Origin of the sequence: Actinomadura sp. NEAU-AAG7 (assembly GCF_018603865.1) — a bacterium.
Taxonomy (GTDB): Bacteria; Actinomycetota; Actinomycetes; order Streptosporangiales; family Streptosporangiaceae; genus Spirillospora; species Spirillospora litoris.
The window spans coordinates 79520-136865 of record NZ_JAHFZY010000003.1 but is presented as its reverse complement, the minus strand read 5'-3'; the positions used below and the strand labels follow the sequence as shown (position 1 = coordinate 136865).

General features: G+C 73.2%; 50 protein-coding genes (1 of these 50 only partly in view). 22 read left to right on the top strand and 28 right to left on the bottom strand.

Annotation, left to right across the window (positions count from 1 at the left end):
* Both KLI87_RS15225 and KLI87_RS15220 read right to left on the bottom strand, forming a co-directional pair.
* Positions 1 to 445, bottom strand: partial view of an AfsR/SARP family transcriptional regulator gene (locus KLI87_RS15225; RefSeq protein ID WP_214617621.1) — the beginning only. Its footprint begins 2933 nt before the window's first position; 445 of the gene's 3378 nt are visible here — the first part of the coding sequence; it begins with the start codon at positions 443 to 445; its stop codon lies beyond the left edge, outside the window.
* A 72-nt stretch (positions 446 to 517) separates the two neighbouring features.
* Positions 518 to 2641, bottom strand: coding sequence for an MMPL family transporter (locus tag KLI87_RS15220; protein ID WP_214617620.1), 2124 nt, complete (start codon positions 2639 to 2641; stop codon positions 518 to 520).
* Between the two features lie 148 nt (positions 2642 to 2789).
* Between KLI87_RS15220 and KLI87_RS15215 the strand changes: the two genes are divergently transcribed.
* Positions 2790 to 3128, top strand: coding sequence for a cytidine deaminase (locus KLI87_RS15215; RefSeq protein WP_214617619.1), 339 nt, complete (start codon positions 2790 to 2792; stop codon positions 3126 to 3128).
* Between the two features lie 73 nt (positions 3129 to 3201).
* On the opposite strand, the gene KLI87_RS15210 is transcribed toward KLI87_RS15215, so the two are convergent.
* The 4 genes from KLI87_RS15210 to KLI87_RS15195 form a co-directional block, all read right to left on the bottom strand.
* Entirely contained in the window at positions 3202 to 4482 is a 1281-nt protein-coding gene (locus KLI87_RS15210; protein WP_156219292.1) for a hemolysin family protein, read from the bottom strand.
* Between the two features lie 16 nt (positions 4483 to 4498).
* Positions 4499 to 4978, bottom strand: coding sequence for an rRNA maturation RNase YbeY (gene ybeY / locus KLI87_RS15205; protein WP_214617618.1), 480 nt, complete (start codon positions 4976 to 4978; stop codon positions 4499 to 4501).
* Positions 4978 to 6039, bottom strand: a complete 1062-nt coding sequence (locus KLI87_RS15200) for a PhoH family protein (RefSeq protein WP_156219291.1) — start codon at positions 6037 to 6039, stop codon at positions 4978 to 4980. The genes ybeY and KLI87_RS15200 overlap by 1 nt, the downstream gene beginning before the upstream one ends.
* A gap of 138 nt (positions 6040 to 6177) precedes the next feature.
* The gene (locus KLI87_RS15195; protein WP_156219290.1) at positions 6178 to 6522 is read right to left on the bottom strand and encodes a histidine triad nucleotide-binding protein; all 345 of its coding nucleotides are present in this window, start codon (positions 6520 to 6522) and stop codon (positions 6178 to 6180) included.
* Between the two features lie 378 nt (positions 6523 to 6900).
* On the opposite strand from KLI87_RS15195, the gene KLI87_RS15190 reads away from it, so the two are divergent.
* Both KLI87_RS15190 and KLI87_RS15185 read left to right on the top strand, forming a co-directional pair.
* Positions 6901 to 7485, top strand: coding sequence for a SigE family RNA polymerase sigma factor (locus KLI87_RS15190; RefSeq protein ID WP_156219289.1), 585 nt, complete (start codon positions 6901 to 6903; stop codon positions 7483 to 7485).
* The gene (locus KLI87_RS15185; protein ID WP_214617617.1) at positions 7482 to 8198 is read left to right on the top strand and encodes a hypothetical protein; all 717 of its coding nucleotides are present in this window, start codon (positions 7482 to 7484) and stop codon (positions 8196 to 8198) included. The genes KLI87_RS15190 and KLI87_RS15185 overlap by 4 nt, the downstream gene beginning before the upstream one ends.
* Before the next feature lie 94 nt (positions 8199 to 8292).
* Here KLI87_RS15185 and KLI87_RS15180 read toward each other — a convergent pair whose 3' ends face one another.
* The 3 genes from KLI87_RS15180 to hrcA are packed head-to-tail and all read right to left on the bottom strand — an operon-like array spanning position 8293 to position 11231.
* Positions 8293 to 9024, bottom strand: a complete 732-nt coding sequence (locus KLI87_RS15180) for a 16S rRNA (uracil(1498)-N(3))-methyltransferase (protein WP_156219287.1) — start codon at positions 9022 to 9024, stop codon at positions 8293 to 8295.
* Between the two features lie 56 nt (positions 9025 to 9080).
* Entirely contained in the window at positions 9081 to 10217 is a 1137-nt protein-coding gene (gene dnaJ / locus KLI87_RS15175; protein ID WP_214617616.1) for a molecular chaperone DnaJ, read from the bottom strand.
* On the bottom strand, positions 10218 to 11231 hold the full coding sequence (gene hrcA / locus KLI87_RS15170) for a heat-inducible transcriptional repressor HrcA (protein ID WP_214617615.1): 1014 nt from the start codon (positions 11229 to 11231) through the stop codon (positions 10218 to 10220).
* A gap of 254 nt (positions 11232 to 11485) precedes the next feature.
* On the opposite strand from hrcA, the gene KLI87_RS15165 reads away from it, so the two are divergent.
* Complete coding sequence (locus tag KLI87_RS15165; protein ID WP_308166017.1) at positions 11486 to 12310, top strand: DUF3097 domain-containing protein; 825 nt, start codon at positions 11486 to 11488, stop codon at positions 12308 to 12310.
* A 42-nt stretch (positions 12311 to 12352) separates the two neighbouring features.
* Positions 12353 to 13006: a DUF4870 domain-containing protein gene (locus KLI87_RS15160; protein WP_214617614.1), complete on the top strand. Its 654-nt coding sequence runs from the start codon at positions 12353 to 12355 to the stop codon at positions 13004 to 13006.
* A gap of 29 nt (positions 13007 to 13035) precedes the next feature.
* Here KLI87_RS15160 and hemW read toward each other — a convergent pair whose 3' ends face one another.
* Both hemW and KLI87_RS15150 read right to left on the bottom strand, forming a co-directional pair.
* Entirely contained in the window at positions 13036 to 14244 is a 1209-nt protein-coding gene (hemW, locus tag KLI87_RS15155) for a radical SAM family heme chaperone HemW (protein WP_214617613.1), read from the bottom strand.
* Positions 14245 to 14279: 35 nt separating this feature from the next.
* Positions 14280 to 14720 carry an antitoxin YezG family protein gene (locus tag KLI87_RS15150; protein WP_214617612.1) on the bottom strand — a complete coding sequence of 147 codons (441 nt, stop codon included), beginning with the start codon at positions 14718 to 14720 and terminating at the stop codon, positions 14280 to 14282.
* Positions 14721 to 15054: 334 nt separating this feature from the next.
* Here KLI87_RS15150 and KLI87_RS15145 point away from each other — a divergent pair, with 334 nt between their 5' ends.
* From KLI87_RS15145 to KLI87_RS15135, 3 genes are all read left to right on the top strand, one after another.
* On the top strand, positions 15055 to 16020 hold the full coding sequence (locus KLI87_RS15145) for a hypothetical protein (protein ID WP_214617611.1): 966 nt from the start codon (positions 15055 to 15057) through the stop codon (positions 16018 to 16020).
* Positions 16021 to 16161: 141 nt separating this feature from the next.
* Complete coding sequence (locus tag KLI87_RS15140; protein WP_214617610.1) at positions 16162 to 17607, top strand: hypothetical protein; 1446 nt, start codon at positions 16162 to 16164, stop codon at positions 17605 to 17607.
* Between the two features lie 242 nt (positions 17608 to 17849).
* Positions 17850 to 18452: a DUF4870 domain-containing protein gene (locus KLI87_RS15135; protein WP_214617609.1), complete on the top strand. Its 603-nt coding sequence runs from the start codon at positions 17850 to 17852 to the stop codon at positions 18450 to 18452.
* Here the strand turns inward: KLI87_RS15135 and KLI87_RS15130 are convergent.
* Positions 18445 to 19230: a Uma2 family endonuclease gene (locus KLI87_RS15130; RefSeq protein ID WP_214617608.1), complete on the bottom strand. Its 786-nt coding sequence runs from the start codon at positions 19228 to 19230 to the stop codon at positions 18445 to 18447. The genes KLI87_RS15135 and KLI87_RS15130 overlap by 8 nt on opposite strands.
* Before the next feature lie 57 nt (positions 19231 to 19287).
* Positions 19288 to 21126, bottom strand: coding sequence for a translation elongation factor 4 (lepA, locus tag KLI87_RS15125; protein WP_214617607.1), 1839 nt, complete (start codon positions 21124 to 21126; stop codon positions 19288 to 19290).
* A gap of 239 nt (positions 21127 to 21365) precedes the next feature.
* Between lepA and rpsT the strand changes: the two genes are divergently transcribed.
* Both rpsT and KLI87_RS15115 read left to right on the top strand, forming a co-directional pair.
* On the top strand, positions 21366 to 21635 hold the full coding sequence (gene rpsT / locus KLI87_RS15120; protein ID WP_214617606.1) for a 30S ribosomal protein S20: 270 nt from the start codon (positions 21366 to 21368) through the stop codon (positions 21633 to 21635).
* 48 nt (positions 21636 to 21683) lie between these two features.
* The gene (locus KLI87_RS15115) at positions 21684 to 22217 is read left to right on the top strand and encodes an RNA 2'-phosphotransferase (protein ID WP_214617605.1); all 534 of its coding nucleotides are present in this window, start codon (positions 21684 to 21686) and stop codon (positions 22215 to 22217) included.
* 260 nt (positions 22218 to 22477) lie between these two features.
* Here KLI87_RS15115 and KLI87_RS15110 read toward each other — a convergent pair whose 3' ends face one another.
* On the bottom strand, positions 22478 to 23035 hold the full coding sequence (locus KLI87_RS15110; protein WP_214617604.1) for a TetR family transcriptional regulator: 558 nt from the start codon (positions 23033 to 23035) through the stop codon (positions 22478 to 22480).
* A gap of 91 nt (positions 23036 to 23126) precedes the next feature.
* Between KLI87_RS15110 and KLI87_RS15105 the strand changes: the two genes are divergently transcribed.
* Both KLI87_RS15105 and KLI87_RS15100 read left to right on the top strand, forming a co-directional pair.
* On the top strand, positions 23127 to 24314 hold the full coding sequence (locus tag KLI87_RS15105) for an MFS transporter (RefSeq protein WP_214617603.1): 1188 nt from the start codon (positions 23127 to 23129) through the stop codon (positions 24312 to 24314).
* The gene (locus KLI87_RS15100) at positions 24311 to 24700 is read left to right on the top strand and encodes a nuclear transport factor 2 family protein (RefSeq protein ID WP_214617602.1); all 390 of its coding nucleotides are present in this window, start codon (positions 24311 to 24313) and stop codon (positions 24698 to 24700) included. Before KLI87_RS15105 ends, KLI87_RS15100 begins: the two co-directional genes overlap by 4 nt.
* A gap of 155 nt (positions 24701 to 24855) precedes the next feature.
* Here the strand turns inward: KLI87_RS15100 and holA are convergent, their stop codons facing one another.
* The 5 genes from holA to hflX form a co-directional block, all read right to left on the bottom strand.
* Positions 24856 to 25809 carry a DNA polymerase III subunit delta gene (holA, locus tag KLI87_RS15095; protein ID WP_214617601.1) on the bottom strand — a complete coding sequence of 318 codons (954 nt, stop codon included), beginning with the start codon at positions 25807 to 25809 and terminating at the stop codon, positions 24856 to 24858.
* A gap of 691 nt (positions 25810 to 26500) precedes the next feature.
* Positions 26501 to 28642 carry a ComEC/Rec2 family competence protein gene (locus KLI87_RS15090; RefSeq protein ID WP_308166072.1) on the bottom strand — a complete coding sequence of 714 codons (2142 nt, stop codon included), beginning with the start codon at positions 28640 to 28642 and terminating at the stop codon, positions 26501 to 26503.
* Positions 28643 to 29469: 827 nt separating this feature from the next.
* Positions 29470 to 30207: a ComEA family DNA-binding protein gene (locus KLI87_RS15085; RefSeq protein ID WP_214617599.1), complete on the bottom strand. Its 738-nt coding sequence runs from the start codon at positions 30205 to 30207 to the stop codon at positions 29470 to 29472.
* Positions 30208 to 30393: 186 nt separating this feature from the next.
* Positions 30394 to 31608: an imidazolonepropionase gene (hutI, locus tag KLI87_RS15080; protein WP_156219274.1), complete on the bottom strand. Its 1215-nt coding sequence runs from the start codon at positions 31606 to 31608 to the stop codon at positions 30394 to 30396.
* Positions 31609 to 32088: 480 nt separating this feature from the next.
* Complete coding sequence (hflX, locus tag KLI87_RS15075; RefSeq protein ID WP_156219273.1) at positions 32089 to 33519, bottom strand: GTPase HflX; 1431 nt, start codon at positions 33517 to 33519, stop codon at positions 32089 to 32091.
* Between the two features lie 232 nt (positions 33520 to 33751).
* On the opposite strand from hflX, the gene aceB reads away from it, so the two are divergent.
* The 5 genes from aceB (at position 33752) to KLI87_RS15050 (ending at position 40368) form a co-directional block, all read left to right on the top strand.
* Complete coding sequence (gene aceB, locus KLI87_RS15070) at positions 33752 to 35359, top strand: malate synthase A (RefSeq protein ID WP_214617598.1); 1608 nt, start codon at positions 33752 to 33754, stop codon at positions 35357 to 35359.
* A 104-nt stretch (positions 35360 to 35463) separates the two neighbouring features.
* Positions 35464 to 36912: an FAD-linked oxidase C-terminal domain-containing protein gene (locus KLI87_RS15065; protein WP_156219271.1), complete on the top strand. Its 1449-nt coding sequence runs from the start codon at positions 35464 to 35466 to the stop codon at positions 36910 to 36912.
* Entirely contained in the window at positions 36912 to 38105 is a 1194-nt protein-coding gene (locus KLI87_RS15060) for an FAD-binding oxidoreductase (protein WP_214617597.1), read from the top strand. The genes KLI87_RS15065 and KLI87_RS15060 overlap by 1 nt, the downstream gene beginning before the upstream one ends.
* On the top strand, positions 38105 to 39391 hold the full coding sequence (locus KLI87_RS15055; protein ID WP_156219269.1) for a (Fe-S)-binding protein: 1287 nt from the start codon (positions 38105 to 38107) through the stop codon (positions 39389 to 39391). The genes KLI87_RS15060 and KLI87_RS15055 overlap by 1 nt, the downstream gene beginning before the upstream one ends.
* Positions 39392 to 39690: 299 nt before the next feature.
* Positions 39691 to 40368: a hypothetical protein gene (locus KLI87_RS15050; protein WP_214617596.1), complete on the top strand. Its 678-nt coding sequence runs from the start codon at positions 39691 to 39693 to the stop codon at positions 40366 to 40368.
* Between the two features lie 6 nt (positions 40369 to 40374).
* On the opposite strand, the gene KLI87_RS15045 is transcribed toward KLI87_RS15050, so the two are convergent.
* From KLI87_RS15045 to KLI87_RS15025, 5 genes are all read right to left on the bottom strand, one after another.
* Positions 40375 to 42078 (bottom strand): ABC transporter family substrate-binding protein, encoded by a 1704-nt coding sequence (locus tag KLI87_RS15045; RefSeq protein ID WP_308166016.1) that lies wholly within the window; start codon positions 42076 to 42078, stop codon positions 40375 to 40377.
* Positions 42075 to 44129, bottom strand: coding sequence for an ABC transporter ATP-binding protein (locus tag KLI87_RS15040; protein ID WP_214617595.1), 2055 nt, complete (start codon positions 44127 to 44129; stop codon positions 42075 to 42077). Before KLI87_RS15040 ends, KLI87_RS15045 begins: the two co-directional genes overlap by 4 nt.
* Positions 44126 to 44947 (bottom strand): ABC transporter permease, encoded by an 822-nt coding sequence (locus tag KLI87_RS15035; RefSeq protein ID WP_308166015.1) that lies wholly within the window; start codon positions 44945 to 44947, stop codon positions 44126 to 44128. Before KLI87_RS15035 ends, KLI87_RS15040 begins: the two co-directional genes overlap by 4 nt.
* 35 nt (positions 44948 to 44982) lie before the next feature.
* Entirely contained in the window at positions 44983 to 45984 is a 1002-nt protein-coding gene (locus tag KLI87_RS15030) for an ABC transporter permease (protein ID WP_214617594.1), read from the bottom strand.
* 162 nt (positions 45985 to 46146) lie between these two features.
* On the bottom strand, positions 46147 to 47133 hold the full coding sequence (locus KLI87_RS15025; protein ID WP_214617593.1) for a hypothetical protein: 987 nt from the start codon (positions 47131 to 47133) through the stop codon (positions 46147 to 46149).
* A 102-nt stretch (positions 47134 to 47235) separates the two neighbouring features.
* Here KLI87_RS15025 and KLI87_RS15020 point away from each other — a divergent pair, with 102 nt between their 5' ends.
* Together KLI87_RS15020 and KLI87_RS15015 are read left to right on the top strand one after the other, a co-directional pair.
* The gene (locus KLI87_RS15020; RefSeq protein WP_214617592.1) at positions 47236 to 47847 is read left to right on the top strand and encodes a TetR/AcrR family transcriptional regulator; all 612 of its coding nucleotides are present in this window, start codon (positions 47236 to 47238) and stop codon (positions 47845 to 47847) included.
* Positions 47848 to 48365: 518 nt separating this feature from the next.
* Positions 48366 to 50327, top strand: coding sequence for a sensor histidine kinase (locus tag KLI87_RS15015; RefSeq protein ID WP_156219264.1), 1962 nt, complete (start codon positions 48366 to 48368; stop codon positions 50325 to 50327).
* A gap of 291 nt (positions 50328 to 50618) precedes the next feature.
* Here KLI87_RS15015 and dapF read toward each other — a convergent pair whose 3' ends face one another.
* On the bottom strand, positions 50619 to 51461 hold the full coding sequence (dapF, locus tag KLI87_RS15010; RefSeq protein WP_214617591.1) for a diaminopimelate epimerase: 843 nt from the start codon (positions 51459 to 51461) through the stop codon (positions 50619 to 50621).
* Between the two features lie 56 nt (positions 51462 to 51517).
* The gene (gene miaA / locus KLI87_RS15005) at positions 51518 to 52408 is read right to left on the bottom strand and encodes a tRNA (adenosine(37)-N6)-dimethylallyltransferase MiaA (protein WP_308166071.1); all 891 of its coding nucleotides are present in this window, start codon (positions 52406 to 52408) and stop codon (positions 51518 to 51520) included.
* 115 nt (positions 52409 to 52523) lie between these two features.
* Here miaA and KLI87_RS15000 point away from each other — a divergent pair, with 115 nt between their 5' ends.
* Positions 52524 to 52739 carry an antitoxin gene (locus tag KLI87_RS15000; protein WP_156219261.1) on the top strand — a complete coding sequence of 72 codons (216 nt, stop codon included), beginning with the start codon at positions 52524 to 52526 and terminating at the stop codon, positions 52737 to 52739.
* Positions 52740 to 52746: 7 nt separating this feature from the next.
* On the opposite strand, the gene KLI87_RS14995 is transcribed toward KLI87_RS15000, so the two are convergent.
* Together KLI87_RS14995 and miaB are read right to left on the bottom strand one after the other, a co-directional pair.
* Positions 52747 to 53550 carry a hypothetical protein gene (locus KLI87_RS14995; RefSeq protein ID WP_214617589.1) on the bottom strand — a complete coding sequence of 268 codons (804 nt, stop codon included), beginning with the start codon at positions 53548 to 53550 and terminating at the stop codon, positions 52747 to 52749.
* A 104-nt stretch (positions 53551 to 53654) separates the two neighbouring features.
* Positions 53655 to 55196, bottom strand: a complete 1542-nt coding sequence (gene miaB, locus KLI87_RS14990; protein ID WP_250903904.1) for a tRNA (N6-isopentenyl adenosine(37)-C2)-methylthiotransferase MiaB — start codon at positions 55194 to 55196, stop codon at positions 53655 to 53657.
* Between the two features lie 270 nt (positions 55197 to 55466).
* On the opposite strand from miaB, the gene KLI87_RS14985 reads away from it, so the two are divergent.
* Positions 55467 to 56285, top strand: coding sequence for an amino acid ABC transporter ATP-binding protein (locus tag KLI87_RS14985; protein WP_156219259.1), 819 nt, complete (start codon positions 55467 to 55469; stop codon positions 56283 to 56285).
* A 39-nt stretch (positions 56286 to 56324) separates the two neighbouring features.
* Positions 56325 to 57194 carry a glutamate ABC transporter substrate-binding protein gene (locus KLI87_RS14980; protein WP_214617588.1) on the top strand — a complete coding sequence of 290 codons (870 nt, stop codon included), beginning with the start codon at positions 56325 to 56327 and terminating at the stop codon, positions 57192 to 57194.
* The last annotated feature ends 152 nt before the right edge of the window (positions 57195 to 57346 follow it).

Below are 57346 nucleotides of genomic sequence, written 5' to 3'. Positions count from 1 at the left end.
CGGCGAACTCGGCGTAGGCGGGGCCGCGCCAGCGCCCGAGCGCGTCCTGCGCCCGCCGCCGCGCCCGCGCGGGATCGCCCGCCTCCAGCAGCGCGGCGGCCTCGTCGATCAGCGCGTCGAACGCCCAGGCGTCGACGCCGTCCGCGGGCAGCCGCAGCGCGTACCCGGGCGGCTCGGTGAGCAGGACGCGCGCCGGGGTGCGGGGCGGGCGGCCCGGCTCCAGCGCCCGACGCAGGTGCGAGACGAACGACTGGAGCCCGGCGGCGGCGCGCGGCGGCGCCGCCTCGCCCCACAGGTCCTCGACGAGCCGGTCGGCCGGGACCATCCGGCCCTGCGCGACGACCAGGCGCGCGAGCACCGAGCGCTGGCGGGGGCCGCCGAGGTCCACCGGCGTGCCGTCCACCGCCGCGCCGAAGGATCCGAGCACGCGCACAGCAGTCGTCATGTCCCGGTCAGCCTAAACCGGGACATGACGACCAGCCGTCCGGGCCCCCGCTACACAGCGATCACCGGGCGGTCACGCGGGCTGGTGCTCGCGCTCGGCGTCCCCGGCGGGGGTGGCGCCGTGCAGGTCGATGTTCGGCAGGACGCGGGCCAGCGGCTTCGGCAGCCACCAGTTCGCCCGTCCGAGCAGCGCCATCGTGGCGGGCACCAGCACCAGCCGGACGATCGTCGCGTCCAGCGCCACCGCCGCCGCGAGCCCGACGCCCATCTGCTTGATGATCACGCCCGGGTCCATCGCGAACCCGAGGAACACCGCCACCATGATCAGCGCCGCGCTGGTGATCACCCGGCCGGTCGCGGCGAGCCCGGTGGACACCGAGCCGTGCGCGTCGCCGCTGCGCAGCCATTCCTCCCGGACCCGTGAGAGCAGGAACACCTCGTAGTCCATCGAGACGCCGAACAGCACGGCGAACATCAGCAGCAGGATGAAGCTGGACACCGGGACGCTGTGCGGGAGCCCGAGCAGCTCGGCGCCCCACCCCCACTGGAACACGGCGGTCAGCACCCCGTAGGCGGCGCCGATCGACAGCAGGTTCATCGCGGCGGCCTTGAGCGGCGCCAGCACCGACCTGAAGACGATCATCAGCATGATGAACGAGGTCGCGACGACGACGCCGATCACCGGCCACAGCCGCTCCGACAGCACCCGGGACAGGTCCACATACGTCGCGGTCAACCCGGTGATCTCCGTGCCCGGCGGCAGGACGTCGGCGCGGATGCGGTCGACGAGCCCGGTCACCGCCTTGTCCTGCGGTCCGTACTTCGGCGTGACGATGATCACGGCGGCGGTCCGGTCGGGCGACAGCTGCGCCGGCGCGACCGCGACCACCCCGTCGACCCGGGAGAGCTTCTGCCCGAGGCCGGGCAGCGCCGAGGCGTCCACCTTCTCCAGGTCGGCGGCGACGAGGAACGTGCCGTTGGCGCCGGGCCCGTAGGCGTCCGCGACGAGGTCGTAGGACTGCCGGACGGTGTTGGAGGTCGGCTCGCTGCTGGCGTCGCTCGGCCAGGTGCGCATGCCGAGCATCGGCGCCGCCAGCGCGAGCATCAGCAGCAGCGCGGCGACCAGCCACGGCCACGGGTGCCGGCCGACGTGCTCGGCCCACCGGCGGACCCTCGGCGACTCCGCCGAGATCGTCGCGCCGGCCGCGCGGTCGCGGCGGCGCAGCACCCGGCGGCCCGACAGGCCGAGGACGGCGGGCAGCAGCGTGACCGCGCTCAGCACCGTCGCCGCCACGACGAGCCCGGTCGCGAAGCCCATCGTCATGAACGACGGGATCCGCGACAGCACCAGCCCGCACAGCGCCAGCAGCACCGTGAACCCGGCGAAGATCACCGACATGCCGGCCGTGGCGATGGCGCGCCCCACCGACTCGGGGACGTCCAGGCCCCCCGCGAGCCCCTCGCGGTGCCGGGTGAGGATGAACAGCGCGTAGTCGATCCCCACGCCGAGCCCGACCATCGAGGCCAGCGTCGGCGACGTCGTCGCCACGTTGGTGAACAGCGCGAGCAGTGTGATCCCCGACACCCCGACGCCGAGCCCCGCCAGCGCGACGGCCAGCGGCAGCCCCGCCGCCACGACCGACCCGAACGCCAGCAGCAGGATCACCAGCGCCGCGACGATCCCGACCGCCTCGGCGACGCCCCCCGGCGCCGTCACGTTCTCGGGCACCTGCCCGCCGAACTCGACCTGGTATCCGGCCTTGTCGAGGTTGCCGGTGGCGTCCCGCAGCAACTCCAGCGTCGGCTTGGGCGCGAGGTCGGTCACCGGCACCGAGTACCGGACGGTCATCAGCGCGGTCGCGCCGTCCTTGGACGGCTGCGGCGGATCCACCGCGCTCACGTGCGGCAGCTTGCGCAGCTCCGCGCTCGCCGTGCCGAGCGCCGCCTGGTCCACCGTGCCCGACTTCGCGTGCACCACGACCCGCGCGTCCGCGCCCGACAGCGCGGGGAACCGGTCCTCCAGCAGGTCGCGGGCCTCCTGCGACCCGGTCCCCGACAGCGTGTAGTTGTCGTGCAGCGTGCCGCCCGCGACCCCGGCGATCCCGGCCATCGCCCCGATGAGCACCAGCCACACGACGATGAACCGCCACGGCCGCAGCGCGGCGGCTCTCCCGAGGCGGTACAGCAGACGGGACATCACAACTCCCCCAGACAATCTCCATTGACCTCCCGAGGGTCGCGCCGTCCCCTTGCCGCCCACTTGGCACCCACTTGGGATCCCGGCCGGGGGCACTTGCGGCCACTTGCGGGAAGCCGAGGGCCGCCCGCCCCGTACGCTGGGGGGCGTGAGCGAGCTGAACTCCGAGGACGCGAAGATCATCACCCTGGCGCGGTCGTCCAGGGCCCGCACGGGAGCCGCCGAAGGCGCCGCCGTCCGGGACGAGACCGGCCGGACCTACGCCGCGACCGGCGTCGACCTGCCGTCGCTGAAGCTGTCGGCCCTCCAGGTCGCCGTCGCGATGGCGGTGTCGAGCGGCGCCGAGAGCCTGGAGGCCGCCGCCCTGGTCAGCACCGCCGACGCGGCGACCGCCTCCGACGTCACGACCGTCCGCGAGCTCGGCCCCGAGGCGACCGTCCTGCTGGCCGCCCCCGACGGCACCCTCCGCGCCGCCCTGGAGGCCTGACCGGGCATCGCGGTCGCACTCATCACCGTCAGACCCGGCACGGTCGGACCCATCACGGTCAGACCCGACACGGTCAGACCCTGCTGACCAGCACCGTCCCCACGCGGTTGCGGCGGCCCGCGATCGTCTCGGCCTTCAGGGAGAGCGCGGCGCCGTTGTGGGCGGAGCCGACCTCGGCGGTGGAGCCCTCGATGGGGACGCGGCCGAGCGCGTGGGCGAGCAGGCCGCCGACCGTGTCGACCTCCTCGACGTCGATCTCGGTGTCGAACAGCTCGGCGAGGTCCTCGACGGGCAGCCGGGCGGTGACGCGGGCGACGTCGTCCGACAGCCAGGTCACCGGCGGGGTCTCGCGGTCGTACTCGTCGGTGATCTCGCCGACGATCTCCTCCAGGATGTCCTCGATGGTGACGAGCCCGGCGGTGCCGCCGTACTCGTCGATCACGATCGCGAGGTGGATCTGGCGGGCCTGCATCTCGCGCAGCAGCTCGTCGATCGGCTTGCTGTCGGGGACGTAGGTCGCCTCCCGCATGACCGAGTCGACGGTCTCGACGCCCTCGCGCTCGCGGTTCTCCTGGCCGCGGCGGACGACGTCCTTGAGGTAGGCGATGCCGACGACGTCGTCCTCGTTCTCGCCGACGACGGGGATGCGGGAGAAGCCGCTGCGCAGCGCCAGCGACATCGCCTGGCGCAGCGTCTTGTCGCGCTCCACGAACACGATGTCGGTGCGCGGCACCATCACCTCGCGGACGAGCGTGTCGCCCAGCTCGAACACCGAGTGGATCATCTCGCGCTCGTCCGGCTCGATGAGGCTGCGCTGCTCGGCGAGGTCGACGAGGTCGCGCAGCTCCGCCTCGGAGGCGAACGGGCCCTCCCGGAAGCCCTTGCCGGGCGTCAGCGCGTTGCCGAGCAGGATCAGCAGCCGGGGCAGCGGGCCGAACACCCGCGTCACCGGGTGGATCACGGCGGCGCCGGCGAGGGCGATCCGGTCGGCGTGCTGGATGCCGAGCGTGCGGGGGCCGACGCCGATCACGACGTAGCTGACCACGATCATGATCGCGGCGGCGACGACGTAGGCGCGCCAGGTCTCATCCAGCCAGGTCACGCACAGGTCGGCGACGATCACGGTGGCGACCAGCTCGCAGCCGATGCGCAGCAGCAGCACCATGTTGACGTAGCGGGCCGGGTCGGCGACGACCTCGGCGAGGCGGCGGGAGCCGCGGCGGCCCTCGCGGACGCTGTCCTCGACGGTGACGCGCGAGACCCGGGCGAGCGCGGTCTCGGTGCCGGCCAGCAGGCCCGCGGCGAAGACCAGGACCACCGCCAGGGCGGACAGCCATCCCTGCGTCGTGCTCATGACCCGGCCGCGGCGGTCATGACCGGCCGCGTTTCTCCTGCCAGGAGGTGAGCAGCTCCGCCTGGAGGCCGAACATCTCCCTGTGCTCCTCCGGCTCGGCGTGGTCGTAGCCGAGCAGGTGCAGGATGCCGTGCGCGCACAGCAGCTCCAGCTCGGCCGCGGTGCCGTGGCCGGCCTCGCGGCCCTGCCGCTCGGCCACCGCCGGGCACAGCACGACGTCGCCGAGCAGCCCGGGGTCGGCCTCGCCGTCCTCGTCGGCGCCGCCCGACAGGTGGCCGGGGCGCAGCTCGTCCATCGGGAAGGACAGCACGTCGGTCGGGCCGGGCTCGTCCATCCACTTCACGTGCAGCTCGGTCATCGCCGCCTCGTCGACCAACAGCACCGACAGCTCGGCGAGCGGGTGCACGCGCAGGGCGTCCAGGACGTGGCGGGCCAGGTCGGCGATGTCCTTCTCGGCGACCTGGACGCCAGACTCGTTCACCACGTCGATCGTCACTACCGCCCCCGCTTGCGCGGCCCGCCGCGGCCCGCCGCGGGCTGCTTGAACTGCGGCACGCGCGCCTCGTCGTAGCGGTTGTAGGCGTCGACGATGTCGGTGACCAGCTTGTGCCGGACCACGTCGCGGCTGTCGAGCCGGGAGAAGTGGATGTCCTCGACGCCGCCGAGGATGTCCTGGACGACGCGGAGCCCGCTGAGGTGCCCGTTCGGCAGGTCGACCTGGGTGACGTCGCCGGTCACCACGACCTTGGAGCCGAAGCCGAGCCGGGTGAGGAACATCTTCATCTGCTCGGGCGAGGTGTTCTGCGCCTCGTCCAGGATGATGAAGGAGTCGTTCAGCGTGCGGCCGCGCATGTACGCCAGCGGGGCGACCTCGATGGTGCCGGCGGCCATCAGGCGGGGGATCGAGTCGGGGTCGACCATGTCGTGCAGCGCGTCGTACAGCGGCCGCAGGTAGGGGTCGATCTTCTCGTAGAGCGTTCCCGGCAGGAAGCCGAGCCGCTCGCCCGCCTCGACCGCCGGGCGGGTCAGGATGATCCGGTTGACCTGCTTGTCCTGGAGGGCGCGGACCGCCTTGGCCATGGCCAGGTAGGTCTTGCCGGTGCCCGCCGGGCCGATGCCGAACACGATCGTGTGCCGGTCGATCGCGTCGACGTAGCGGCGCTGGTTCAGCGTCTTCGGGCGGATCGTGCGGCCCCGGCTGGACAGCACGTCCAGCGTGAGGACCTCGGCCGGGCGCTCGCCGCCCTCGCCGCGCAGCATCGCCAGGCTCCGCTCGATGGCGTCGGGGGTGAGCTGCGCGCCGCCCTTCAGCAGGTCGAACATCTCGGTGAACAGCCGGGAGACCAGGTCGGTCTCGTCCCCGGGGCCGGTCACGGTGATCTCGTTGCCGCGGACGTGGATGTCGAGGTCGCTGCCGAACGCCTGCTCTATCGCGTGGAGCAGTTCGTCCCGGGAGCCCAGCAGGCTCACCATCGAATGGTCGTCCGGCACCACGATCTTGATCTGGGTGCGCGAGCCTGCTCGGCCGTCGCGCCTCGCGTGAGTTGATTCGACCATCAGCCGGGCCTTACGGCCTCTCGGACCTGCTTTCTGTCTGCTCCGGTGTCCAGCGTGTGTCGCATCCATGGTACTGGCCGCCCACGACGGAACGCCGCCCCATTTACCGGCCCCGGAGCGCCCGCGCGGGGCGCGGGGTCAGCCGGGCGGCCAGTTCAGGCCACGCCCGCCGAGGACGTGCGCGTGCACGTGGAAGACGGTCTGGCCGGCCTGGGAGCCGGTGTTGAACACGAGCCGGTAGCCGGTGCCGTCGACGCCCTCGTCCCGCGCGACCTGGTGGGCCTCGCCGACCACCTCGGCGAGCAGCGCCGGGTCGGCGGCGGCCAGCTCCGCGACCGTGGGGTGGTGGTCCCTGGGGATGACCAGCACGTGGGTGGGGGCCTGCGGGTTGATGTCGCGGAACGCGACCACCCGCTCGCCCTCGCGGACGATGGTCGCGGGCACCTCACCCGAAACGATCTTGCAGAAAAGGCAGTCGGACATCGCTCTCCTCCCCCTCGCTCTCCCGCACGGCCCGGTCCGCGCGGGCTGTCCCGCACGACCGGTCCCGTGCACCCGGCCGCCCGGAATCCTATCGAGGCGGAAAGGGCCCCCCGCGCACCGCGCCGCGCCGCCGATCGCTTTGCGGCCACAAGATCGCCACGGATGGGACCCGCTGATCGTTTCTCCGTCCGTCGCCCGCATTTCGCGCGGCCTCTTCGTTAGGGTGGTCAATCCAAGGCGTACCCCCCGGTCCGCAGGCTTCGGCGCGCCTCGCCCGTGCTGCCGCGCCCGTTCGACGGCGCCCGCCCGGGCGTCCGTCCGAATGGACGGCCGGGGGACGGCAAAGGCGGCGGATAGGTGACCGAGGCAGACCGAGAGATGCCCTTTCGTAAACCCGGTGACGAGGGTGCGCGTCCCACTGACGTGACCGAGACCCTCGTGGCCAGGGGCACGGCGGCCGTGGCCGTCGCCTGGGACGCCGACCAGGCGGTGACCGCGCTCTACAGCGCCAACTACCGCTCCCTCGTCCGGCTCGCCGCCATGCTCGTCCGCGACGCGGGGACGGCCGAGGAGGTCGTCCAGGACGCGTTCGTCGCGATGCACGGCGGCTGGCGGCGGCTGCGCGACCCCGACAAGGCCCTGTCGTACCTGCGCCAGTCGGTGGTCAACCGGTCGCGGTCGGTGCTGCGGCACCGCGCCGTCGTGGAGAAGTACGCCCCCAAGGGGCTGCCCGACGCGCCGAGCGCGGAGGCCGGGGCGATCGGGGAGCTTGAGCGCTCCGCCGTGATCGACGCGCTGTCGGGGCTGCCCGCACGGCAGCGCGAGGCGCTCGTCCTGCGCTACTACGCCGATCTGTCCGAAGCGGAGATCGCCAACGCGATGGGGATCTCCCGCGGCGCCGTGAAGAGCCATACGGCGCGTGGAATGACCGCGCTACGCAACGTCCTGGAGCAGTTCTCATGACACCCGACCCCCACGACGAGCACGGCGAAATACTCCGCCGCGCCCTGAACGCGGAGGCGGACGCGGTCAGCCCCGCGGGCGATGGGCTGGAGCGCATCCGGGCCCGGATCGCGGACGGCGGTGGTCGCCGCCGGTTCGGCCTCGAACGGTTCGGCGGGGCGTGGCTCGGGCCGAACCGGTTCGCGGTGAACTGGACGCGCCCCGTCCTCGCCGTCGCCGCGGCCGTCGCGGTCGCCGGGATCGGCGTGACGGCCCCCCAGACGATCGACCTGATCCAGCACTCGGTGGGCAGTGACGGGCCCTCCGCCGGGACCGGCACCGACAACGACGGCGACCGCACCGACGCTCAGGGCAGACCGATCCCGCCCGGCTCCCCGACGCCGGACGGGCCGAGCGCGGCCGGCTCCCTGACGCCGTCAGGGTCGCCCTCCACCACGGGCTCGCCCGGCATGTCGGCCTGCGTCATCTCGCCGCCGCCCACGCCGACGCCGAGCGCCTCGCCGTCGAAGAAGGGCGAGGAGGCCGACGCGAAGCCGCCCGCGGCCAAGCCGTGCCCCGGCGGCGGCCCGCCCGCCACCTCGGCGCCGCCCACGCCGGCTCCGCCGACCACGATCAAGCCGACCGACCCGCCGCCCACCAACAAGCCGACGCAGCCCACCTCGACCGAGCCCTCCACCACCTCCGAGCAGGCCCCCGCCGCCACCACGCCCTGACCGGGCGCCACGCCTCCCGCTCCCCCGCTCCCGAACCGAAAGCTCCCCGCTCCCCCTCCCGGCAGCCTCCGGCCGCAAGCGCGGCCCAGCGGCGCTACCAGCGTCCCGTGGCCGCCAGCAGCACGGCCGCCGCCGCGACGCCCGCCGTCGAGGTGCGCAGCACCGTCGGGCCGAGCCGGGTGGGCCGCCCGCCCGCAGCGCCCAGCGCCTCCAGCTCCTCGCCGGTGATGCCGCCCTCGGGGCCGACGACGAGGACGATCTCGCCGTCCGCCGGCGGCCGCACGGCGCTGAGCGGAGCGTCGGCCTCCTCGTGCAGGACGAGCGCCAGCGACGCCGCCGCGAGCCGCGCCGCGACCTGCTCGGTCGAGGCGAGGTCGGCGACGTCGGGGAACCGCGGGCGGCGGGCCTGCTTGCCCGCCTCGCGCGCGGTGCCGCGCCAGCGGGCCAGGGCCTTCTCGCGGCGCTCGGGCCGCCACCGCGTGACGCAGCGCGCCGCCGACCAGGGGACGATCTCGTCCACGCCGGCCTCGGTCATCGTCTCGACCGCCAGCTCGCCCCGGTCGCCCTTCGGCAGCGCCTGGACGACGACGAGGCGGGGCGCGGGCGGCGGCTCGCGGTGCCGCGCCACGACGTCCAGCGTGAGGGACGCGCGGTCGGCGGCGGCGACGACGCACTCGGCCAGCAGGCCCGCGCCGTCGGTCAGGTCGACGCGCTCACCGGGCCGCAGCCGCCGGACGGTCGCGGCGTGCCGCCCCTCCGGCCCGTCCAGCAGGACCCGGTCGCCCTCCAGCGCCGCGGACGCGGCGAGGAACACCGGCGGACTCATCGCGCTCCCCCCGAATCGCCGTGGCGGCCCTCGTGGTAGGCCGCCACGGCGGCGCTTCAATGCTGGTTGAACACGTCCCTGATGCGGGAGAACATGCCGCGCTGCCCGGGGGCGAACTTGCCGGGCGGGCGCTCCTCGCCGCGGAGCTTGGCGAGCCGCCGCAGCAGCTCCTCCTGCTCCTCGTCGAGCCGGCCGGGGGTCTCCACGTTCACGTGGATCATCAGGTCGCCGCGGCCGCTCTCGTTCAGGTGCCGGACGCCGCGCCCGTACAGCGTGATGACCTGCCCGGACTGCGTGCCCGGCTTGATGTCGACGCCCTCGGCGGCGTCCAGCGTCTCGACCGTGACGCTGGTGCCGAGCGCGGCGGCCGTCATCGGGATCTCGACCGTGCAGTGCAGGTCGTCGCCCTCCCGCTCGAAGATCGGGTGGGCCTTCTCCACGATCTCCAGGAACAGGTCGCCGGGCGGGCCGCCGCCGGGGCCGACCTCGCCCTCCCCCGCGAGCTGGATGTGGATGCCGTTCTCGACGCCCGCCGGGATCTTCACCTTGACCGTGCGGCGCGTGCGGACCCGGCCGTCGCCCGAGCACTCGGCGCACGGGTTGCGGATCACCGAGCCGAAGCCGCCGCAGGCCGGGCAGGGCCGGGCCGTCATGACCTGGCCGAGGAACGAGCGCTGCACCTGCTGCACCTCGCCCCGGCCGTGGCACGTCTCGCACGACTCGGGGTGGGTGCCCGGCGCGCAGCCGGAGCCCTCGCAGGCCGTGCAGGCGACCGCGGTGTCGATCGACAGCTCGCGGGTCGTGCCGAACGCCGTCTCCGCGAGGTCGAGCTCGACCCGCAGCGTGGCGTTGCGCCCGCGCCTGGCCCGCGACCGGGGGCCGCGCGAGGCGGCGGTGCCGAAGAAGGCGTCCATGATGTCGCTGAAGGGGAACCCGGCGCCGCCGAAGCCGCCCGCGCCCGCGCCGGCCCCGCCGGACGCGAACGGGTCCGCGCCGAGGTCGTACATCTCGCGCTTCTTCGGGTCGGAGAGCACCTCGTAGGCCTGGGTGATCTCCTTGAACCTCTCCTGCGTCTCCGGGTCCGGGTTGACGTCCGGGTGGAGCTCGCGCGCGAGGCGGCGGTAGGCCTTCTTGACCTCGTCGGCGCTGGCGTCGCGGCGGACGCCCAGGGTCGCGTAGTAGTCGTTGGCCACTTACGACCCCGCCAGGATCTGACCCACGTAGCGTGCCACTGCCCGTACCGCTCCCATCGTGCCGGGGTAATCCATGCGTGTCGGCCCGAGCACTCCGAGCCGGGCCAAGGTGAGGTCGCCCACGCCGTAGTCGGCGGCGACGACCGAGGTCGATCGGAGCCCCTCGTCGGGGTTCTCGGTGCCGATCCGCACCGTAAGGGTAGAGGAGTCGCCGGTCTCGCCGAGCAGCCGCATGAGGACCACCTGCTCCTCCAGCGCCACCAGCACGTCCCGCAGGCTCTGCGAGAAGTCCACGGCGGCGAGGTTCGCCGCCCCCGCGAAGACGATCTTCTCCTCGTGCTTGTCGACGAGCGTCTCCAGCAGCACCGACAGCACCGACGCCGCCAGCGGCCGGTCGTCGGCGCCCACCTTGTCGGGGAGGTCCGCGATCGCGGTGGGCACGTCGCCGAGCCCGAGGCCGTCCAGGCATGTGTTGAGCAACGCCCGCAGGTGGCCGATCGATTCCTCGGAGACCCCGCCGTGGGTCTCGATGACCCGCTGCTCCACCCGTCCCGTGTTGGTGATCAGGACGAGCAGCAGCCGCCCCTCGGCGACCGGGACCAGCTCCACGTGCCGCACCGACGAGCGGGTCAGCGACGGGTACTGCACGACCGCGACCTGCCGGGTGAGCTGCGCGAGGAGCCGCACCGTCCGGCCGACGACGTCGTCGAGGTCGTAGGCGCCCGACAGGAACGTCTCGATCGCGCGGCGCTCGGCGACCGACAGCGGCTTGATCGTCGACAGCCGGTCGACGAACAGCCGGTAGCCCTTGTCGGTCGGGACGCGGCCCGCGCTCGTGTGCGGCTGGGCTATGTACCCCTGCTCCTCCAGCACGGCCATGTCGTTGCGGATGGTGGCCGAGGACACGCCGAGGTTGTGCCGGTCCACCAGGGCCTTGGAGCCCACCGGCTCGTTCGTGGAGACGTAGTCCTCGACTATGGCGCGCAGGACCGCGAGTTTCCGGTCGTCCAACACCTGGTCACCTCCTTCATCCCCTGCCGCGCTCCCCGCCGCGGGCCCCATTCGTCACTCGCCACCGGCCTGCACCGCTGGCACTCCGTACTTCCGAGTGCCAAGTGTACGGCCCGGAGGCGCCGGACTGCAGAGGCCGCGGCCCCCGCGTCCCCCGCGACTTCCCCCGCCGTGCCCCCGCGGCGGGCCGGGGAAGGAGCGGCGGCACGCTTCCGGACGGCTGCGCGATCTTATCCTTCCGGTTAATGTGCGGAACCGTGCGGAGTAAGAACTACGGAAACGACGTGCTGTCCGGCGACTGGCGACGGCCCCGCAAAGGCCAGATACCCGAGATTCCGGCCGAACCCGGCCTCGTGGCCGAGGACCCCGGCAGCGGTTTCTGCGGCGCGGTCGTCGGCTGCGACAAGTTCGGCGTCACACTGGAGGACCGGTTCGGCAAGCGGCGGGTGTTCCCGCTCACCAAGTCGGGGTTCCTCATCGACGGGAAGCCGGTGACGCTCGTCCGTCCCGCCGCCCCGGAGGCGGGGGCGGCGGGGCCCGCCCGGTCGGCGTCCGGTTCGATCGCGGTGCGCGGGGCGCGGGCCAAGGTGGCCAAGGAGAGCCGCATCTACGTGGAGGGCGTCCACGACGCGGAGCTGGTGGAGAAGATCTGGGGGCACGACCTCCGGGTCGAGGGCGTCGTCGTGGAGTACCTGGAGGGCGTGGACGACCTGCCCGCCATCGTCGAGGAGTTCGCCCCGGGCGAGGGGCGGCGGCTCGGCGTCCTCGTCGACCATCTCGTCGAGGGGTCCAAGGAGAGCCGGATCGCCGCGCGGGTCACCTCCCCGCACGTCCTCGTCACCGGGCACCCCTTCATCGACGTCTGGGAGGCCGTCAAGCCCGCCGCCGTGGGCATTTCCGCCTGGCCGCGCATCCCTCGCGGCGTACCCTGGAAGGAAGGGGTTCTCGCCGAGCTCGGCTGGGGGGACGACGTGGGTGCCGGTTGGAAGCGGATACTCCGCTCGGTCGACACCTACACCGACCTCGAACCGGCCCTGCTCGGACGCGTAGAGGAACTCATCGACTTCGTGACCGCCTTCTGACCACGGCCCGTCCGACGGGCGGTGCCGGTAAGGAGCACCGCGATGACGCACGGGCAACCCGAGCAGCCGGGCGGCCAGGGGCACCAGCCTCCGCAGGGGCCGCCGGGCTGGGACACCCAGCCCGGAGCCGGGCAGCAGGGCTACGGCCAATCCGGGTACGGCCAATCCGGGTACGGGCAGCAGGACTACGGGCAGCAGGGCTACGGCCAGCAGGGGTACCAGCAGCAGCCCGGGTACGGGCAACCGGGCTACGGGGCACCGTCCCAGGGATATGGGCAGCAGCCCGGCTACGGCCAGGGCGGGTACGGGCAGCAGCCGGGCTACGGCGGGCAGGTCCAGCCGTACGGGCCTCCCGGCGCGCCCGGGACGACGACCTCCGATGAGCGGACGTGGGCGCTGATGACCCACATCGGCCAGTTCCTGCTGGGCTTCATCGCCCCGCTGCTGGTCTTCCTGATCAAGAAGGACACCTCGCCGTTCCTGCGGCACCACGGCGCGCAGGGCCTCAACTTCGCGATCACCCAGTTCGTCTACCTCATGATCAACTTCGTGCTGATGTTCGTGCTGATCGGGTTCGTCACGATCTTCGTGCAGGCCGTCGCGGAGATCATCTTCCTGATCCTGGCGGGCGTCGCGGGCAACCGGGGCGAGTGGTACCGCTACCCCTCGTTCATGGCCTGGCCGATGGTCACCTGAGGCGTTCGCGCGGTTGCCCGAGAGTCAGGTCAGGTCAGGTCGCGGACGACGGCGTCGGCGAGCAGGCGGCCGCGCAGGGTCAGGACGGCGCGGCCGCCATCGAAGGGCGCGGGCTCCAGCAGGCCGTCCGCGACGGCGCGGCGGGCGGCCCGCTCGTCCAGCAGGTCCACCGGGCAGCCCTCCGCGAGCCGCAGCTCCAGCATGATCCGCTCGATGCGGCGGTCGGCCGCGTCCAGCACCTCGCGCGCGTGCGCCGGGGTCGTCCCCTCGGCGAGGCGGGCGGCGTGCGCGGCGGGGTGCTTGACGTTCCACCAGCGCGTGCCGCCGACGTGGCTGTGCGCGCCGGGGCCGACGCCCCACCAGTCCGCCCCCGTCCAGTACAGGAGGTTGTGGCGGCACGCCGCCTCCGGGCCGGTGGCCCAGTTGGAGATCTCGTACCAGCGCAGCCCGTGCGCGCCGAGCAGCTCGTCGGCGATGAGGTAGCGGTCGGCCATGGCGTCGTCGTCGGGCGGGGTCAGCTCGCCGCGGCGCACCTGGGCGGCCAGGCGCGTGCCGTCCTCGACGATCAGCGCGTAGGCGGAGACGTGGTCGGGCTCGGCCTCCAGCGCCGCCTCCAGGGACGCGCGCCAGTCGTCGTCGGTCTCCCCCGGCGTCCCGTAGATGAGGTCCAGGTTGATGTGCTCGAAGCCGGCCTCGCGCGTCCAGCCGACGACCTCGGGGACGCGGCCGGGGGTGTGGCTCCGCTCCAGCACGGCCAGGACGTGCTCGCGCGCGCTCTGCATGCCGTAGGAGACGCGCGTGAACCCGGCCTCGCGCAGCTTCGCCACGTACGCCTCGTCCACCGACTCGGGGTTCGCCTCGGTGGTGACCTCCGCGCCGGGCGCGAGGCCGAACTCGGCGTCGACGGCGGCCAGGACGCGGCCGAGGTCGCCCGGCGGGAGGAGGGTGGGCGTGCCGCCGCCCACGAACACGGTCTCGACCGGGAGGTCGGCGTCGCCGAGCACCCGCCGCGCCATCCGCACCTCGGCGATGGCGGTGTCGGCGTAGCTCTCGCGGCTCGCGCCCGGCCCGAGCTCCGTCGCCGTGTAGGTGTTGAAGTCGCAGTAGCCGCAGCGGGTCACGCAGAACGGGACGTGGATGTAGAAGGCGAACGGCCGCGTCCCGAGGCCCTCCAGGGCGCCGGCGGGCAGCGCGCCGTCGGCGGGTACGGGGTCACCGTCGGGCAGGGTAGCGGGCACCCCTCAAGTCTGCCCCCATCCGAGCGGTGCCCGGGTCACGCCTCGTCGAGCTTCGCGCGGAGCCAGCCGGGGATGTGCTCCTCCGCGCGCGGGAAGCGGTCGAGGTCGAGCGCGTAGGCGGACGGCGTCAGCGGCGGGGTGAACTCGGGCTCGCCGTCGTAGTCGAACTCCGCGCTGAACCGGCCGGACCGCTCCACCTCCAGGCGCGCGGTGAACCAGGCGCCCTTGCCGCGCCGGTACATGACGCGGCGCAACTCGTCCATCCGCCCGACGGCCTGGCCGGGCGGCATCGCCTTGCGGCGCCCGCCGCCCTCGTCCTCGACCTCGAAGGAGGCGCTGTCGATGCCGACGGTGGCGCGGAACTCGAAGCCGAGCCGCCGCCAGCCCTCGGGCGCGGCCGACCGCAGCGCGCGGACGGCGCCGTTCACCGCCTCCCGCTCGGCCGGCGAGCGCAGGACCTGCTCGGAGTGGGTCACGCGCGAACCTCCGGAGGTCGATCGGATCGGGTCTGATCCGGTCGGATCGGACGTCGTTCAGGCGGGTCGGGACGATCGCGCGGATCGGGCGCACGGGCCGTGGACGGGCTGCCCGCACGCCGCCGCGGCGCGACCGCTGACCCCCGACCGTACCGACATCTCCGGCCAGGCCAAACAGCGACCGCCGTGTCGCGGCGAAACCGGCAGGCCGGGACGGGTCGCACGCGGGACGATCTTGGTCGAGCCGGGCGCGGGATCCCCGGGTTCGCCGGGGCGCGCCGGGACAGGCCCGAATGGAGCGTGCTGTGCCGCTTGGCCGGATAGGGTCGTCCGAATGCGGAATGAGGAGGCGGACGGGGGGCGGGTGCCCGCGCGTGTCCTGCTGCGCGGCGAGCCGGACGGCTGGCACTGCGTGGTCGTGACCGGCTCGGGGGCCGAGCGGCGCTGGAATCTCGCCGGGGCCGGGACCCGCTGGCAGACGCACGAGGGCGGGCACGAGGGCGGGCACGAGGGCGGGCGCGGCGGCGCGCGCGAGGGCTACGGCCCCGAGCCGCCGTGGTGGCGCCGCCGCCTGTGCGAGACCGCCGACGCGCTCCGCGAGGCCGTCGCCGAACGGCTGACCGACGCGACGTTCCGCGAGCTGGGCGCGGAGGCCGCGATCACCTGGTTCGCGCTGGAGGAGCCCGTCGAGTGGGAGGGCCTGGTCACCCTCCAGGAGCCCGACCCCGCGCGCTTCCCCGGCCGCGTCCCGCCGTTCGTGATCACCCTCGACCCCGGCCGCGGCGCCCTGCTGCCGGACGCCGACCTGCTGTTCTCCACCCACGCCCCCGACGCCTGGGCCACGCTGACCGCCCTCGCCGAGCGGTGCGGCGCGCCGCCGCCGAAGTCCTCGTTCCTGTGCGGCTGGGCCGGGCACCGCAGCGTCCGGGTCGGGCGCGGGCGGCTCGCGCTGTCCAGCGAGCGCGGCGAGGACGGCGCCGAGCGGCTCGCCGAGATCTTCGGCACGCGCCGCCCCGGCTGGAGCGGCAACCCCGAGCTGCGGCTGCGGCTGGACGGCATCGACCTGCTCGACGAGCCCGCGAACGACGTCGTCACGCTGCTCGGCGGCCTCGGCCACGAGATCGTCCGGCGCGGCCGGACCGTGCGGCTGCCCGCGATCGGCCTGACCCTCTACGAGCCCGAGCGCGACCCCGTTCCCGGGTCGCCCGACGCCTTCCAGGCGGAGGACGGCACGGAGCGGTTCGCCGGGGTGGCGCTCCGGCTCCCGAGCGCGCTCGCGGCCGTCCGCACCCTCGCCTGAACGCCGCGCGCCCCACCACCGCGCCCCACCACCGCGCCCCCGCCCGACCACCGGGTCCTCGTCTGACGGCCACGGTCCCGACACGCGCGGGGGTCCGGCCCGTCACCCGGTCGCAACCCCGCCGTCCTAGCTTCGCCGATCATGAGAAGCCGCGCGCGTCACGCCGCCCTCGAACCGACCGGCCGCGTCCTGATCGGCACCGCCCTGACCGGCACGGCCCTGACCGCCGCCGCCCTGCTGGCCGCCCCGCTCACGGCCGTCCCCGCCCACGCCGCGTCCGCGCCGGGCACCCTCACGCTGCACCGGGGCGGTCCCGCCCGGACGCTGCACTACACCGCCCGCCGCGACGGGGAGGCCGTGATCGGCTTCACCGCGTCCGCGCCCGGCGTCTCCTGGGCGCGCAGGGGCGCCGAGTCGGCCGTGGTGTCCATCGCGGTGGACGGGCGGCACGTGACCGACCTCGTCGTCCCCTCCTCCGACCCGACGCCGCGCAGCCTCGGCCTCGGGCACCTGCGGCGCGGCGGGCACCGGGTGACGCTGCGCTTCGCCCGCGGCAGCGCCCCCGCCGCGCGCCGCGTCACGCTCGCGCGGCCCCGCGTCCGGACGCCCCACGCCGACCAGGACGTCCTGCGGCACGCGCCCGTCGTCATCGGGCGGACGAACGGCCCGCTCGCCGACCCCTACCAGAACGCCACCACCGACACCCCGCTGATCGCCTGGCACGAGACCAGGCCCGCCGCCGCGGCGGGCCACCGGATCATCGAGTACTCGGTCGTGTGGAGCAACGAGGACGGCGGCACCGACTCGCCCGCGCTCATGGCCCGCTGGGGGCGCACGACCGACATCGAGTGGATCTACCGGGTCGAGGTCGACGCGTCCGGCCGGCGCGTGGACGGCACCGGCGTCTACCAGGCGCCCGAGCACGCCACGCTCAAGTTCACCGGACGCTACGAGGACGACCACCCGCTGCTCCAGACGTGCACGCAGAACAACAACATGTGCGACGTCGTCACCAAGGACGCGGCGCTGCGCTTCCTCCCGGACGTCACCGCGACCCGTCCGGACGGGCGCACCCGGGAGGTCGTGATGGACCGCGAGCCGTGGACCTACCGCGTCATGGCGCAGGAGATGATCCGCGAGGGGAAGATCGAGAAGCCGTCCGACCCGTCCACGACGGCGGTCGGCGACCAGCGGACCTACCTGTTCGCCGAGTTCGCCAAGACGACCGGCAAGCCCACCGGGACCGGCTCCGCGCCGGGCGTCGCGCTCGGCGTGCGGCTGAGGTCCGACCCGTCCCGGCTCTACCGGTCCGACCACGACCAGCCGACCTGGTCGATCGAGCGGGACGGCGCCGCGGCCACGACCGTCGAACTGCCGGAGGGGACGACGGTGGCCGACATCGCGAGCGTCGAGGCGCTCCGCCGCCCGGTCGGCGCCGGCGACAACGGCGCGCCCGCGACCGTCACCGCCGTCAGCCGCGGCTTCTTCCTGGACGGGTCGTATCTGCCCCGCCCGTCCGGCATCACCTGGACGGGCTCGGTCACGGTCACGCGGGAGCAGCCGTCCGCCGTCCTGTGGAGGCCGTGACCCAGAACATCTCCCCAAGCGACCTCGGCCGTCGCGGGGGCGCGTGGCTGAGCGGTGGGGCCGACGCCGGAGGCGGGGCCCCACCGCGAAGACCGCGAAGCGATGCCGCGCCCGCCGAGGGGCGTGGGCGAGGGCCCGACAGACAGAGCGGGAACCCGTGCGAACTCCGCGTGCGTCCAAGGAGTCGTACACTTCGCCAATAGTTGGCAAGCTTCGCTCAGCGAAATCGGAGGGCACCCGCCATGGCCTACGGGCCTCCCCCGTCGCCCGGCCAGGGTCAGCAGCCCGGATGGCAGCAGCCGCAGTCGCCCCAGCAGCCGCAGTCGCCGTGGCAGCAACCACAGCAGCAGCCGCAAGGGTCCCCGTGGCAGCAGCAGCCCGGGTCCCAGTGGCAGCAGCCCCAGCAGGGGCCGTCCGCCTGGCAGCAACCGCAGCAGCCGCAGCAGCCGGGTCCGGGATGGCAGCAGCCGGGGCAGGGGCAGGGCGGCACCTCGCCGTTCACCGGCCACGAGGGCCCCGTCAGCGACGACGACAAGACGTGGTCGCTCATGGCCTACCTGGGCCAGTTCCTCGTCGGCGCGATCGCGCCGGCGATCGTCTACTTCGGCAAGGCGCGGTCGCCCTACGTGCGCCGGCACGCCGCGCAGGGCCTCAACATGGGGCTCGCGGCCATCGCCGTGTGGTTCGTCGGCGGGCTGCTCTCGATGGCGGTCGAGGTGCTGATCTGGGCGCCGCTGCTGTTCACCGCCGTGGTGATCTTCTTCCTCGTCTACGCGGCGCGGGCGGCGAACCGGGGCGAGTTCCGCAAGGTGCCGTCCGTGGTGGCCTGGCCCATCCTCAAGTAGCCGCGTCCGTCCCCCCGGCCGCCCCGGCCGTCTGCGGCGCCGGTTCCGGCGCGGGGAGGACGGTCATCGTGCCGGGCTCCCCCGGCGCCTGGTCAAGCCTGACCAGGCGGCCCGGGTAGACGCTCTGGGCGGCCCGCACGTCCCGCTCGTCCCAGATGCCGTAGAAGACCGGGCAGCCGTCCCACAGCTCGGTCTTCTCCGCCCCGGTCGGCCAGCGGCGGTCGAAGACGTCGAGCAGGACCGGCTCCCCGGCGGGCGGCAGGTCGGGGCCGTTCTCCTGGGCGATGACGTCGGGCATGGCGGCTCTCCTTCTCGGGGTGACGCGGCGCGGCGGCCGGAAGATCTCCTGCGGCGCGAGGTCGATCGCGAACGGCCGGGTCAGCCGCAGCGAGCCGCCCCACGGCACCCGCTCGGCCGCGTAGCGCCCGTCGGCGGACAGCGCGTGGACGACCAGCTCCGGCTCGGCGGCGTCATCGGCGTCCACCACCCAGTACGCCTGGACCCCGGCTCGCGCGTACAGGTCTCGCTTGGCCCCGAGGTCGGCGGCGCGCGAGACCGGCGAGACGACCTCGACCGCCAGCACCGGCGCGCCCGCGATGCAGGGGAGGTCGCCCTCCACCTGCCCCTTGCGGAACACGATCAGATCGGGGGCCAGCCGGGTGGCGTCGCCGAGGCGCGCCCCGAACCGGGTCAGGCACTCCTGGCCCGGCTCCTGCGCCAGCCCGACGGGCACCACGAGGTCCGACACGAGGAACTGGTGCAGCATCGCATGGCTCACGACACCCAGTGTCCATGCGAATGCGCTACGTCACCACCGGTTCGGTGGGATTAGAGGCTACTTCTTGCCCTTGTCCGTGGACTCCCCGCCACCGGTGGACAGCGCGGCGACGAAGGCCTCCTGCGGGACGTCCACCCGGCCGATGGTCTTCATCCGCTTCTTGCCCTCCTTCTGCTTCTCCAGCAGCTTGCGCTTGCGGGAGATGTCGCCGCCGTAGCACTTGGCGAGGACGTCCTTGCGGATGGCGCGGATGTTCTCGCGCGCGATGATGCGCGCGCCGATCGCCGCCTGGATCGGCACCTCGTACTGCTGGCGCGGGATCAGCTCCTTGAGCTTCGCGGTCATCATCAGCCCGTACTCGCGCGACTTGTCGCGGTGGACGATCTGGCTGAAGGCGTCGACCGACTCGCCCTGGAGGAGGATGTCGACCTTCACGAGGTCGGACTCCTGCTCGCCGCTCGGCTCGTAGTCGAGCGAGGCGTACCCGCGCGTCCGCGACTTGAGCTGGTCGAAGAAGTCGAAGATGATCTCGGCGAGGGGCAGCGTGTAGCGGATCTCGACGCGGTCCTCCGAGAGGTAGTCCATGCCGAGCAGCATCCCGCGCCGGCCCTGGCACAGCTCCATGATCGCGCCGATGTGGTCGGACGGGGACAGCAGCGTCGCCTTGACGATCGGCTCGTACACGTCGCCGATCTTGCCCTCGGGGAACTCGCTGGGGTTGGTGACGGTGTGCTCCGTCCCGTCCTCCATGACGACGCGGTAGACGACGTTCGGCGCGGTCGAGATCAGCGAGAGGTCGAACTCGCGCTCCAGCCGCTCCCGGACGATCTCCATGTGCAGCAGCCCGAGGAACCCGCAGCGGAACCCGAACCCGAGCGCCGCCGAGGTCTCCGGCTCGTAGATCAGCGCGGCGTCGTTCAGCCGCAGCTTGTCGAGCGCGTCGCGCAGCTCGGGGTACTGGTCGCCGTCCACCGGGTACAGGCCGGAGAACACCATGGGCTTCGGGTCCTGGTAGCCGCCGAGCGCCTGCGGCGCGACCCGGCTCGCGCCGGTGACGGTGTCGCCCACCCGGGCCTGCCGGACGTCCTTCACCCCGGTGATCAGGTAGCCGACCTCGCCGACCCCGAGCCCCTGGACGGGCTTGGGCTCCGGGGAGATCACGCCGACCTCCAGCGTCTCGTGCGCGGCGCCCGTCGACATCATCAGGCTCTTCTCGCGCCGCGACAGCCGCCCGTCGATGATCCGGACATAGGTGACCACGCCCCGGTAGGTGTCGTACACCGAGTCGAAGATCAGCGCCCGCGCCGGGCCGTCGGGGTCGCCGACCGGAGCCGGGACCTCCTGGACGATCTTGTCGAGCAGCTCCCGGACGCCCTCGCCGGTCTTGCCCGACACCCGCAGCACGTCGGAGGGGTCGCAGCCGATGATCCCGGCCAGCTCCTCGGCGTACTTGTCGGGCTGCGCCGCGGGCAGGTCGATCTTGTTGAGCACCGGGATCAGGTGCAGGTCGGCCTCCAGCGCCAGGTACAGGTTCGCCAGCGTCTGCGCCTCGATGCCCTGCGCCGCGTCCACCAGCAGCACCGCGCCCTCGCACGCCGCCAGCGACCGCGACACCTCGTAGGAGAAGTCGACGTGGCCGGGCGTGTCGATCAGGTTGAGCACGTGGTCGACGCCGTCGGCCGTCCAGGGCAGCCGGACGGCCTGGCTCTTGATCGTGATGCCGCGCTCGCGCTCGATGTCCATGCGGTCGAGGTACTGGGCGCGCATCTGGCGCTCCTCGACCACCCCCGTCAACTGGAGCATCCGGTCGGCGAGCGTCGACTTGCCATGGTCGATGTGCGCGATGATGCAGAAGTTGCGGATGATCGCGGGATCGGTCGTGTCAGGCGCTGGCACCGGGGTCCGTTTCGAAACTCACAGGTGGACATGGATCTGTAGCCTCCATGGTCCCATGCCGGACGCGATGCTCCGTGCACGTCCCGGTTTGGGGAGGGGCCGCGCGCTTGGTAGGCTGTGCGACTGCGTGTGGCGTAGCGTCGTGCCCCGGGGCACCGTCCGCCCCCGTCAGACATTCGTCGGAGCCCGCATCGAGCGACTGCGGGCCAGGATCGCAACCAAGGCTGAGGCACTACGACGTGGCTAACATCAAGTCCCAGATCAAGCGCAACAAGCAGAACGAGAAGGCCCGCCTGCGCAACAAGGCCGTCAAGTCCGAGCTGAAGACGGCGATCCGCAAGTTCCGCGAGGCCGCCGAGGCCGGCGACGTCGACCAGGCCAACGCCGCCCAGCGGCACGCGGCCCGCAAGCTCGACAAGGCCGCCAGCAAGGGCGTCATCCACAAGAACCAGGCCGCCAACCGCAAGTCGGCGATCGCCCGGCAGGCCGCCGCCCTCCAGGCCAAGTAGGGCCGCACGTCCCGGGGCCGGCCGCACGCGCCGGCCCCGACGCGCGTCATGGACGAGCGACGGCTGGTGAGGATCTCCAAGTACCTCGCCAAACACCTCAGGCACGACCCCGGGCGGATCGGCCTCACCCTCGACCCGGCGGGCTGGGCCGAGGTCCCCGCCCTCCTCGCGGCCGCCGCCCGGCACGGCTTCCCGTTCACCCGCGCCGAGCTGGAACACGTCGTGGCCGCCAACGACAAACGGCGCTACGCCCTCGACGGCGACCGGATCCGCGCCGTCCAGGGCCACTCGATCGGCGTGGACCTCGCGCACCCCTCGGCCACTCCCCCGGAGTTCCTCTACCACGGCACCGTGGCCCGCTTCCTCCCCGCGATCCACCGCGAGGGCCTGCGCCCCATGAACCGCCATGCCGTCCACCTCTCCCCGGACCGCGAGACGGCCCGATCGGTGGGGTCCCGCCGGGGCGAGCCGGTCGTCCTGGCCGTCCGGTCCGGCCGCATGGCCGCCGCCGGGCACACCTTCCAGCTCAGCCCGAACGGCGTATGGCTGACCTCCCACGTCCCACCCGAGTACCTGGCCTGACCCCGGGCGCCGCGTCCGCATCCGCATCCGCGAACAGCCTTCCCGGGCCCGTGCCAGGCGGCGATCATGGGGATCGCCGGGCAGGACTCCCGTCTGACCGACGTCGGCGCGGGCGGCGGCCTCGAACACGCGGGCGCTGGTGACCTCGCGACGCGCGTTCCCGGCACGGATCGAACGACCCGGGAGACCTGCGCGGGACCCCATCGCGACGGCGCTCCAGCGCGGGCGCCCTCCCGCTCGGCCTCTGACAGGGATCGCTCTTACAACCGGTCGCGGGCGGCGAGGGCCCGGACGGCGTCGGCGATCGCGGGCCTGAGCGCGTCCAGCGAGTGGTCGGGGCCGAGGAGCATGCGCCTGAGCTGCGGCATCGCCAGCGGCCAGGCCACCAGGCCCAGGGTGAGGAGCATCAGCGTGGCCGGGTCGCCCGCCGCCTTGCCGGCGGCGCGGCTCTTGTCCTGGTAGTGGGCGGTACGGCGGGTCTCGTCGGGAACGGGGCCGTCGCCGAGTTCGAGCGCCTCCCAGAGAAGCAGGCGCAGGGCCTCGGGGTGATCGCGATGGTAGTCGAACAGCCGCTCCGCGTAGTCGCCGAGATCGTCGCCGTCCAGCGGGACGGCGGCGGCGAGGTCGGTCATGAGGCGTTCGAGGACGGCGGCGAACAGCCTGTCCTTGTCGCCGAAGTAGTCGTAGATGGCCCGCTTGTTGGCCTCGGCGCTCGCGGCGATGCGGTCCACCCGGGCACCGGCGACCCCGTGCTCGGCGAACTCGGCGGACGCCGCCGCGAGGATGCGCTCCCTGGTCGCCGCTGAGTCATAGGCCATGCCCCGCATTGTAACGAACCGGTTCGTTTGACATCACCGGAGACCGTGCCGCACAATTCGAACCAACTAGTTCGTTCGATTGGAGGACACGATGGTCGCGGTGCGGGCCCCGGCGGCACGACCGGTGCTGTTCACGGCGATGGCGGTGTGCAGCGGCGCCACGGTCGCCAACGTCTACCTGTCACAGCCCCTCCTGGATCTGTTCGCGCGCGGGCTCGGCGTCTCCCCGGCGGCGGCCGGGAGCGTCGTCACCTGTGCCCAGTTCGGCTACGCGGCCGGCATCCTCTTCCTCGTCCCGCTGGGCGACGCGCGGCGGCGAGGGCCGCTGCTGACCGGGATGCTGGCCGCCACCGTGGTGATGCTGCTGGTCGCCGCGGCCGCGCCCGGCCTCGGCCTCCTCGCCGCCGCGGCCGCCCTGGCCTGCGGGGCGACGGTGGTGCCGCAGGTCCTGGTCCCGCTGGCCGCCGAGCTGGCGCCGCCCGAACGGCGCGCGAGCGTGGTCGCCAACATCCAGATCGGCCTGATGACCGGCATCATCGGCGCCCGCGTCGTCGGCGGCGTGGTCGGCGGGGCGATGGGGTGGCGGGCCGTCTATCTCCTGGCGGCCGTGCTGACCGGCCTGACGGGCCTGGTCACGGTGAGCCTGCTGCCCGCCGAGGAGAAGCGCGACGGCGTCCCCTACGTACGGCTCCTGGCGTCACTGCCCGGCGTGTGGCGCCGGGAGCCCGTCCTGCGGCACGCGTGCCTGATGCACGGCGCCCTGTTCGGCGCCTACAACGCCACGTGGACGACGCTGGTCCTCGTCCTGACGCACGACCCCTACGACTACGGCAGCGCGAAAGCCGGACTGTTCGGACTCCTCGGCCTGTCCGGCGCCGTCGCCGCGCCGTGGGCGGGCCGGTTCGTCGACCGGCGCGGCGCGGCACCGATCCTGACGGCCGCGGCGGTGCTGACGTTCGTCGCGGCGGGCGCCTATGCCGCCGGACGCTCCGTCCTCGCCTGCATGGTCGCGGCCATCCTGCTGGGCAACCTCGCCGTGCAGTGGAGCCAGATCGCCAACCAGGCGCGCATCTTCACCCACGTCCCCCACGCCCGCAGCCGCGCCAACACCGTGTACATGGTCGCGGCGTTCCTGAGCGGCGCCCTGTCCGCGGCGCTGGCCAGCGCCGTCTACGGCACCTGCGGTTGGGGCGGCGTCTGCGCCGTCCAAGCACTCCTCGCCCTCGCCGGGCTGGCGGTCATCCCCGCCGTCCGGCGCCACGACACGAAAGGCACATGATGACCTTCCCAGCCATGCCCCCGGCCGTCCTCCGCTTCTTCGCCGCCTCCCAGGAGGGCGACGCCACCGCGTGGGCGGCGACCTTCGCCGCGGACGGCGTGTTCCACGACCCCGTCGGACAGCCGCCCCTCATCGGCCGGGACGCCATCGCCGACTTCATCGCCTCGGTGCTGCCGCGCTTCCGCCCCTTCCTCGGCCTGACCCCGATGCAGGCCCACACGGTCGGCGGGTTCACCGCCGTCTCCTGGCGAGGCGCGGCCGTCTCCCTGTCGGGAACGCCCGTGAACTGGTCAGGCATCAACGTCTACGAGCTGGACGGCGCGGGCCTGATCCGCGAGGCCCGAGCCTATTTCGACCAAAGAATCTTCCAGGCCCAACTCACCTGACAAGAGACGGGCGCCGCCCTCTCCAGGGCGGCGCCGCCCGCACGCCGACGCTCGCGCCGCGCCTTCCTCCGCACCTCCAGGCCCGTGCGTGTGGTTCACCGAGCCCTGCCCGGCGAGCGGAAAGCGCTGAACGCAGGGCGGACGAAGGCGGGCGACTAGCCTCGGGCGGCGACGATGTCGGCGATCGTCTTCTCCAGCGCATACGCGGGATCGGCCGCGCCGCCCTTGACCTGGGCGTCGGCCTCGGCGACCGCGGCCAGGGCGCGGGCGACCCCGTCGGCCGACCAGGCGCGCAGTTGCTTCTGGACACGCTCGATCTTCCACGGCGGCATGCCCAGGTCCTTCGCGAGCGCCGCTCCGCGCGCGCCGCGAGGGGCGCCGCCGACCTTGGCCAGCCCGCGGACCCCCTGGGCGAGCGCGCTGACGATCAGTACCGGCGCCACACCCGTCGCGAGCGCCCACCGGAGTTGCTCCAGGGCGTCGGCGAGGCGGCCCTCGATCGCCTTGTCCGCCACCGTGAACCCACTGACCTCGGCACGGCCCCGGTAGTACTGCGCGACCGCCGCGTCATCGACCTTTCCGCCGGTGTCGGCGACCAACTGGCTGCACGCGGCGGCGAGTTCCCGCAGATCGTTCCCGACGGCGTCCAGCAGGGCGCGCGCGCCGTCCGGCGAGACCTTCCCGCCTGCCTTGCGGATCTCCGCGCGCACGAAGTCGACGCGCTCCCCCATCTTGCTGATCTTGGGGCATGAGATCTTGCGCGCCTTGAGCTTCGTCAGCCCGTCCACGAGCGCCTTGCCCTTGGCACCGCCGTGGTGGACGGCGACGAGGACGACATCCTCCGCCGGTGTCCTCGCGTAGTTGAGCACCTCGGCGGTGAGGTCCTTCCCCAGGTCCTGGGCCGACCGCAGCACAAGGACCTTTCCACCCCCGAAGAGCGAGGGGGAGGTCATCTCCGCGAGCCGCCCCGGTTCCAGCCCGCCGGGGCCCAGGTCGGTCACCTCGGCCTCGGGGTCCTCCCCCCGCACGGCCGCGACGATGTCGCCGACCGCCCGGTCCACCAGGAGTTCCTCGTCGCCCACGATCAGGATGATGGCCTCAACTGACACCCCAGCAGCATGCCACGCCCACCCTCCCGTCCGTGCCACCCCTCCAAAGTCACAAGGCCCCCAGCCCCATCGCCGGACCGAACTCCGACGATCGCCGACGCGCAACGGAGCACCGCCCGGACGCACTGACGACCGGCCGTCAACAACCCGACGCCCCGGAAGGCCCGCACCCCCCAGCGAAAGAGTCCATCCATACCGCCCCAGGCTCCGCCGCTCCCCGACGTCGGCACCAGGGCACTCACCGCAAGTCACCGCCGCCACATTAGGACTCGCCCTCCCCGGCGCCGCCCCCGCTGGGTGATCTTCAGGTCAGCAGACGCGCGCTGACAGGGGCGACACAGTGCCCGCGCCCCACGAGGGGAGCTGTCCCAGCGAGACAGCCCAGGACGAAATGACGGAGGCGCGGTAGCCGCAGGCGCGGGCACAGTAGGCGCAGGCGCGGTAGCCGCAGGCGCGGGCACAGTAGGCGCGAGCGCGGTAGCCGTAGGCGCGGGCGTCGTAGGCGCAGGCGCGGGCGTCGTAGGCGCAGGCGCGGTAGGCGCAGGCGCGGTAGGCGCAGGCGCGGGCGTTTGGGTGGAGGCGACGCGGCTTAGGCGAGACAACCCCGGATGGGCTGGCGGAGGCGAAGGGGCGGAGGCGGCTCCGATCGCTGTCCTCTGGTGTGGGACGGGGTGGGATGGGCCTCTCCACTTCAGTGGCGAGGTACGGCCGCTACGCCGCCGGTGGTGCGGATCACCGCGATGTCGCCCTCCCTGTCGGTGCGGTGGACCTGGGTATGGAGACCTTTCAGTAGGTCGAGGGCGAAGGCGGACGGGTGACCGTAGTCGTTCTGCGCGCCGACCGAGATGAGGGAGATCGAGGCGTGGGCGGCCGCCAGGAAGGCTGGGAGTTGGCTCCGGGAACCGTGGTGCGGAACCTTCAGGACCTGCACGTGCGGGACGTCCCCCAGCAGGGCCCGCTGGGCTTCGGTCTCGACGTCGCCGGCCAGGAGGGCGCTGAAGCCGGGCCTTCGCGCGACCAGGACGACGCTGGCGTTGTTGATGGTCGTGCCGTCGTCGCCCGGTATGAGAGCGGGGGCGGCGGCCCGGGGGCCGAGGATCGAGAGCGTGAGGTCACCGACCGTCCATTGCTGACCGGCGAGAGCGGAGCGAGGGGCGAGGCCGGACACGAGACGTGCCTCGCGGCCGGATGTGCGCGGGGTCGTCAGGATCTCGCGGACGGCGCGGCCGTGACGGACGCCGGACGTGCCGTTGATGTGGTCGGCATGCGGGTGGGTCAGGATGAGCAACGGAACGTCCCGGACGCCGAGGCGCCGCAGACAGGCGTCGACCGGGGCGGGGTCCGGACCGGTGTCCACGACGACGGCCTGCCCTGGACCGGCGGCCAAGGCCAGGGCGTCGCCCTGACCGACGTCGCACGCGACCATCTGCCAGCCTGGCGGCGGCCAGGCCGGAGCCAGGACGCGGAGGGCGACGACGGCGACCAGTACCCCGGCCATGGCCGCGGCCGCGATGAGGCGGAGCCGACGGCTGCGCAGGATCAGGACGGCGACACCGCCGGCGAGCAGCACGGTGATGGCGCCGAAGCCGCCGGGCGTCCAGGGGATCGTGGCGTAGGGGAGGTGAGCGGCCGTTCTGGCGATCCAGGCGATCCAGCCGACGGCGAGGCCGGCGGGCCACACCAGGACGCGGGCGAGCGGCAGCGAGATGAGCGCGGTGACCGCCGCGAGGGCGCCGAGGAGCGTGGCGGGGGCCACGGCGGGTGCGGCCAGCAGGTTCGCGAACACTGATACGACGCCCAGCTCTCCGGAGAGCATCACCAGCACCGGAGCCACCGCCACTTCCGCGGCGGCCGTGACGGCGAGCGCGTCCGCGAGGGGACCGGGCAGCCGACGTGCGAGCCGTTCCCGCCAGGCGGGAGCCAGGACGAGCAGACCGGCGGTCGCCAGGACCGAGAGCGCGAACCCGTACGACCGCGCAAGCACAGGGTCGATCAGGACCAGCAGCAGGACGGCCGCGCCGAGGGCGGGCAGGCCATGGCGCTGCCGGCCGGTGAGCAGCGCGAGCAGGCCGATCAGCCCCATGACGGTCGCGCGCAGCACGCTCGGCTCCGGCCGTGCGACAACGACGAACGCGAACACCGCGAGCGCCGCGAGGGGCGGCGCCCGCCGCCCTCCGAGGCCCGCGAGACGGCAGAGGCCGAGCACCGCGCCGATGACGATGGCCAGGTTCGCACCGGACACCACCAGCAGATGTGTGAGACCGGCGGTCCTGAACTCCTCGGCGAGCCCCGGGTCCAGCCGGGAGGTGTCGCCGACGACCATGCCGGGCAGCACGCCGCGCTGGTCGGCGGGCAGCCGATCGACCGCCGCTCGGAGTCTGGCCCGGACATGCTCGGCGGCGCGCTGCGGAGCGGACGGCCTCCCGAGAACGGTGGGCGGGCCTCCGACGATCACAACCGCCGCAAGCAGCTCGGCCCTGCGCGGTGTTCGGAATCCGCCATGGAACCGCACGCGCTGGCCGGGGAGAAGGCGGAGCCAGCTGGGATCACCCGCGATCAGCAGCACCGGAACCCGCACTCTTGCGCGCGCCACCACTTCCACACGCGCCCGCAAGATGATGACGGGTCGGCGTTTGCCCGGTTTCGCCTTCGGGTCGCCCGTGATGACCGCGTCGGCCGTCGCCGAGCGTCCGGACCGGGCCAGGTCCCGAACCGGCCCCGTCTCGACGGCGCTCGACCGCAGCGCCACCCCGGCGGCGGAGGCCGCCGCGCACACGAGGGCCACCCCCACCAGCACCCGACGCGCCCGCAGCTCCCGCCAAGCGGGCAGCACCGCCAAGCGCCAGTCGAGCAGACGTCTGCGCCGTGGAGTTGGTTCGGCAGCGGGGCGGCCGCCCTCGTCCGCCCTATGGCGCCCCGAAGGCGGCCTGGGAACACGCCGACCCGGCCGCTGTCCGTTCCCCCCTCCCCCACTCGCGGCCTCCGGCACGTAGGGCCTGCCCGGCACGTGGCTCTCCGGCGGGGGCGAGCTCCAAGAGTCGCCCGGCTCTTCCAACGGGCCCGCCGAAGACCGCTCCGCCGACCGGCGTGCGTCGGCCCCGTCCGGTCGCTCTTCGCCCTCCACACCCCCGCTCGCGGTCTCCGGGCCGGGAGGAGTCTCCTGCGAAGGCGGGCACCAGGAGGGGTCACTCGACCCTTCCAGCGGGCCCCCGGAATACCGCCCCGCCGACCCGCCTGCGACGGACCCGTCCGGGCGCTCTTCGCTCTCCGCTGCTTCGCTCGGGGCCTCTGGGTGGAAGGGGGTGTCCGGTGGGGGTGGATGCCAGGGGTCGTCTGGACCCTGTATGGCGGCTGGTTCGTCAGTGTGGTGGGGCTGTGGTGGGACGTGCTCGGGAGGGGGTGGGGCGAGGCGGGACGGCGGTGCGGCCGAGGGGGTTGTTGAGGGGCGGGCGGGGAGTGTGGGTTCTTGCTGGGTGGTGGTTGGTTCTGGGTGCTGGGGTGAGTGGGTTTGGCGGGGGTCGTGGGTGGCGAGGAGGTAGATGGCCGCGAGAGCCGCCAGGGCCGCCAGCGTGTAGATGAGCGCCGGAGGAAGGCCGATGGTGAGGGCGGCCGTGAGCCAGGTGGCCAGGGCCGGGGCGATCAGGCGGAGGTCGGCGGTCCTCATACGCGGACCATCGCTTTGAGGTCGGCGAAGCGGCGGGCTCCGATGCCGTTGACCTCCTGGAGCTGATCGACGGAGCGGAAGCCGCCCTGCTGCGTCCGGTAGGCGATGATGCGCTGCGCCAGGACGGGGCCGACGCCGGGTAGCTGGTCGAGTTGTTCGACGGTCGCGGTGTTCAGGTCGATGGGCGTGCTCCCCGGCGTGCCGGGAGAGGTCGTGGGAACCGATGGGGCGGCCTCGGGGGTGGTCGTGCGGATGCCGACCGGGATCTGCTCCCCGTCGACGACCTTGCGGGCGAGGTTGAGCGAACCCGTTCCCGCGCCCGGCCGGACCCCGCCCGCAGCCTTGATCGCCTCGGCGACGCGGGAGCCGGAGGGCAACGTGATCACGCCGGGATGGCGGACCTTGCCGAGGACGTGGACGGTCACCGTGGAGGGCGCCGTCCCTGCCACCGGGGTGGTCGGGGGTTCGGTCACGGCGGTGGGCGCGGACGGGGCGCCCGACAGGGAGGCCGTCGCCATCGAGGACGCGGAGGCGGCCTGCGGGCGCGGGCGGGCCAGCCAGAGGTAGCCGACGGCGACGAGGGCCGCGACCACCGCGACGACGACGATGACGCGGATGTGGGAGCGCTCGGGGCCGGCTCGTAACCGGGCGGCGGGCGGTTCGTCCGGCGGGTCGGCGGCGATCTTCAAACGCTCGCGGGGGGACCGTTGACGGTCCTGATCACTGGCTCTCATGCGTCCGACGCTAGGGGCGGGCGCGAGGGGCTTGGAAGAGCAGCGGGGAATTGTGGATAACTCTCCGCGACCGCATGGATCGGCACCGTCGTCGATGTCCGCCGCTACGGCAGGGACCGGTGCCCACGTTGTCGAGGGCCACGGGGAGGCGCCGGGTCGCGGGTGCTCGTCAGTGCGACGGGTGGGTCAGGGCTGGACGGGGGTGCCGCCTCGCCAGACGCGGAGGGCTCGGAGGCCGAAGGCCCAGGCGAACGCGCCCTCGTGGTCGGCGTCCCACAGGACGATGTCGGCGAGCATGCCCGGGGCCAGGGACCCGCGGTCGCCCACGCGCAGGGCGGCGGCTCCGCCGAGGGTGGCGGCGCGGAGGGCCTCGGTGACGCTGAGGCCGAACATGGCGACGGACAGGCCGATGACGAGCGGCATGGAGGTGATGCCGCACTGGCCCGGGTTGTGGTCGGTGCCGAGGGCGACGGTGACGCCGCGGTCGATCATCTGCCGGACGGGTGCCGGGGCGCGGCTGCTGTTGAGGGCGCTGCCGGGGCAGACGGTGGCGGTGACGCCGGCGTGGGCGAGGGCCTTGATGTCGTCGTCGTTGGCCTGGGTGAGCAGGTCGGCGGAGGCGCAGCCGACCTCGGCGGCGACCTGTGCGGCGCCGACGCGCTCGTTGGCGCAGGCGTGCATGCGGGCCTTGAGGCCGGCGCGCTTGCCGGTGAGCAGCAGGGCGCGGGCCTCCTCGGCGGTGAAGTGGCCCTCGTCGCAGTAGACGTCGATGCTGTCGGCGCCCGCGACGGCGGCGTCGCCCGCCCAGAGGCGGACGGCCTCGATGTAGTCGCGGCGGCGGCCGAAGAACTCGGGCGGCAGGATGTGCGCGGCGAGGAAGGTCGCGTGGATGCGCGGCATGGACGGCTCGCCCTCAAGGGAGCGCAGCATCCGGATGTCGGCGAGTTCGCCGTCGCGGGTGAGGTGGTAGCCGGTCTTGGCCTCGACGGTGGTGGTTCCGGCGAGGATCCACTGGCGGAGGCGCTCGCGGACGCCGTTGCACAGCGTCCAGGGGTCGGTGCCCCGGGTCACGGTGACGGTGGAGTTGACGCCGCCGCCCGCCGCCGCGATGGCGGAGTGGGACGAGCCGCTGGTGCGCATGGCGAGTTCGGCCCAGCGGTTGCCCGCGTAGACCGGGTGGGAGTGCGCGTCGATGAGGCCGGGGGTGACCAGGCCGCCGCCGAGGTTCTCCACGTGGTCGACGTCGACGATGTCGTCGATGACGCCGGGGACGCTCTGCGGCAGTTCGGACGCGGGGCCCGCCCAGACGATGTGGTCGTCGTGGATGAGCACGGCGGCGTTGCTGCAGACGTCGGTGCCCGTCCAGAGCCTGCCGATGTTCGTCAACAGCCGTACCGTCATCGGGTCACCGACCTGGGTGGAGCGAGGCGCCGCGGGGCGCTGTGGCGGACGCCGCGGAAGGGCGTCCCGGGTGGCCGTCGGGGCCCGCAGCCCGGGTGGGGCGCGGTGCGCCGCTTGCTCTCGTGCCGGTGCGGGGACGTGCCATGGAGTGGGCCACCTGCTCTCGATCCGAAACGCCGACTGGGTGCCGGCGAATCACCGCTGGAGGGTCGGGTGGTCGTGGGACCACCGCTGGCAACGAGACCGGAGATATCGGTTTCGTCACGGTAGTGCACTGAAGGCCCGTCCGACAACCTCTGGTCGTACCGCATCGACAGCCATCACCCCAGCCCCTTAGCTCTACGACCGTACGGAATCCAACGGCACCGTCAAGCCAAATGGAGAAGCTGTCACCGTTCAGCGACCAGGACGAGGCGTCGACCCGCTTTCGGACGCGTCCGAAAGCGGGTTACGGTCCTTTGGTCTGACCTGGGGCGACCGTCAGACGGTCGGAGCCAGAACCTCGTAGGGGGACAGCTCCCCGGCGAGGTCGCCCGGCACCCGGGCATGCAGCATAGTGCCCTCGGCGACATGTTCCTGCTTCAACACCTCGCCGCGCTCGTGCACCTGCGCGACGAGGGCGCCGCGGTCGTAGGGCACCAGCGCGTGGAGCTCGCTCTCCAGGCCGGGCAGGGCGGCCTCCACCGCCGCGCGCAGCTCCTCGATGCCGAGGCCGGTGCGGGCGGAGATGACGACGCTGTGCGGCTCGCGGCGCTGGAGGCGGGCGAGGGCCAGCTCGTCGGCGGCGTCGGCCTTGTTGATGACGACCAGCTCGGGGATGTCGGCGGCGCCGATCTCGCGCAGCACCTCGCGGACCGCGTCGAGCTGCGCCTCGGGGTCGGGGTCGGAGCCGTCCACGACGTGCAGGACGAGCCCGGCGTCGGTGACCTCCTCCAGCGTCGAGCGGAACGCCTCGACGAGCTGGTGCGGCAGGTGCCGGACGAACCCGACCGTGTCGGCGAGCGTGTAGGCGCGGCCGCCGGGCGTCTCGGCGCGCCGGACGGTGGGGTCGAGGGTGGCGAACAGCGCGTTCTCCACCAGGACCCCGGCGCCGGTGAGCCGGTTGAGCAGGGACGACTTGCCGGCGTTGGTGTAGCCGGCGATGGCGACGGCGGGCACGGCGTTGCGGCGGCGCTCGCCGCGCTTGGTGTCGCGCGCCTTGGACATCTCGGCGATCTGGCGGCGCAGCTTGGCCATCCGGGTGCGGATCCGGCGCCGGTCCAGCTCGATCTTGGTCTCGCCGGGGCCGCGGCCGCCGATGCCGACGCCGCCCGCGGCGCGCCCGCCGACCTGCCGGGACAGGTTCCCGCCCCAGCCGCGCAGGCGCGGCAGGAGGTAGTTGAGCTGGGCGAGCTCCACCTGGGCCTTGCCCTCGCGGCTCTTGGCGTGCTGGGCGAAGATGTCGAGGATCAGCGCGGTCCGGTCGATGACCTTGACCTGGACGGTCTCCTCCAGGTGCCGGAGCTGGCTCGGCGCCAGCTCGCCGTCGCAGATGACGGTGTCGGCGCCGGTGGAGATGACGATGTCGCGCAGTTCGGCCGCCTTGCCGGAGCCGATGTAGGTCGCGGGGTCGGGACGGGACCGGCGCTGGACGAGGCCCTCCAGGACCTCCGAGCCCGCGGTCTCGGCGAGGAGCGCGAGTTCGCGCAGGGAGTTCTCGGCCGTCTCGGCCGTGCCCTCGGTCCACACGCCGACGAGGACGACCCGCTCCAGCCGCAGCGCGCGGTACTCGACCTCGGTGACGTCGGTCAGCTCGGTGGACAGCCCGGCGACGCGTCGCAGGGCCTTCCGGTCCTCAAGGTCGAGTTCGCCCGTCATGGGCTCGAAGTCGATCTCGTCCGGTGTCTGGTCTGCAGAAAAAGGTTGAGTCATATGTCCTCGGTTGAACGCCGCGGCGCGGCTTTATCTTCCCCGCGATCGTCTCACGGCCCGCAGGGGCGGTCACGCGAATATCACCCCGGGTTGGCGCGGGCGCGCACGGGCAGGCCATGCGGGCGGGACGGGCACGACAGGAGTGCGGCCCCGCGTGGACCCGCCCCGACGTGGACGCGTAGCATTCTCCACAAGACAGAAGTTGAATTTCGCTAGACGAAAGGTCGCGCCGATGGCTGGACTGGAAGGCATCGAGGTGACCGGGCCCCTCGGGGACCGGTACGAGGAGATCCTGACGCCCGAGGCGCTCGGCCTGCTCGCCCTCCTGCAGCGCGAGTTCGGCGCGCGGCGCGCGGAGCTGCTCGCGGCCCGGGCCGAGCGGCAGCGCGGGCTGTCCGAGGGCGGGACGCTGGACTTCCTGCCCGAGACCGCGTCCGTGCGGGAGGACGACTCCTGGCGTGTCGCCGAGCCCGCGCCGGGCCTGGTGGACCGCCGCGTCGAGATCACCGGCCCGACCGACCGGAAGATGACCATCAACGCGCTCAACTCGGGCGCGAAGGTGTGGCTGGCCGACTTCGAGGACGCCAACACCCCGCTCTGGACCAACATGGTCGAGGGCCAGCTCAACCTCAGGGACGCCCTGGACCGCACCCTCGACTTCACCGACGCGCGGACCGGCAGGTCCTACGCGCTCAAGGACGACGCGGAGCTCGCGACCATCGTCGTCCGGCCGCGCGGGTGGCACATGGAGGAGAAGCACGTCCTCGTGGACGGCGAGCCCGTGTCCGGGTCGCTCTTCGACTTCGGCCTGTACTTCTTTCACAGCGCGCGCAGGCAGATCGCCAAGGGGAAGGGCCCCTACTTCTACCTGCCGAAGATGGAGGGCCACCTGGAGGCGCGGCTCTGGAACGACGTCTTCGACCTCGCGCAGGACACGCTGGGGATCCCGCGCGGGACGATCCGCGCGACGGTGCTCATCGAGACGATCCCGGCCGCGTTCGAGATGGAGGAGATCCTCTACGAGCTGCGCGACCACTCGGCGGGCCTGAACGCGGGCCGCTGGGACTACCTGTTCTCGGTGATCAAGAAGTTCCGGGACCGGGGCGCCGGGTTCGTGCTGCCGGAGCGGAACGCGATCACGATGACGGCGCCGTTCATGCGCGCCTACACCGAGCTGCTCGTCCGGACGTGCCACAAACGCGGCGCGCACGCGATCGGCGGCATGGCGGCGTTCATCCCGTCCCGGCGGGACGAGGAGGTCAACAAGGTCGCGCTGGAGAAGGTGCGGGCGGACAAGACCCGCGAGTCCGGCGACGGCTTCGACGGGTCGTGGGTCGCCCACCCCGACCTCGTGCCGGTGTGCCGGGAGGTGTTCGACGGCGTGCTCGGCGACCGGCCGAACCAGCGCGACCGGCTCCGCGAGGACGTGCGGGTCTCCGCGTCCGACCTGCTGAACGTCGCGGCGACCCCCGGCGACATCACCGAGGCGGGCCTGCGCAACAACATCGACGTGGCGCTGCGGTACCTCGCGACGTGGCTGGACGGCGCGGGCGCGGTCGCCATCCACAACCTGATGGAGGACGCGGCGACGGCCGAGATCTCCCGTTCGCAGGTGTGGCAGTGGATCTACAACGGGATCTCGCTGAAGGACGGCCCGAAGGTCACCAAGGAGCTGGTGGGGCGGATCCTGGAGGAGGAGCTGGCCGGTATCCGCGCCGAACTCGGCGAGGCGTTCAACGAGCCCCGCTACAACCAGGCCGTGGCCCTGTTCAAGGAAGTGACCCTGGCCGATGAGTACGCGGAGTTCCTCACCACCCCCGCCTACGAGCGCATGGAGTGACCCCAGGGAATGAGGTGGCTCCTGTGGGGCGTGACTTCCGAGGGCCTTCCTGTAGGTGAGACGGACCTTGCGGGCGTTCCAGGCTCGGGAGGAAGGTGAAAGCGATGGAAACGGAACTCCAGGCGCTCGCCCTGCGCCTTGAAGCGCTGCTCGGGCCGGGCCAGGTCATCACCGACCCGGTGCGGTTGCGGACGTATGAGTGCGACGGGCTGACCAACCATCGCGCGTCCCCCGGGATCGTGGTCCTGCCCGACACGGCCGAGCAGATCGCCGCGATCGTGCGGGAGTGCGCGTCCGAGGGCGTTCCGTATGTGGCGCGTGGCTCGGGGACGGGCCTGTCCGGGGGCGCCCTGCCGCGCGCGGACGGCGTCCTCATCGTGACCTCCAGGATGCGCAGGATCCTGGAGGTCGACGTGGCGAACCAGCGCGCGGTGGTCGAGCCCGGCGTCATCAACCTGGACGTCACCCGCGCGGCCCGTCCGCAGGGGTACTACTTCGCGCCGGACCCGTCGAGCCAGCAGATCTGCTCGGTCGGCGGGAACGTCGCGGAGAACTCGGGCGGCGCGCACTGCCTGAAGTACGGTTTCACCGCGCACCACGTGCTCGCCTGCGAGGTCGTCACCCCGGACGGCGAGCTGGTGGAGCTCTGCGCGGACGACCCCGGATACGACCTGCTGGGCGTGTTCGTCGGGGCGGAGGGCACGCTCGGCATCACCACCAAGATCACGGTGCGGCTGACGCGGGTGCCCGAGACCGTCGAGACGCTGCTGGCCGCGTTCGACTCGATCGAGGCGGGCGGCGCGGCGGTGTCGGCGATCATCGCGGCGGGGGTGGTCCCGGCGGCGATCGAGATGATGGACGCGCTGTCGATCGAGGCGGCCGAGGCGGCGGTGCGCTGCGAGTACCCGCCCGGCGCGGGCGCGGTGCTGATCGTCGAGCTGGACGGCCCCGAGCCGGAGGTCGCGGCCCAGTTCGCCGAGGTGGAGCGGCTGTGCCGGGACGCGGGCGCGTTCGAGATCCGGATCGCGGCGGGCGAGGCCGAGCGGGCGCTGATCTGGAAGGGCCGCAAGTCGGCGTTCGCGGCGGTGGGGCGGATCAGCCCGGCCTACATCGTCCAGGACGGCGTGATCCCCCGTACGTCGCTCCCCCGGGTCCTCGCCCGGATCGACGCGCTGTCGGCGGAGTCCGGCGTGCGGGTGGCGAACGTCTTCCACGCGGGCGACGGCAACCTGCACCCGCTGGTGCTGTTCGACGACGCCGAACCCGGCGCGGAGGAACGCGCGGAAGCGGTGTCCGGCGCGATCCTCGACCTGTGCATCGAGCACGGCGGTTCCATCACGGGCGAGCACGGCGTCGGCGTGGACAAGGCCCGGTACATGCCGCGCATGTTCACCGACACCGACCTGGACACCATGCAGATGGTCCGCTGCGGCTTCGACCCCGCGGGGCTGTGCAACCCGGGCAAGGTCTTCCCCACCCCGCGCATGTGCGGGGAGGTCCCCGGTGTGCGCAAGGGCCCGCACCCGTACGAGGGAAAGGCGGACATCTTCTGATGCGGCCTCTGGACGCCTTGGCGAAGGTCTGCGGCGACGTCCGTCCGGGCGAGCCCGCGGAGGGTGTGCTCGGGGTGGAGCCCGCGCTGGTCGCGGCGCCCAAGGACGTCGCCGAGGCGGCCGACGTCATGCGCGTCGCGGCGGAGGCGGGGCTCGCCGTCGTCCCGCGCGGCGCGGAGACCCGCCTGGACTGGGGGGCGCCCCCCGAACGGTGCGATCTGCTGGTCGACACCCACCGGCTGGACGCCGTGGTGGAGCACGTGTCCGGTGACCTGGTGGTGAAGGCGCAGGCGGGGCTGCCCATGGAACGGCTCGGCGAGGTGCTGGCGGAGAAGGGCCAGCGGCTGGCGCTGGACGTGCCGCTCCCCGGCTCAACGGTCGGCGGCACGATCGCCACGGGCGCCGCCGGGCCGCTCCGGTTCCAGTACGGGACGCCGCGGGACCTGGTCATCGGGCTCACGGTCGTCCGGGCGGACGGCCGGGTCGCGCGTTCGGGCGGCAAGGTCGTCAAGAACGTCGCGGGCTACGACCTGGGACGGTTGTTCTGCGGCTCCTACGGGACGCTGGGGCTGATCGTGGACGCGACGTTCCGCCTGCATCCCGTGCCGACCGCGCATGCCTGGGTGTCGTCCCCCGTCGGAGACGCGGGAGAGGCGTACGAGGCCGTCCAGGGCGTCCTGCATTCCGCCGTGGCACCGGCGGCCGTCGAGTACACCGGCCCTGGGACGGTCACCGTCCTCCTGGAAGGCGTCCCGGACGGGGTCGCCGCGCGCGTGGGGCAGACCGTCGCCCTGCTCGGCGACGGAACCCAGGTGTCGGAGGTCGCTCCAGACGGATGGGGCCTCTACCCGGAGGGGAACACCCTCATCGACGTGACCGCCCCGCCCACCGCACTCCCCCACCTGCTCACCGCCGCGGACGGGCCGACCGTGACGTGGAGCGGCAGGGGACACGGCCACGTCGGGCTCCCCGGTGACATGTCCCCTAGCGGCGTGGCCGAATTCCTGCGCGCCCTCCGCGCGGCCCTGACCCCGCACAAGGGCACCGCCGTCGTCCGCTATGCGCCGCGTGAGGTTCGCGGTGACATCGACTTCTGGGGCCCGCTCCCGGCCCTCGCGCTCATGCGGCGCGTCAAGGACCAGTTCGATCCCGATCACCGGCTGTCCCCCGGCCGGTTCGTGGGAGGTATCTGATGAGTGCCGACAACGACCTCCCGAAGCTGCTCGACGACTGCGTGCACTGCGGCTTCTGCCTGCCGACGTGCCCGACGTACGTGCTGTGGGGCGAGGAGATGGACTCCCCCAGGGGCCGGATCCACCTCATGGCGCAGCACGAGGAGGGCGCGCCGCTCAGCGGGCCGATGGTCGAGCACTTCGACCGGTGCCTGGGGTGCATGGCGTGCGTGACGGCCTGCCCGTCCGGCGTGCAGTACGACCGGCTCATCGAGATGACCCGCGCGGAGGTGGAGCGCGAGCATCCCCGGCCGTTCCAGGAGCGGGTCATACGCGAGGCGATTTTCCGGCTGTTCCCCTACCGGCGGCGGCTCCGCGCGCTGCGCGGGCCGCTGCGCGCGTACCAGAGGACCGGGCTGGACCGGCTCGTCCGCCGCACGGGCCTCCTGGAACGGCTCTCACCGTCGCTGGCGGCGATGGAGCGGCTCGCCCCGCCCCTCGGCAGGGCCCCCCGGCTCCCGGAGCGCGTCGGGGCGCGTGGAGGGCGCCGCGCCACGGTCGGGATGCTGACCGGCTGCGTGCAGAGCGAGTTCTTCCCGGGCGTCAACGCGGCCACGGCGCGCGTGCTCGCGCTGGAGGGCTGCGACGTGGTGATCCCCAGGGCGCAGGGCTGCTGCGGCGCCCTGTCGCTGCACGCGGGCCGCGAGGAGGAGGCGCGCGCGTTCGCCCGCCGGACGGTCGCGACGTTCGAGCACGTCGACGTCATCGTGGTGAACGCGGCGGGCTGCGGGTCGGCGATGAAGGAGTACGAGGCGCTGCTCGCCGCCGACCCGGCCTGGTCGCGGCGCGCGGCGGCGCTCGCCGGCCGGACCCGGGACCTGGCGGAGTTCCTCGTCGAGCTGGGCCCGCGCGCCGAGCGCCATCCGCTGCCGGTCACGCTCGCCTACCACGACGCCTGCCACCTCTCGCACGCCCAGGGCATCCGCAGCCAGCCCCGCGCGCTGCTGGCAGCCGTCCCGGAGCTGAAGGTCCGGGAGATCGCCGACCCCGAGATCTGCTGCGGCTCGGCGGGAACCTACAACCTGCTGCAACCGGAGGCCGCCGCCGAGCTGGGCGAGCGCAAGGCGGTGAACGTGGACGCGACCGGAGCCGAACTACTGGTGGCGGCCAACCCCGGCTGCTCCATGCAGATCGCCACCGCACTGCGGCGGCGCGGCACGGACATCGCGGTCGCGCACACCGCCCAGGTGCTCGACGCGTCCCTGCGCGGGCTCGGCCGCGAGGCCCTCGTGAAGCACGGTTCGTAGGGGGCTGACCGGTTCTTTCAGCCGTATCCCGGTCGGTGGGCGCCCTCCGGCCACCGATCCGGTCGTCGGGTAGGGTGGCTGGCTCCGGCGGAGGCCCTGCTCAACGGACGGACGGCGGACGCTGGCCGAGCCCGCCGAAAAGGCCCGAGGAACACGGAACGACCATGCACGACGACCAGCGGCCCCGGCACGGGCGACCGCCGACCGGCCCCTACCACCACGACCACCCCCACGACCGAACGCCCTACGGACACCGGTCGCATCGCCCTCGCTCGCACCGGCGCCGCAGGAGCGGCGGCGTGGGGCGGCTCGGCCTCGCCGGGGCCGTGACGGGGGCCGTGACGGGGGCCGTGGGCATCGCCGCCGTCGCCGCCGGGATCGTCCTCCTCCGGCCGGACTCCGGCTCCGGCGGCCCGTCCGGCGAACCGTCGCTCGCCGGTGAGGGCGGTTCGGGCGTCCGGATCGCCGCGGTGCCCGCGCCCGAGGCCGGGCCTCCGCTGAACGTCACCACTCCGGAGGGGTACGGCTACAGCCTCGCGGCCATCAGGGCGGGGACGGACCGGCAGCCGCTGGGCGCCACCCAGGCCCCGCCCTCCGGGACGACCTACGCCTACGCCGACTACGTGCTGACCAACAACGGGCGGCGTCCCGTCCTGCTGGACTTCCCCGTGGACCTGTTCATGCCGAAGGCCGGGATTCCCGCGTCCGCGCGGGAGCGGTGCATGCCGCAGGCCGGGATTCCGGACGACATGTGCACGCTCCCCAACCACAGCAAGGTGACGGGACGGATCAACGGCGCCAAGCCGCCGGCGGAGGACGAGGGCACCACGATGGTCCCGGCGGGCGCCTCCTACGTCGTGCGGATCGCCTCCGACCTGCCCGTCGAGGACGGCGTGTCCTCCGGCGATCTGCGGCTCTACGTGTGGAGCGCCCGGTTCACGAGCGACCGCAACGGCATCGGCCTCGCCTTCCCCTGACCGCCGTCAACGGTCCCGCCGCCGACCCGTGAAACCGATGTCCTCGTACGCCGGTTCGGCGAATCCGCCGGCCCCCAGATTGGCGAGGTCCGCGCGCGCGGCGACGATCTGCGGGCGCTGGTACAGCGGCAGGACGTAGGCCTCGTGCCAGATCAGCCGGTCGGCCGCGTTCACCAGCGCGTAGGCCCGCGCCGGGTCGACCTCGGCCACCGCGCGGTCCATGGCGGCGTCGATGGCCGCCGTTCCCGCGCGCGAGTAGTTCTGCTGTATGCGGTCGCCGTGCGGGCGCGCGAACACCGATTTCATGGGTGAGACGGGGAACGAGGTCCCGAGCCAGGAGAACGGCACGATGTCGAAGCGCCCCGGCGTCACGTACCGGTCGAAGACGTCGTCGTCGGGGACGAGTTGGATGTCCACCCGGACGCCGACGCGTTCGAGCAGCGCACGCGTCAACTCCCCTTCCTGCTTCCCGCCCGGCACCCCGGACGGGACGACGAAACGCAGCGCCAGGACCCGGCCGCCCTTGGCCCGGTATTTGCCGTGGGATCGCCAGCCCGCCTGTTCCAGGAGGCTTTCGGCACGCGCTGGGTCGTAGCCGCCGAGTTCAGCGGAGTTGTCCTGGTAGCCGTCCTGGGTGTTGACGTAGAAATGGTTTCCGAGCGTCTGGAGCGGGACGCCCAGCCCGGAGAGGTCGGAACGCGCGATGGCGCGCCGGTCGATGCCCAGCATCACCGCGCGGCGCACATTCGGATCGGAGAGGATCGGCCCCGCCGCGTTGAACGTGAAATGCCGCCAGTCGGGCCCGCCCGCACGGCGCACGGCCGCGCCCGGCACCCGCTCGGCCCGGCGCAGCGCGCCCGGATCCAGGCCGATGTCCATCAGGTCGATCTCGTCGTTGGCGAACGCGCCCGGCATCGCGCTGCCGTCGAGGGTGCGGTAGACGATCCGGTCGAGTTTCGCGGGCGCGCCCCACCAGGCGGGGTCGCGCACCATCGTGACCGTCTTGGCGGTCTGGTCGATTCCCTGGAGTTTGAAGGGGCCCGCCGTGAGGGGCAGGCGGTCGAGCCACCCGGTGTTGAACGCGGCGGGGCTGGAATAGGCGGCCGCCGGATAGAGCGGGCTGAACAGGCTCCGCCAGTCCGCGTAGGTTCCGTCGAAGGTGACGATGACGACGTTGCCGCGCGTCCCGCGCTCGATGCGGCTGATCTGCTTGTAGCCGGTGACGGTCGAGACCTGGAAACGCGGGTCCCGGCCGGAGAGGGCGTGAGCCTGCGCGACGAAGTCGGCGTAGCCGAGGGGGGTGCCGTCCGACCATTTCGCCTTGGGGTTCAGCTCGTAGGTGACGGTCTGGCCGTGCTCGGTGCGTTCCAGTGTCGCCGCTCGCAGATAGGCGGGCACGGGATGCGGCATGGCTTTCTCGTCGGCGCGCATGAGGTAGGGCAACGCGCCTTGGATGACGTGCTCGACGACGCCTCTCGTCCCGTTGACGTGGTTGAAGTTCCACTGGGACGGAAACTCGGGCAGGGGCCAGTGCAGCGTCCCGCCGTTGCGGACACGGTCGCGCGGAAGGGGGTTCACGTCGGACGCGGGCAGCCGCCCGGCCGCCGCCGTCGCCCCCCCGCCCGCCGTCCCGCACCCCCCGCTTACCAGCACCGTGGCCAGGAGAAGGATCGCGGCGGCCACCGCGCGTGCGCGCTCCGGCGCCCTCACAGCTCGACCTTCGCGCCGATGAGCGGGTGGTGGCACGCGACCGACCGGTCGGCGTCGTGACCGACCGCTCGGGGCCTCGGGTCGTGCTCGTCGCAGAGGCGGCTCTCCACCGCGTCGAGCGCGGTGTAGCGAGGGCAGCGCGAACGGAACCGGCAGCCCGGGGGCGGGTCGGTCGGGTCCGGCGGGTCCCCTTGCAGCGGGACGCGGCGCCGGCGCCGCTCCAGGAAGGGGTCCGGGAGCGGTACGGCGTCCAGGAGGGCGCGCGTGTACGGGTGGGCCGGCGCCCCGTAGACCTCGTCCACGGAGCCGATCTCCACGATGCGCCCCAGATGCATGACGGCGACCCGGTCGGCGATGCGCCGGACGACCGCCAGGTCGTGCGCCACGAACAGGTAGGCGAGGCCCAGCCGGGCGCGGAGTTCTTCCAGCAGGTCCATGACACCGGCCTGTACGGAGACGTCCAGGGAGGCGACGGGCTCGTCCAGCAGGAGCAGGCGCGGTTCCAGGGCGAGGGCGCGGGCGATGCCCACGCGCTGCCGCTGCCCGCCCGACAGCCCGTGCGGGTAGCGGCCCGCGTGGGCGGGCTCCAGGCCCACGAGGTCCAGCAGCTCCTCCACGCGGCGTCCGATCGGCAGGCCGTGCGTGGTCAGGGGCTCGGCGAGGATGTCGGCGACGCGCATGCGCGGGTCCAGCGAGGTGAACGGGTCCTGGAAGACGACCTGGACGTCGCGGCGCAGCGCCTTGCGCCGGGCGGGGGACAGCGCGGCCGTGTCCTCGCCGAGGACGGCGACGCGCCCCCGCTGCGGGCGCGCCAGCCGCAGGATCTCCATCAGCGCCGTGGTCTTGCCGCAGCCCGACTCCCCGACCAGGGCGAGCGTCTCGCCCTCCCGGACGTCGAACCCGACGCCGTCGACGGCGTGCACGCTGCCCGCTCGGCGCCGCAGCAGCGCGCCCCGGTACACGGGGTGGTGGCGGACGAGATCGGCCACCTCAAGGACGATGGGGCGCTCCCGCCGGGGCCTGCGCGCCGGCGGCGGGACCGCGACGTCGGGCACCGGGAACACCGCGGCCGGGTCGGCGGTCGCGGACGTGTTCACGCACGCGGCCACATGCCCGCCCGGCCCGACCAGGATCGGCTCGGGCTCGGCGGCGGCGCACGCGGCGTCCGCGACCGGGCAGCGCGGCAGGAACGGGCACCGGGCGGGCGGCGGCGCCGCGCCGGACGGCGGGCCCTCGATGGGCGCCCGGCGGCCCCGCGCCGCCCCCTCCCCGGCCGGGCCGTCGACGCGCGGGAGCGACTGGAGCAGCCCGATCGTGTACGGCATGCGGGGGCGCCGGTAGATCTCGTCCACCGGGCCCGACTCCACGGCGCGTCCGGCGTACATCACCATGACCCGGTCGGCGAACCCGGCGACGACGGCGAGGTCGTGGGTGATCAGGACGATCGCGGCGCCGGTGGCCTCCTTCGCGACCCGCAGCACGTCCAGGACCTGCGCCTGGATCGTGACGTCGAGCGCGGTGGTCGGCTCGTCCGCCAGGATCGCGACCGGGTCGTTGGCGATCGCCATCGCGATCATCACCCGCTGCCGCATGCCGCCGGAGAACTCGTGCGGGTAGGCGCGCGCCCGCCGGGCGGCGCCGGGGATGCCGACCAGGTCGAGCAGCTCGACGGCCCGCGCGCGCGCCGCCGCGCGGGTCGCGCCCGAGTGGATGCGGATCGTCTCGGCGATCTGGTCGCCCACCGCGTACACGGGCGTGAGCGCCGAGAGCGGGTCCTGGAACACCATGGCCAGGTCCTTGCCGCGCACCCTGGACAGCTCCCGGTCGGAGCGCCCGAGCAGCTCCTCGCCGCGCAGCCGGACCGACCCGGACGTCCGGGTCCCCTCCGGGAGCAGGCCCATCACGGCGAGGGCCAGCGCGGTCTTGCCGGAGCCCGACTCGCCGACGATCCCGAGGACCTCGCCCTGCCCGACGCTGAGGCCGACCCCGCGCACGGCCTGGACGTCCGGCGCGAACCCCACCCGCAGGTCGGTGACCTCCAGGACGTTCACCGCCTGCCTCCTCTGGACGGCGACAACGGGTCGAGGACGTCGCGCAGCCCGTCCCCCAGCAGGTTCACCGCGAGGACGATCAGGACGAGCAGCCCGGCCGCGCACCCGAACGGCCACGGGTAGGTCGTCGCGGCGCCGCGCCCGTCGGCGATGAGCGTGCCGAGCGAGACGTCGGGCGCCCGGACGCCGATCCCGAGGAACGACAGCGCGCTCTCGGCGATGACCGCGACGCTGACGTTCACGCTCGCGTCCACGACCAGCAGCGACGCGAGCTGCGGGACGATGTGCCGGGCGATCAGCCGGGGCGTGCCCACCCCGAGGAAGCGGGCCGCCAGCACCGACTCCCGCTCCCGCACCGACAGCGTCATGGCGCGCACCGCCCGCGCGGTGACCATCCACAGGAACGCCGCGAGCAACGGCACCAGCAGGAGCCAGTGCCCGCCCAGGCGCGGCGACAGGACCGCCAGGACGAGCAGCGAGGGCAGCACCAGCAGCAGGTCGACGCCCCACATCAGGACGCGGTCGGTCCAGCCGCCCACGAACCCCGCGACGGTCCCGAAGAGGGCGGCGAGCCCGGTCGAGACCACGGCGACGGAGACCCCGATGAGCAGGGACTTCTGCGCGCCGCGCAGGGTGAGCGCGAACACGTCGCGGCCGCTCGGCGTCGTCCCGAACCAGTGCCGGGCGGACGGCCCCTGGCGGAACGCGGTGAAGTCGGTGTCGTCCCATCCCCAGGGCGACACCATCGGGCCGGCGATGGACAGGGAGAGCAGCAGGCCGAGGAGGACGCACCCGCAGAGGGCACGCCGGTTCCGCACGACCTTCCGTGCCAGGTGCCGACGGCGTTCGGGGATCACGCGACGGCCCCCGTCCGGACGCGGGGGTCGAGGACCCCGTACATCACGTCCGAGGCCATGCCGGCGAGCAGCACCGCCGCGGCCGCCACGCAGTTCACGGCCGCGACCGCGTTGACGTCGCCCCGGGTCACCGAGTCGATCAGCCACTCCCCCACCCCGTGCCAGCCGAAGAGCTTCTCGGTGAACATGCCGCCCAGCAGGAGCAGGCCGGAGGTGTAGGCGAAGTAGGTGGTCATGGGGATCAGCGCCGTGCGGAGGCCGTGCCGCAGGAGCGCGTCGCGGCGGCGCAGCCCCTTGGCCCTGGCGGTGCGGACGAAGTCGGCCTGCAGGACGTCCAGCATCATGCTGCGCTGGTAGCGGCTGTAGAGGGCGAACTGGGCGAGCGCGATGGTGGCGGTGGGCAGGAGCAGGTGGCGGACGCGGTCCCCGAGGCCGCCCAAGGCGCCGAACGGCCCGTCCGAGGCGCCGGGCGTGGTCTCGCCGACCCACTCGAAGACGCGCAAGCCCGTCGCCTGGTTGGTCCTGCTCGCGACGATCTGCAGGAGGACCGCGAGCACGAACACGGGGACGGCCAGCACGAGGTAGGACAGGAAGGTGACGAGCAGGTCGGCGGCCCGGCCCCGCCTCACCGCCGCGTAGGCACCGGCCAGGACGCCCAGCGCACTGCCCAGGACGGCTCCGAGCACGAGCAGCCTGAGGCTGACGCCAAGGCGGCGCCACAGCTCGGCGTTGACGGGCTCGCCCTGCCACGTCCGGCCGAAGTCCCCGCGCGCCAGCCCCGCGACCCAGGTTCCGTAGCGCTCGGCCAGGGGCGTGCGGTCGTTGAGGTTGAACCGGGTGAGCTGCGCGTCGACCACGGCCTCCGGCGGACGCGGCGCGCGGCCCTCGTAGTTGGCGCGCGGCGTGAGCGCGGCGGCGGCGAGCAGGTACGCGAGGCTCGCGGCGAGAACGACCAGCACGGCGTAGTTCGCCAGCCGGCGTAGCAGGAACGCCGCCATGTCACCCCTCCCGGCGCGTGCAGCAGTCACAGAATGCTACTGATCACTCACGCGACGCGCGGAGAAACGCCGGGGCACTCCCGTTCCGGGTACGACTTCGGCGCCACTGAACCGTGGCGGATCGGTCCGCGAAGCAGACCCGTCCGCCATATCCCGGGGGATCTACCCGGCCATAGCGGGCGCTCGCTCAGGTACGGGACGTTCCTCGGTACGGCGCCGGAGCGCGCCGACCGCCAGCAGCGCCAGCCCGGCGGCGGCCCACGCCGCCAAGACGGTGAGCGCGCGCGCCGCCCCCGCGCCGTCGAAGAACGACGTGGACCTGATCAGCGTCACCGCCGCGCCCGGCGGGAGGAACTGGCCGATCTCCCCCCATGGCTGCGGCAGCAGTTCCGGCGCCGACGACGCGGCCGACAGGGGGTTGCCGAGCAGCAGCATGAGCAGACCGCCGGCGCCGATGCCCGCCCGGCCGAGGGCGGCGGCCAGCCCGGCGACGGTGCCCGCCACCGCGAGGATGGACAGCGCCAGGACCCCGGCGAGCGTCAGGTAGGACCCGGGCAGCAGCGACAGCCAGCCCTGCGCGAGCGCGGCGACGCCGAACCCGCCGAGCACCGCGAACAGGACCACTCCGGCGGCCCGCCACGCCACGGCCCGGATCGCGAACGTGAGCAGCACGGCCGCGGCCAGGCCGGACATGATCAGCGGCAGCACGAGGGCACCGAACCCTGTGCCGCGCGGATCGTCGGAGTCCGCCGCCACCACGTCCTGGACGGCCGCTCCCCGGGCGCCCTGGGGCCCGGTCAGCTTCTCGGCGAGCGCCCCGAGCTGCTGCGCGACCATCGGCGACGCGGCCGACGCGGTGAGGACGCGGGGACCGGCCGGTGTCGTGACGATGGCCCCGTACGCCTCGCGGTCGGTCAGCGCTTCGCGCGCGGCGGCCTCGTCCCGGCGCGTCTCGACGGCGAAGGCGCCGGGCCGCTCGTGCTCCAGGCGGTCGGCGACGGCGGACGCCTGCGGCCCGGTCACGACGATCGGCACGTCGCGCGGCCCCGTCCGGGCCACCGGCCAGGCGAAGGCGGTGATCATGATCAGTTGCAGCAGGGCCGCGCCGACGGCGACGCCGAGGACGCGTGAGGGGAGCGACGATCGCATGGCCGCCTCCAAAAAATCGGATGTCCGTTCTCTTTTATGCGGCCAGCGTGGCACCGGCGTCGCGGCCTTGTCAAGAACGGACGTTCGTTTTATATTGCTGCCATGCCGCGAGTCAGCGAGGAGCACCTGGAGCGGCGCCGGCGGCAGATCCTCGACGCGGCCCGCGCCTGCTTCATCCGCAAGGGCATACACGAGACGTCCATGCAGGACGTCTTCGCCGCGTCCGGGCTCTCGGCCGGAGCCGTCTACCGCTACTACAAGAGCAAGAGCGACATCATCGAGGCCGTCGCCTCCACCGTGGTCGGCGACCTGCTCACGTTCTTCGCCGACCTCGCCCGGCGCGACCCGCTCCTTCCGCTGGACGTCATGGTGGAGGAGCTCGCCACCAAGGTCGTCTCCCTCTCCGGCGAGGACGGCCCGCTGCGCCTGGCGCCCCAGGCGTGGGGCCTGGCCATGCACGACGAGCAGCTCGGCCGCTACATCCGGGAGTCCATCGAGGCCATGCGGGAGACCTGGATGTTCTACGCGGGCCGCCTCGTGGACGCCGGGCTGCTGCCTCCGGAGACCGACGTGGAGGCGGTCGCCAAGACGCTGTTCGGGCTCATGCCCGGGTTCGTCCTGCAACGGCTCGTCATGGGTGATGTCACCCCGGAGATCTTGCGAAGCGGCATACGGTCGCTCTCCCGCGACAGCACACTCACCCTCCTCGCCTAACCTGAGGCCACCGCGTCCCGGGCGGGTCTGGACGGCGCCCCATGCCGACCAGCGCGGGGTGACCCACGGGAGTGGTGTGCGCGTCTTCTGTGAACGCTGTGCTCGCCAGGGCCCACATGGGCGTCATACGGCTGAAGTGCGTCGTTCGCTCTAGGGGTGTGCCCATGTCCGCTGCCGTGTCCGGTGTGACGCGGGTCTCACCATGCCCGGCCGGCGCCGGCGGTGCTCCGAACCCGCCCCTGTATGAGCTCGGGAGGCGCCGCCCGCGTCGCTCGGCCGGGCGCCGGACGGGCCGGGTGCGCGGGGGGCGGGGCGATTTCGCGCCCATCGCCCCTGACCTGCGCGTTCGGTGCCATCATCCGGTTCCCGTGGTTACCATCGCGAAACGCGCGCGCGAGCCGCGACGAAGACAGTGTCGACAGCACCGGGTCCCGGTGTCCTGAGGCGGACGCCCTTATGACCCCAGGACAGGAAGCAGGACGCTTTAACATTTCATTACTTTTGGTTCGGGAGCGGCGATGCAGACGGTGGAACACGACCGGGGGGCGGGACGCGCGGCGTTCCTGCTCGCCCTGGCGGCGGTCCTGCTCGTCACCGCGTCCCTGATGCTCGGCACCTGGGTGCCCGCGGACCGGCGCCTCGTCTGGTGGCACCCCGAGATCGTGATCGGGCTGTTCTGGACGCCCGCGGCCGCGACCCTGCTGCGGCACCGCCCCGGGCTGAGGGTCGGCTGGCTCATGCTCGGGTCCGGCGTCAGCGCGGCGGTGTACATCCTGGTGCTCAACCTCGGCCCGTGGATGGAGCTGCACGGCCTGGCGGGCGCCGGGTTCGTGAAGTGGCTCGGGACGTGGCTGTGGGCGATCGACACGTTCGCGCTGACCCTCGTGCTGCCGCTGATCTTCCCGGACGGGCGGCTGGTGTCGCGCTGGTTCCGGCCCGTCCTGGTGATGGCCTGCCTGGTCCCCGTCGTGGTCTGCGCGCACCTCACCGTCGACCCGGACGCGCGGCGCTTCCACAACGGCGTCTCGGTCTACCCCTTCCAGGAGATCCCGGTCCCGATCAGCGCGTTCATCATCGCGACGCTGGTGGGTGGGCTGGTGTCGGTCGTCGCGCGGTTCGTCCGGTCGCCACCGGACGTGCGGCGGCAGATCGCCTGGGTCGTCTATCCCGGCGTGCTCGCCGAGGCGATCATCTACGTGGGCGAGAACAGCCCGATCGGCGACCCGCTCCGCAACATCACGATCGCCGCCGTCCCGATCTGCATCGCGATCGCCATCACCCGCTACCGGCTCTACGACATCGACCTGGTGGTCAGCCGGACGCTGGTCTACGCCGGGCTCGTCGTGGTGATCACCGGCGTGTACTTCGCGCTGGTCGGGACCGCGAGCCTGCTGGCGCACGGCCGGGGCACCCTCGCCGGGCTGGCCGGCGCGATCGCGGCCGGGGCGGTGTTCGAGCCCGTCCGGCGGCGCCTCCAGCGCACGGTGGACAGCCTCATCCACGGCGAGCGCGACCCCTACCGGATCGCCGACCGGCTCAACCGGCGGCTCCAGACCGCCGCCGACCCGGGCGCGGCGCTCGCGGTCGCCGCCGAGGTCGCCCGCTCGGCCCTGCACGCCACCGGCGTCATGATCGAGGTGCTGGACCGCGACGGCCGCACGATCTCCGCCGAGGACGGCGAGCTCGGCGACCGCCCCCAGCTCATCCCGCTGGTGTGGCACGGCGAGCCGGTCGGGCGGCTGCTGTTCGGCGTCCTGCGCCCGCCCGACGCTCGGCTGTCGGGCATCCTCGCCCGCAACCTGGCCGAGCTGGCGAACGCGGCGCGGCTGGCGGCCGACGTGCAGCGCTCCCGGGAGCGCATCCTGCGCACGCGCGAGGAGGAGCGCCGCCGCCTGCGCCGCGACCTGCACGACGGGCTCGGGCCCACGCTGGCCAGCCTCGCCATGACGGTGGACGCGGCGCGCATCACGATGCGGTCCGACCCCGAGGCGGCGGACGCGCTGCTGGAGAACCTGCGCGCGACGATGGGACGCACCATCGGCGACATCCGCGACCTGGTGTACGGGCTCCGCCCCCCGGCTCTGGACGACCTCGGCCTGGCCGGGGCCATCCAGGCGCTGGGCGGCGTCGTCGCGACCGGGGACGGCCCCCAGGTGGACGTCCACGTCGAGGGCGACCTGGACCGGCTGCCGGCCGCAGCCGAGGTCGCCGCCTACCGGATCGTGCAGGAGGCCCTCACCAACGTGCACCGGCATGCGAAGGCCGACTGCGCGGAGGTCCACCTGTATCTGAACGGCGATCTGCACGTGAGCGTGGACGACGACGGGGTGGGGTTGCCTCCGCGCGTGCGTTCAGGGGTCGGCATGTCGTCCATGCGAGAGCGCGCGGCCGAACTGGGCGGGTCCTGCACGGTCGGGCCGGGCCCCAAGGGCGGCACCATCGTCCGCGCCCGGCTGCCTGTGAACGGGACCCATTCCTAGCGCTCCGCCAGGAGGGCCGAACCCGGGAGATCCTCCACCGGGCCGCCACCCGGTGGGAGGGCCGGTGACCGCCCCCCGCCAAGAAGGTCGCCACCGGCCCTCGGGCTCCGTACGGCGTCGGGGCTCCCATCCCGGTCCGTACGGGCCATTCACCAGAGGGTGTGCATGAAGAACATTATGCCGCATGGGTCCCGGTGGAGAGGGACCGTTGTCCTGTTCGATCCGGGACCTTCATTGACTAGTAAAATCCGCTGGTCGGGCAGCGTTTGTCAGGGGTCGGTCAGAGAGGTGTCAAAGCCAGCCCCGACGGGTCTCCCCCTCGGCGACGAGCACGGCGGGGCCGCTGAGGACGCTCGTCCCGTGACCCAGGGTCACGGTCACCCGGCCGCCCGGTACGTCCACGGTCCAATCCCCCTGGGGCGGAGCGGCCTCTTCAGGCGATCCGTCCGCGTGAAGGGCGGTCGCGGCGGCCAGGGCCACCGCCACGGTGCCGGTGCCGCAGGAGCGAGTCTCACCGGACCCCCGCTCGTACACGCGCATCTCCACGTGCCGCTCCCCGACGCCGCGGAAGAACTCGACGTTCACGCCGTCCGGGAAGGCCGCCGGATCGAAACCCGGGGCGCGGGACAGGTCGAGCCCCGCGATCGGGCCGTCCACCGCGCACGCCAGATGGGGGTTCCCCACGGAGACGCGCTTGCCCTGGAAGACCTCGCCCCCGACGGACGCCTCGCTCCACCCGAGCAGCCGCGGCGGACCCATGTCCACGGACACGTCGCCGGACGCCCCCAGCCTGACGCGCCGGAGCCCCCCGCGCGTGGCCAGGTTCCACTCCCCGGGCGGGGCGAGCCCCGCGTCCACCAGGTAGCGGGCGAAGACGCGCGCGCCGTTGCCGCACATCTCGGCGACGCCGCCGTCGGCGTTGCGGTAGTCCATGAACCACTCGGCGTCCCCGGCGAGGTCCTCGGGAAGATCCGTGGCCTTCGTCCGGACGACGCGCAGGACGCCGTCGGCGCCGATCCCGGCACGCCGGTCGCACAGCCGCACCACGGCCTCGGCGGTGAGGTCCAGGGCGCCGTCCGGGTCGGGCAGGATCACGAAGTCGTTCTCGGTGCCGTGCCCCTTTACGAACCGCATCCCTCGATCGTATTACGCCGCCCGTAATCCCCGTGCCGCGCTAGGTCACCGACCGCTCACCGGACGAGGCGGAGGGCGCGCCCCAGCAGGTCGGGGTCGTCATAGGGCAGCCAGTGGACGCGCGGGTCCCGGCGGAACCACGACTCCTGACGCCGGGCGAAGCGCCGCGTCGTCCGGATGGTGTCGGCCTTGGCCTGCTCCTCCGTGCACTCCCCCGCCAGGAACCGGAGCACCTGGGCGTAGCCGAGGGCCCGGCCCGCGGTCAGCCCGTCCCGGAGGCCCCGCTTCTCCAGACCCCGCACCTCGTCGACGAGCCCCGCGTCCCACATGCGCTCCACCCGGAGGGCGATCCGCTCGTCCAGCTCGTCGCGCGGCACGGCCAGCCCTATCTGCGTCACCGACCCGTAGCGGTACCGGTGCTCGGGCATGGTGGCGCTGAAAGGGCGCCCGGAGATCTCGATGACCTCCAGGGCGCGGACGATGCGGCGCCCGTTGCTGGGCAGGATCGCCTCCGCCGCCACCGGGTCGGACCGGCGCAGCCGCTCATGCAGGGCGGCCGCGCCCACCTCGGAGAGCTCGCCTTCCAGACGCGCCCGCACGCGCGGGTCCGTCCCGGGGAACTCCAGGTGGTCGAGGGCGGCGCGCACGTACAGCCCCGAGCCGCCGACGAGCACGGGGAGCCGGCCGCGGGCGCGCACCCGCGCGACGGCGTCCTCGCAGAGCCGCTGGTACTCGGCGACGCTGGCGGTCACCGTCACGTCCCACACGTCCAGGAGGTGGTGGGGGACGCCGCGCATCTCGTCCGGGGCCAGCTTGGCGGTGCCGATGTCCATGCCGCGGTACAGCTGCATCGAGTCGGCGTTGACCGCCTCCCCGCCGAGCGCGAGCGCCAGGCCCACGGCGAGGTCGGACTTGCCGGCGGCGGTCGCCCCGACGACCGCGATCACATCTGGAGAGGTCACAGGCTTGATTGTGGCAACAGAACGGGTATAGGCGGGTTGTACGGGTGCCGTGCGCACCAGCGCGGCGCCGTCGAGACGAGGGAATCCGGGGGGTTCGCGAATGTCCATCGTCGACAAGGTCAAGCAGATGCTCGGCCAGCACTCCGACCAGGCGAGGAAGACCGTCGACAAGGGCGGGGACATGATCGACCGGAAGACCGGCGGCAAGCACTCCGACAAGATCGACAGGGCCCAGGAGAAGGCCGGGGACTACATCGACAGGAACGACGAGGGCGGTCCGTCCGGCGGCGCGCCGGGCGGCGGACAGCCCGCCTAGCCGTCCGCTAGACGGCCCTCGACCAGCTCGCGACGAGGTAGCCCACTCCGTAGGGGGCCTCATCCGCGAGCAGGTCGCCCGCCATATGCCCCCGCGCGCCGAACGGCTCGCGCTCCTGAAGGCCGTGCGTCCGGCGGCCGGGGGCGGCGCCCGCCGCGCCGGCGAGCACCTGCCACGCCGCGCGCCCGGCCGCCTGGAGCTCCCGGGACACCCCGGCGTCCAACGCGGCCAGGGCCACGGCGTCGGCCTTCGCGAGCGCGCTCGCCACGGACGCGTCGTAGGCCGCGGCGCGCTCGTCCAGATACCCGGGCGCCTTCTCCGAACGGCACGCCGACGCGTCGCCCATCACCAGGAGCGCCACCCGCTCGGCCGACCCCGCGAGGCGGCGGCCGAGGGCCAGGCAGTCCTCGGGGGGCGCGTCGAACGCGACGGCCTCGTAGCGGGCGCCGTCGCCGGCGTCCTCCCGCCTCAGGAGCCAGTGCCCGATCGACAGCGACAGCGGCAGCGGCTCCGCGGCGGCCTCCGCAGGCCCGGTGGGGCTCGTCCAGTCCAGACCGTAGGGGCGGAGCGTCGCGAGCGCGGACGGTCCGTAGGCGCGCGTCTCGGGCGCCCCGCCGACCACCACGAGCGCGTCGACCTCGGGCGCGCGCAGGCGCGGCGGCCTGAGCGACGCGTCGGCGTACCCGGCGCCGAGGCGCCGGACGGCCTCACCGCACGCGGCGCGCACCGCGTCCAGCTCCGGCGCGGCCTCCCCCGCCATGGCGGGCACGAGGACGGGCGGATGCGGGCACACCGCAGCCGAGACCAGCACGCTGCCTCCTCCAGACCGATCCCGGCCTCTTTCGACCCAGCCCCGCCTAGACGAGCGCCACCGACGCTGGGATGGACTCCACCCCACCATGCCGACGCCCCATGTCAGTGGATGGAACAGCCCGGCGCGGCCGGGGCGGACGCCGCCGGGCGCCCGACCGAGGGCATTCCCAGCGAGACGCCCTTCCGCGCCTCGTCCGCCTTGCCCTGGCGCGCCTCCCACGCGTCGCCCGCGCGGGTCCGGCGGACGCCCCGCACGGGGTTGTCCGCGACGAGGTGGTGCGGCGCCGCGTAGGTGACCTCGACCGTGACCATGTCCCCGGGCCGCACCGGCTCCTCCGGCGCCCGGAAGTGGACGAGCCGGTTGTCGGCCGCGCGCCCCGACAGGCGGCGGGTCGCGCCGTCCTTGCGTCCCTCCCCCTCCGCCACGAGGACCTCCAGCGTGCGGCCGGACTGCTTCTTGTTCTCCGCCCAGGAGATCTCCTCCTGGAGGGCGACCAGCCGCTCGTACCGCTCCTGGACGACCTCCTTGGGCAGTTGCCCGTCCATGGTGGCGGCGGGGGTTCCGGGACGCTTGGAGTACTGGAAGGTGAACGCGGAGGAGAAGCGCGCCTCGCGCACGACGTGCAGGGTCTGCTCGAAGTCCGCCTCGGTCTCGCCGGGGAAGCCGACGATGATGTCGGTGGTGACCGCCGCGTCCGGGATCGCGGCCCGCACCTTGTCGATGATGCCGAGGTAGCGCTCCTGCCGGTAGGAGCGGCGCATGCTCCGCAGCACCGCGTCCGAGCCGGACTGCAACGGCATGTGCAGCGACGGCATCACGTTCGGCGTCTCGGCCATGGCGGCGATGACGTCGTCGGTGAAGTCCTTGGGGTGCGGCGAGGTGAACCGGACGCGCTCCAGCCCCTCGACGCCGCCGCACGCGCGCAGCAGCCCGGCGAACGCGGACTGCCCGCCGGCCGTCATCGCCCGGACGTCGCCGGGCGCCGCCGAGAGCGCGCCGAAGCCCGAACCGTAGGCGTTGACGTTCTGCCCCAGCAGGGTGACCTCAAGGACGCCCTCGGCCACCAGCGCCTCGACCTCGGCGAGGATCTCCCCGGGGCGGCGGTCCTTCTCCTTGCCGCGCAGCGACGGCACGATGCAGAAGGTGCACGTGTTGTTGCACCCGACCGAGATGGACACCCACGCCGCATACGGCGACTCGCGCCGGGTGGGCAGCGTCGAGGGGAAGGTCACCAGCGACTCTTCTATCTCGACCTGCGCCTCGCTGTTCACCCGCGAGCGCTCCAGCAGCGCGGGCAGCGAACCGATGTTGTGGGTGCCGAACACGACGTCCACCCAGGGGGCGCGCTTGACGATGGTGTCGCGGTCCTTCTGCGCGAGGCACCCGCCGACGGCGATCTGCATGCCCGGCCGGCCGTCCTTGACCGGGCGCAGGTGGCCGAGGTTGCCGTACAGGCGGTTGTCGGCGTTCTCCCGCACAGCGCAGGTGTTGAACACCACCACGTCGGGTTCGCCGTCGCCGGCGCGGACGTATCCGGCCGACTCCAGCAGACCGGACAGGCGCTCGGAGTCGTGGACGTTCATCTGGCACCCGTAGGTACGGATCTCGTACGTGCGGGGGCCCATCTCGATAGGCGCACTCATGACAGTCACCAAGGGTACGCGTCAGGCCCCACCGGACAGGCCCGCGATACGGGACCGGCCGCCCTCGGCAACGCGCCGGCGACCCCGTCCGGCGTCCAAGATCACCGGCAGGTTACCGGCGGGTCACAGATCGGCCGACGCGCCGCGTCCGGGCCCCGCGGTCCCCTGCCCGCGGGCCCTCGCATCCCCTTGCCGACATGGGTTTTCGTGATCGTATCGGTACCGCTCGGAGGCTTTCCGCCCGGCGCGGATGACGTAAAGTCCGAGCGCATGACAGGCAGCGAAGGCGCGCCCGACCCCACCGCGGGAGACGGGCCGGATGACCTCGTCCCGGAGCGATCCGCCGCGGGCTCCGGGCCCCTCGTCGTAGTCGAGCACGTCGACAAGCACTTCGGCGAGCTGCACGTCCTCAAGGACATCAACCTCACCGTGAACCGCGGCGAGGTCGTGGTCGTCATCGGCCCCTCCGGCGGCGGCAAGTCGACCCTCTGCCGGTCGATCAACCGGCTGGAGCCCATCGACGGCGGCTCGATCCTCGTGGACGGCAAGGAGCTGCCCCAGGAGGGCAAGGAGCTGGCCAGGCTCCGCGCGGACGTCGGCATGGTGTTCCAGTCGTTCAACCTGTTCGCCCACAAGACGATCCTGGAGAACGTCACGCTCGGGCCCATCAAGGTCCGCAAGCGGAGCAAGCAGGAGGCGGAGAAGCACGCGATGGAGCTGCTGGACCGGGTCGGCATCGCCAACCAGGCCCAGAAGTACCCCGCGCAGCTCTCCGGGGGGCAGCAGCAGCGCGCCGCCATCGCGCGCTCCCTCGCCATGAAGCCCAAGGTGATGCTGTTCGACGAGCCCACCTCGGCGCTCGACCCCGAGATGGTCAACGAGGTCCTGGACGTGATGACCGGGCTGGCCCGGGACGGCATGACGATGATCGTGGTCACCCACGAGATGGGCTTCGCGCGCCGGGCGGCGCAGAAGGTCGTGTTCATGGCGGACGGCCAGATCGTGGAGGAGAACACGCCCGACGAGTTCTTCACCAACGCGCGCACCGAGCGCGCGAAGGACTTCCTTTCCAAGATCCTCACGCACTGAGCCACGGGGCTCCGGCACGAAAGCAGAGGTGGACGAGCAGTGCGAGCACGTCGTATCGGCGCTCTCATCGGCGCGGGGCTGGCACTGTCGCTGGCGCTCGGCGCCTGCGGCAGCGACAAGGAGAAGACCGAGGCCAAGTCGGTCGCGCAGAAGGCCAAGGACGACAAGAAGCTGACCATCGGCATCAAGTTCGACCAGCCCGCGCTGGGCCTGAAGAAGCCGGACGGCTCCTACGACGGCTTCGACGTGGACGTCGCCAGGTACGTGGCGCAGAAGCTGGGCGTGCCGGCGAACGGCATCACCTTCAAGGAGACGACCTCCGCCAACCGCGAGTCGTTCCTGGGAGGCGGCCAGGTCGACCTGGTGTTCGCGACGTACTCCATCACCCAGGCCCGCAAGGCCCAGGTGACCTTCGGCGGCCCCTACTACGTCGCCCACCAGGACACGATGGTCCGCGCGAACGACAGCGCCATCAAGAAGCCGCAGGACCTCAAGGGCAAGAAGCTGTGCAAGGCCTCCGGGTCGAACTCCTTCCGCCGCATCACCGAGGGCCCGCCGGACGGCCAGCTCGCCATCAAGGGCGTGAACCTGGTCGAGGCGTCCAGCTACTCCGACTGCGCCGCCAAGCTCAAGAACGGCGCGGTCGACGCGGTCAGCACCGACGACCTGATCCTGGCCGGCTTCGCCAACCAGCAGAAGGGCGCGTTCAAGGTCATCAACGCCCCGTTCACCGACGAGAAGTACGGCGTCGGCATCAAGAAGGGCGACAAGGAGACCTGCGAGGCGGTCAACAACGCCATCACGCAGATGTACTCCGACGGCACCGCCAAGACCCTCCTTGAGAAGCACTTCGCCGGAACGGGGCTGAAGTTCGCCACGACCGCCCCGCAGCCGGAAGGGTGCGCCTGATCCGAGGCTGACCCCGTTGTGCGCGCGCGTCCAGTCCGTCCGCAGTTCGCGCACGGCCAGACCGTGACGGGCTCGCCCAGCCGGGCGACCGCCGTCTCGGCGGTCCGCTCCGGCTCCCGGCCCCGCCCGCCGGAGCCCTCCGTCCCCGCGCC

Coding starts and splice junctions, on each gene's coding strand:
- dapF (WP_214617591.1), bottom strand. CDS start 51,461: ATGCGGTTCGTAAAGGGGCACGGCACCGAGAACGACTTCGTGATCCTG.
- KLI87_RS15030 (WP_214617594.1), bottom strand. CDS start 45,984: ATGGCGGCGTTCCTGCTACGCCGGCTGGCGAACTACGCCGTGCTGGTC.
- miaB (WP_250903904.1), bottom strand. CDS start 55,196: ATGAGTGCGCCTATCGAGATGGGCCCCCGCACGTACGAGATCCGTACC.
- KLI87_RS15015 (WP_156219264.1), top strand. CDS start 48,366: ATGCAGACGGTGGAACACGACCGGGGGGCGGGACGCGCGGCGTTCCTG.
- KLI87_RS15140 (WP_214617610.1), top strand. CDS start 16,162: ATGAGAAGCCGCGCGCGTCACGCCGCCCTCGAACCGACCGGCCGCGTC.
- KLI87_RS15160 (WP_214617614.1), top strand. CDS start 12,353: ATGACGCACGGGCAACCCGAGCAGCCGGGCGGCCAGGGGCACCAGCCT.
- KLI87_RS15085 (WP_214617599.1), bottom strand. CDS start 30,207: ATGAGAGCCAGTGATCAGGACCGTCAACGGTCCCCCCGCGAGCGTTTG.
- KLI87_RS15220 (WP_214617620.1), bottom strand. CDS start 2,641: ATGTCCCGTCTGCTGTACCGCCTCGGGAGAGCCGCCGCGCTGCGGCCG.
- aceB (WP_214617598.1), top strand. CDS start 33,752: ATGGCTGGACTGGAAGGCATCGAGGTGACCGGGCCCCTCGGGGACCGG.
- KLI87_RS15020 (WP_214617592.1), top strand. CDS start 47,236: ATGCCGCGAGTCAGCGAGGAGCACCTGGAGCGGCGCCGGCGGCAGATC.
- KLI87_RS15115 (WP_214617605.1), top strand. CDS start 21,684: ATGGACGAGCGACGGCTGGTGAGGATCTCCAAGTACCTCGCCAAACAC.
- KLI87_RS15110 (WP_214617604.1), bottom strand. CDS start 23,035: ATGGCCTATGACTCAGCGGCGACCAGGGAGCGCATCCTCGCGGCGGCG.
- KLI87_RS15135 (WP_214617609.1), top strand. CDS start 17,850: ATGGCCTACGGGCCTCCCCCGTCGCCCGGCCAGGGTCAGCAGCCCGGA.
- KLI87_RS15185 (WP_214617617.1), top strand. CDS start 7,482: ATGACACCCGACCCCCACGACGAGCACGGCGAAATACTCCGCCGCGCC.
- KLI87_RS15210 (WP_156219292.1), bottom strand. CDS start 4,482: ATGAGCACGACGCAGGGATGGCTGTCCGCCCTGGCGGTGGTCCTGGTC.
- KLI87_RS15145 (WP_214617611.1), top strand. CDS start 15,055: ATGCGGAATGAGGAGGCGGACGGGGGGCGGGTGCCCGCGCGTGTCCTG.
- KLI87_RS15180 (WP_156219287.1), bottom strand. CDS start 9,024: ATGAGTCCGCCGGTGTTCCTCGCCGCGTCCGCGGCGCTGGAGGGCGAC.
- KLI87_RS15060 (WP_214617597.1), top strand. CDS start 36,912: ATGCGGCCTCTGGACGCCTTGGCGAAGGTCTGCGGCGACGTCCGTCCG.
- KLI87_RS15055 (WP_156219269.1), top strand. CDS start 38,105: ATGAGTGCCGACAACGACCTCCCGAAGCTGCTCGACGACTGCGTGCAC.
- hutI (WP_156219274.1), bottom strand. CDS start 31,608: ATGACGGTACGGCTGTTGACGAACATCGGCAGGCTCTGGACGGGCACC.
- KLI87_RS15190 (WP_156219289.1), top strand. CDS start 6,901: ATGCCCTTTCGTAAACCCGGTGACGAGGGTGCGCGTCCCACTGACGTG.
- KLI87_RS15100 (WP_214617602.1), top strand. CDS start 24,311: ATGATGACCTTCCCAGCCATGCCCCCGGCCGTCCTCCGCTTCTTCGCC.
- KLI87_RS15000 (WP_156219261.1), top strand. CDS start 52,524: ATGTCCATCGTCGACAAGGTCAAGCAGATGCTCGGCCAGCACTCCGAC.
- hflX (WP_156219273.1), bottom strand. CDS start 33,519: ATGACTCAACCTTTTTCTGCAGACCAGACACCGGACGAGATCGACTTC.
- KLI87_RS15065 (WP_156219271.1), top strand. CDS start 35,464: ATGGAAACGGAACTCCAGGCGCTCGCCCTGCGCCTTGAAGCGCTGCTC.
- KLI87_RS15200 (WP_156219291.1), bottom strand. CDS start 6,039: ATGGTCGAATCAACTCACGCGAGGCGCGACGGCCGAGCAGGCTCGCGC.
- KLI87_RS15195 (WP_156219290.1), bottom strand. CDS start 6,522: ATGTCCGACTGCCTTTTCTGCAAGATCGTTTCGGGTGAGGTGCCCGCG.
- KLI87_RS15105 (WP_214617603.1), top strand. CDS start 23,127: ATGGTCGCGGTGCGGGCCCCGGCGGCACGACCGGTGCTGTTCACGGCG.
- KLI87_RS15025 (WP_214617593.1), bottom strand. CDS start 47,133: ATGCGATCGTCGCTCCCCTCACGCGTCCTCGGCGTCGCCGTCGGCGCG.
- KLI87_RS14985 (WP_156219259.1), top strand. CDS start 55,467: ATGACAGGCAGCGAAGGCGCGCCCGACCCCACCGCGGGAGACGGGCCG.